Source organism: Streptomyces sp. NBC_00377 (assembly GCF_036075115.1).
Classification (GTDB): Bacteria; Actinomycetota; Actinomycetes; order Streptomycetales; family Streptomycetaceae; genus Streptomyces.
In genome coordinates, this window is the sequence record NZ_CP107958.1 from 4,291,547 (window position 1) to 4,349,217 (window position 57,671).

The 57,671-nt window shown below is 73.3% G+C and carries 37 protein-coding genes (2 of these 37 running past the window's edge); 4 read left to right on the plus strand and 33 right to left on the minus strand.

Annotated elements, in window-relative coordinates; genetic code table 11:
• The 29 genes from OHS71_RS19285 to OHS71_RS19425 form a co-directional block, all read right to left on the minus strand.
• Window positions 1-11,636 carry the 5' portion of a non-ribosomal peptide synthase/polyketide synthase gene (locus OHS71_RS19285; RefSeq protein ID WP_328480613.1) on the minus strand. 8,512 nt of this gene lie to the left of the window's left edge, so 11,636 of the gene's 20,148 nt are visible here — the first part of the coding sequence; the start codon lies at window positions 11,634-11,636; its stop codon lies off the left edge, out of view.
• Window positions 11,633-16,678 carry a non-ribosomal peptide synthetase gene (locus OHS71_RS19290; protein WP_328480614.1) on the minus strand — a complete coding sequence of 1,682 codons (5,046 nt, stop codon included), beginning with the start codon at window positions 16,676-16,678 and terminating at the stop codon, window positions 11,633-11,635. Before OHS71_RS19290 ends, OHS71_RS19285 begins: the two co-directional genes overlap by 4 nt.
• A 79-nt stretch (window positions 16,679-16,757) precedes the next feature.
• Window positions 16,758-16,973, minus strand: a complete 216-nt coding sequence (locus OHS71_RS19295) for an MbtH family protein (protein ID WP_328480615.1) — start codon at window positions 16,971-16,973, stop codon at window positions 16,758-16,760.
• A gap of 336 nt (window positions 16,974-17,309) precedes the next feature.
• Complete coding sequence (gene sbnB / locus OHS71_RS19300; protein ID WP_328480616.1) at window positions 17,310-18,311, minus strand: 2,3-diaminopropionate biosynthesis protein SbnB; 1,002 nt, start codon at window positions 18,309-18,311, stop codon at window positions 17,310-17,312.
• A gap of 7 nt (window positions 18,312-18,318) precedes the next feature.
• Window positions 18,319-19,302: a 2,3-diaminopropionate biosynthesis protein SbnA gene (sbnA, locus tag OHS71_RS19305; RefSeq protein ID WP_328480617.1), complete on the minus strand. Its 984-nt coding sequence runs from the start codon at window positions 19,300-19,302 to the stop codon at window positions 18,319-18,321.
• Between the two features lie 168 nt (window positions 19,303-19,470).
• Window positions 19,471-21,780: an MMPL family transporter gene (locus tag OHS71_RS19310; protein ID WP_328480618.1), complete on the minus strand. Its 2,310-nt coding sequence runs from the start codon at window positions 21,778-21,780 to the stop codon at window positions 19,471-19,473.
• Window positions 21,781-21,878: 98 nt separating this feature from the next.
• Window positions 21,879-23,255, minus strand: a complete 1,377-nt coding sequence (locus OHS71_RS19315) for a condensation domain-containing protein (protein WP_328480619.1) — start codon at window positions 23,253-23,255, stop codon at window positions 21,879-21,881.
• A complete protein-coding gene (locus OHS71_RS19320) occupies window positions 23,252-23,536 on the minus strand; it encodes an acyl carrier protein (protein WP_328480620.1) in 285 nt (94 codons plus the stop codon). The genes OHS71_RS19315 and OHS71_RS19320 overlap by 4 nt, the downstream gene beginning before the upstream one ends.
• A gap of 30 nt (window positions 23,537-23,566) precedes the next feature.
• The gene (locus OHS71_RS19325; RefSeq protein WP_328480621.1) at window positions 23,567-25,297 is read right to left on the minus strand and encodes an acyl-CoA dehydrogenase; all 1,731 of its coding nucleotides are present in this window, start codon (window positions 25,295-25,297) and stop codon (window positions 23,567-23,569) included.
• Window positions 25,294-27,063, minus strand: a complete 1,770-nt coding sequence (locus OHS71_RS19330) for an acyl-CoA dehydrogenase family protein (protein ID WP_328480622.1) — start codon at window positions 27,061-27,063, stop codon at window positions 25,294-25,296. Before OHS71_RS19330 ends, OHS71_RS19325 begins: the two co-directional genes overlap by 4 nt.
• Window positions 27,060-28,727 carry a fatty acyl-AMP ligase gene (locus OHS71_RS19335; RefSeq protein WP_328480623.1) on the minus strand — a complete coding sequence of 556 codons (1,668 nt, stop codon included), beginning with the start codon at window positions 28,725-28,727 and terminating at the stop codon, window positions 27,060-27,062. Before OHS71_RS19335 ends, OHS71_RS19330 begins: the two co-directional genes overlap by 4 nt.
• Window positions 28,728-28,782: 55 nt before the next feature.
• Window positions 28,783-29,199 (minus strand): hypothetical protein, encoded by a 417-nt coding sequence (locus tag OHS71_RS19340; protein WP_328480624.1) that lies wholly within the window; start codon window positions 29,197-29,199, stop codon window positions 28,783-28,785.
• Between the two features lie 792 nt (window positions 29,200-29,991).
• A complete protein-coding gene (locus OHS71_RS19345; protein ID WP_328480625.1) occupies window positions 29,992-30,708 on the minus strand; it encodes a 2-hydroxychromene-2-carboxylate isomerase in 717 nt (238 codons plus the stop codon).
• Complete coding sequence (gene fabG, locus OHS71_RS19350) at window positions 30,705-31,493, minus strand: 3-oxoacyl-[acyl-carrier-protein] reductase (protein WP_328480626.1); 789 nt, start codon at window positions 31,491-31,493, stop codon at window positions 30,705-30,707. The genes OHS71_RS19345 and fabG overlap by 4 nt, the downstream gene beginning before the upstream one ends.
• A gap of 15 nt (window positions 31,494-31,508) precedes the next feature.
• Window positions 31,509-32,054 (minus strand): 3-hydroxyacyl-ACP dehydratase FabZ family protein, encoded by a 546-nt coding sequence (locus tag OHS71_RS19355; protein WP_328480627.1) that lies wholly within the window; start codon window positions 32,052-32,054, stop codon window positions 31,509-31,511.
• Complete coding sequence (locus OHS71_RS19360) at window positions 32,051-32,479, minus strand: 3-hydroxyacyl-ACP dehydratase FabZ family protein (protein ID WP_328480628.1); 429 nt, start codon at window positions 32,477-32,479, stop codon at window positions 32,051-32,053. Before OHS71_RS19360 ends, OHS71_RS19355 begins: the two co-directional genes overlap by 4 nt.
• Window positions 32,476-32,769: an acyl carrier protein gene (locus tag OHS71_RS19365; protein WP_328480629.1), complete on the minus strand. Its 294-nt coding sequence runs from the start codon at window positions 32,767-32,769 to the stop codon at window positions 32,476-32,478. Before OHS71_RS19365 ends, OHS71_RS19360 begins: the two co-directional genes overlap by 4 nt.
• A gap of 115 nt (window positions 32,770-32,884) precedes the next feature.
• Window positions 32,885-33,934, minus strand: coding sequence for a beta-ketoacyl synthase N-terminal-like domain-containing protein (locus OHS71_RS19370; RefSeq protein WP_328480630.1), 1,050 nt, complete (start codon window positions 33,932-33,934; stop codon window positions 32,885-32,887).
• 17 nt (window positions 33,935-33,951) lie between these two features.
• Window positions 33,952-34,815 (minus strand): SDR family oxidoreductase, encoded by an 864-nt coding sequence (locus tag OHS71_RS19375; protein ID WP_328480631.1) that lies wholly within the window; start codon window positions 34,813-34,815, stop codon window positions 33,952-33,954.
• On the minus strand, window positions 34,815-35,786 hold the full coding sequence (locus tag OHS71_RS19380) for a beta-ketoacyl synthase N-terminal-like domain-containing protein (protein ID WP_328480632.1): 972 nt from the start codon (window positions 35,784-35,786) through the stop codon (window positions 34,815-34,817). The genes OHS71_RS19375 and OHS71_RS19380 overlap by 1 nt, the downstream gene beginning before the upstream one ends.
• Window positions 35,783-36,925, minus strand: coding sequence for a beta-ketoacyl-[acyl-carrier-protein] synthase family protein (locus OHS71_RS19385; protein WP_328480633.1), 1,143 nt, complete (start codon window positions 36,923-36,925; stop codon window positions 35,783-35,785). Before OHS71_RS19385 ends, OHS71_RS19380 begins: the two co-directional genes overlap by 4 nt.
• A complete protein-coding gene (locus OHS71_RS19390; RefSeq protein ID WP_328480634.1) occupies window positions 36,922-37,881 on the minus strand; it encodes an acyl-CoA thioesterase in 960 nt (319 codons plus the stop codon). Before OHS71_RS19390 ends, OHS71_RS19385 begins: the two co-directional genes overlap by 4 nt.
• A gap of 26 nt (window positions 37,882-37,907) precedes the next feature.
• On the minus strand, window positions 37,908-38,717 hold the full coding sequence (locus OHS71_RS19395; RefSeq protein ID WP_328480635.1) for an alpha/beta fold hydrolase: 810 nt from the start codon (window positions 38,715-38,717) through the stop codon (window positions 37,908-37,910).
• Window positions 38,717-39,712, minus strand: a complete 996-nt coding sequence (locus tag OHS71_RS19400) for a beta-ketoacyl synthase N-terminal-like domain-containing protein (protein WP_328480636.1) — start codon at window positions 39,710-39,712, stop codon at window positions 38,717-38,719. The genes OHS71_RS19395 and OHS71_RS19400 overlap by 1 nt, the downstream gene beginning before the upstream one ends.
• The gene (locus OHS71_RS19405; protein ID WP_328480637.1) at window positions 39,709-40,914 is read right to left on the minus strand and encodes a beta-ketoacyl synthase N-terminal-like domain-containing protein; all 1,206 of its coding nucleotides are present in this window, start codon (window positions 40,912-40,914) and stop codon (window positions 39,709-39,711) included. The genes OHS71_RS19400 and OHS71_RS19405 overlap by 4 nt, the downstream gene beginning before the upstream one ends.
• The gene (locus OHS71_RS19410; RefSeq protein ID WP_328480638.1) at window positions 40,911-42,161 is read right to left on the minus strand and encodes a beta-ketoacyl-[acyl-carrier-protein] synthase family protein; all 1,251 of its coding nucleotides are present in this window, start codon (window positions 42,159-42,161) and stop codon (window positions 40,911-40,913) included. The genes OHS71_RS19405 and OHS71_RS19410 overlap by 4 nt, the downstream gene beginning before the upstream one ends.
• Before the next feature lie 60 nt (window positions 42,162-42,221).
• On the minus strand, window positions 42,222-42,488 hold the full coding sequence (locus OHS71_RS19415; RefSeq protein WP_328480639.1) for an acyl carrier protein: 267 nt from the start codon (window positions 42,486-42,488) through the stop codon (window positions 42,222-42,224).
• A 94-nt stretch (window positions 42,489-42,582) separates the two neighbouring features.
• A complete protein-coding gene (locus tag OHS71_RS19420) occupies window positions 42,583-43,686 on the minus strand; it encodes a LuxR C-terminal-related transcriptional regulator (RefSeq protein ID WP_328480640.1) in 1,104 nt (367 codons plus the stop codon).
• 206 nt (window positions 43,687-43,892) lie between these two features.
• Window positions 43,893-45,311 carry a DUF2252 domain-containing protein gene (locus tag OHS71_RS19425; protein WP_328484568.1) on the minus strand — a complete coding sequence of 473 codons (1,419 nt, stop codon included), beginning with the start codon at window positions 45,309-45,311 and terminating at the stop codon, window positions 43,893-43,895.
• Between the two features lie 198 nt (window positions 45,312-45,509).
• Between OHS71_RS19425 and OHS71_RS19430 the strand changes: the two genes are divergently transcribed.
• From OHS71_RS19430 to OHS71_RS19440, 3 genes are all read left to right on the plus strand, one after another.
• Window positions 45,510-45,920: a DUF7144 family membrane protein gene (locus tag OHS71_RS19430; protein WP_328480641.1), complete on the plus strand. Its 411-nt coding sequence runs from the start codon at window positions 45,510-45,512 to the stop codon at window positions 45,918-45,920.
• A 173-nt stretch (window positions 45,921-46,093) separates the two neighbouring features.
• Entirely contained in the window at window positions 46,094-47,710 is a 1,617-nt protein-coding gene (locus OHS71_RS19435; protein WP_328480642.1) for an MFS transporter, read from the plus strand.
• Window positions 47,711-48,090: 380 nt separating this feature from the next.
• Window positions 48,091-52,524, plus strand: a complete 4,434-nt coding sequence (locus tag OHS71_RS19440) for an nSTAND1 domain-containing NTPase (RefSeq protein WP_328480643.1) — start codon at window positions 48,091-48,093, stop codon at window positions 52,522-52,524.
• 314 nt (window positions 52,525-52,838) lie between these two features.
• Here the strand turns inward: OHS71_RS19440 and OHS71_RS19445 are convergent, their stop codons facing one another.
• From OHS71_RS19445 to OHS71_RS19460, 4 genes are all read right to left on the minus strand, one after another.
• On the minus strand, window positions 52,839-53,390 hold the full coding sequence (locus OHS71_RS19445) for a hypothetical protein (RefSeq protein WP_328480644.1): 552 nt from the start codon (window positions 53,388-53,390) through the stop codon (window positions 52,839-52,841).
• 124 nt (window positions 53,391-53,514) lie between these two features.
• Entirely contained in the window at window positions 53,515-53,910 is a 396-nt protein-coding gene (locus OHS71_RS19450) for a luciferase domain-containing protein (protein ID WP_328480645.1), read from the minus strand.
• A gap of 125 nt (window positions 53,911-54,035) precedes the next feature.
• Window positions 54,036-54,800, minus strand: coding sequence for a TIGR03943 family putative permease subunit (locus OHS71_RS19455; protein WP_328480646.1), 765 nt, complete (start codon window positions 54,798-54,800; stop codon window positions 54,036-54,038).
• Complete coding sequence (locus OHS71_RS19460; RefSeq protein ID WP_328480647.1) at window positions 54,797-55,837, minus strand: permease; 1,041 nt, start codon at window positions 55,835-55,837, stop codon at window positions 54,797-54,799. The genes OHS71_RS19455 and OHS71_RS19460 overlap by 4 nt, the downstream gene beginning before the upstream one ends.
• Before the next feature lie 198 nt (window positions 55,838-56,035).
• Between OHS71_RS19460 and OHS71_RS19465 the strand changes: the two genes are divergently transcribed.
• Window positions 56,036-57,671: the 5' portion of an NAD-binding protein gene (locus OHS71_RS19465; RefSeq protein ID WP_328484569.1), read on the plus strand. 275 nt of this gene lie beyond the right edge of the window; the window shows 1,636 of its 1,911 coding nt (coding positions 1-1,636); its start codon is at window positions 56,036-56,038; its stop codon lies beyond the right edge, outside the window.

The window sequence follows — 57,671 nt, forward strand, 5'->3', positions numbered from 1 at the left end:
GACACGCTCTGCGGGACGACGACGAGCCGGCCGCCGTACAGCAGCGCTCCCCACAGTTCCCAGACGGAGAAGTCGAAGGCGTAGGAGTGGAACAGCGTCCACACGTCCGCCGGGCCGAAGCGGAACTGTTCCTCGGTGACGGTGAACAGCCGCAGCACGTTGGCGTGGCTGAGGCAGACGCCCTTGGGCTTTCCGGTGGAGCCCGAGGTGTAGATGACGTAGATCAGGTCGTCCGCGGTGCCGAGCGGGGCCGGGTCGTCCGCGGGCTGCGCGGCGAGCGCCGCCGGGTCCTCGTCGAGGACGATCAACTCTCCGTCGTAGCGGCCCTCCAGGGCGGCGGCAGCGGCCCGCTCGGTGAGGACGACGGGGGTCTGCGCGTCGGCCGCGATGTACGCCAGCCGGTCGGCGGGGTAGGCCGGGTCGAGCGGCAGGTAGGCGCCGCCCGCCTTGAGGACGCCGAGGAGGGCGGGCACCAGGGCGGCGGAGCGCTCCAGGCAGACGCCGACCAGGGTCTGCGGTCCGACCCCGCGGGCGCGCAGCAGGTGGGCGATCCGGTTGGCCTGCGCGTTGAGTTCGGCGTAGGTGAGCCGCGTGTCCTCGAAGGTGACGGCGACCGCGTCCGGGGTGCGGGCGGCCTGCTCCTCGAAGACGCCGTGGACGGTACGGGGATCCGCGGGCGCCGTGGGCCGGGTGGTCCAGTCGGCGAGCAGCACCTCCCGTTCGCCTGGGGGCAGGCAGGCGGCCCGGGCGTCGCCGTGCGGGTCGGCGGCCATGGACTCCAGGACCGCCCGGTACATGCCCGCGAGACGGTCGGTGTCCGTGCGGGAGAGGCTGGCGGTGCTGGTCTTGAGGTTCAGGTGGCCGGCCAGGGTGGTGACGGCGAGCCCGAATTCGATGCCGCCGGAGCCCACCCCCGACTCGACGTCCACGAGGTCGGTGTCGACCATCCGGAAGTCCTGGTAGTTGAAGACCACGTCGACGAGCCGGCGGTCGGTCCCGGACCCCCAGTTCCGCTGCATCTCGGGCATCGGGTACTGGCGGTGCGGCCAGAGCGCTACCTCCTGGTCGAAGACCTGGCGCACCAGTTCCCGCCAGGTGCGGGCGGTGCGGTCGACGGCGAAGGGCACGGTGTTGACGTACATGCCGTAGACGCGGTCGGCGCCCGCCGCCTCGGGGCGGGTGTCGGTGACGAGCCCGGTGAAGAAGGACTCCTCGGCGGTGAGCTGGCTCATCACCTTCAGGTGGGCGGCGTGCAGGACCGCTTTCAGGGAGACCTGGGCCGTCGACGCGAAGGTGCGCAGCCGCGGCTCCAGGTCGTGCAGCGGGACCCGGACCCGGTAGCTCTCCCCCGGGCCGGATCCGGCGGTCGGCGCGGGGAGTTCGAACTTCTCGTACGTGTCGGTGATCCGCTGCCAGTGCGCGCGGTCCCCGTCGGACTCCAGCGAGGCCAGCTCGGCCGCGATGAAGTCGGCGAAGCGCACACCCGGCGCGGCGGGCGCGGTGACCTCGTCCGGCGTGGTCCCGGACCTCAACTGTTCGTAGGTGTCGAGGAGTTCCATCATCAGGGCGTGGTAGCTCCAGCCCTCGGTGATGGCGTGCGACTCGGTGAGGGCGAGGTGCCAGGCCCGGTCGCTCTCGACGAGCGCCGCCACCCGCAGCAGCGGGGCGGCCGACAGGTCGAAGACGTCGGCCTTCTCCGCGGTGACGAACGCGCCGAGCACCGCGTTCTGCGCGGCGGGGTCCTGCCCGCGCAGGTCGTGGACGGCGACGGGGGTGGCGGCCTCGGTGTGCACCAGCTGCATCGGCACGGAGAAGCCGTCGAGCCGGAACGACGTGCGGAGCACGTCGTGGCGTGCCGTCACCAGCCGGACCGCGCCGAGGAGGGCCTCGGCGTCGAAGGGCACCCCGTCACGGATCCGGTTGACGCTGACGTTGTGGTACTTGGCGGCCGCCGGGTCGGTGAGCATTTCGACGGCCATGCCGATCTGCACCTGGGACAGCGGGTAGGCGTCGTCGAGACCGGCCGGCAGCAGGCCGCGGTCGGCGTCGGTGACCAGGGCGAAGGGGGCGATCCCCGGCTCGGGCTCGGCCGGGGCGGGCCGTCCGGTGGCGAGTTCGGCGGCGGCCGCGACGGTGCGGCCCTCGAAGATCTCGCGCACCCCGAGGTCGAAGCCCGCCTCGCGCAGGGCGCCGATCAGCGAGACCGCGCGGATGGAGTCGCCGCCGAGGTCGAAGAAGCTGTCGTGGACGCCGATCCGGTCGACGCCGAGAACGTCCTGCCAGACCTCGGTGATGCGCTCCTCGGCGCGGGTGCGGGGTGCGACATAGGCCGCGTCGGCGGCGAGCGCAGAGCGGTCGGGGGCGGGCAGCGCCCGCTTGTCGACCTTGCCGTTGGCGGTGAGCGGGAGGGTGTCGAGGACGACGTAGGCGGCGGGCAGCATGTAGTCGGGCAGGGCGCCGGCGAGTGCGTCGCGCAGGGCGGCGGGGGCGAGGGTGCGGCCGTCCGCCGCGCTGACGTAGGCGGCGAGCTGCTTGTCGCCGGGGGTGTCCTCGCGCACGACGACCACGGCGTCCCTGACCTCGTCGAGGCGGGCCAGGGCCGTCTCGATCTCGCCGAGCTCGATACGGAAGCCGCGCAGCTTGACCTGGTTGTCGATGCGGCCGATGAAGTCGAGCTGGCCGTCGTCGAGCAGCCGCACCGAGTCGCCGGTGCGGTACAGGCGGGCGCCGGGCTCGTCCCCGTACGGGTCGGGCACGAAGCGCTCGGCGGTCAGGTCGGGGCGGCCGCGGTAGCCGCGGGCGAGGCCCGTTCCGGCGATGTACAGCTCGCCGGGTACGCCCGCGGGCACCGGGCGCATCACGGCGTCGAGCACCCGCAGCGTGAAGCCGGGCATGGGGCGGCCGATGGGCGGGGTCGCTGCCCCGGCCAGCGGTGCGCTGACGGAGGCGCAGACGGTCGTCTCGGTGGGCCCGTACGCGTTGAGCATGCGCCGCCCGGGCGACCAGGCGGCCACCAGGTCGGGGGTGCAGGCCTCGCCCGCGACCACCAGGGTCGCGGCGGCCGGCAGCCCGCCGTCCGGGGAGAGCACGGTGAGCGCGGTGGGCGGCAGGGTGAGATGGGTGACCGCGTGCTCGGTGGTGAGCGCGGTCAGCGCGGGGCCGGGCATCAGCCGGTCGGCGGGGGCGAGGACCAGCGTCGCGCCGGACAGGATCGTCTGGGCGAGGTCGGCGAACGCCGCGTCGAAGCTGATCGAGGCGAACTGAAGGACGCGGTCGCCGGGCGCGATCCCGAAGGCGCCGGCCTGCGCGTCGGCGAGGTTGCGGGTGCCGCGGTGGGTGACGACGACGCCCTTGGGGCGCCCCGTGGAGCCCGAGGTGTAGATGACGTAGGCGGCTTGGTCGACGTCCGGTGCGGCGTCGGGGGCGGTGGCGGGCCGGGCGGCGATCTCCTCGGCGTGTGCGTCGAGGAGGACGACGGCCGCGTCGTGCGCGGGCAGTTTCGCGAGAAGGTGTTCCTGGGTGACCAGGACGGGCAGCGCGGAGTCCGCCAGCATGTACGCGAGCCGGTCGGCGGGGTAGGCAGGGTCGAGCGGCACGTAGGCGCCGCCGGCCTTCAGGATGCCGAGCAGTCCGACGACCAGGTCGGGACCGCGTTCGGCGCTGATGCCGACGAGGGTCTCGGGGCCGACGCCGAGGCCGGTCAGGTGGTGGGCGAGCCGGTTGGCGCGGGCGTCGAGTTCGGCGTACGTGAGGGTGGTGCCCTCGTACACGAGCGCGGCGGCGTCCGGGGTGCGGGCGACGTGCGCGGCGAACTGCGCGGGGACGGTCAGGGGCCCGCCTGCGGAGGCGGGGCCGGTCAGCGCGGTGAGCAGCTCGCGCTCGCCCTGCGGCAGCCGGTCGGCGCGGGCGTCACCGTCCGGGTCGGCGGCCATCGCCTCCAGGACCTCCCGGTACAGGGCGGCCAGGCGCACGACACCGCGGGTGCTGAGGGCGTGGGTGTGACTGCTGAGCCCGAGGTGTCCGCCGAGCACGGAGACGTGCAGGGCGAACTCGGTGGCGGCGTCGTGCACCGCGCCCGCCATGTCCACCTGGCCGGTGTCGACCTGGTGGAAGTCGAGGTAGTTGAAGACCACGTCGATCAGCCGGTGGCCGCCGGCCAGCCGCTGGATCGCGGGCAGCGGGTAGCGGCGGTGCGGCCAGGTGCCGGCCTCGCGGGCGAAGACCTGCTGGGCCAGCTCGCGCCAGGTGGCGGCGGAGTCCCGCTCGAAGGGGTGCGGCAGCGTGTTGAGGTGCATGCCGTAGACCCGTTCGGCGCCGAGGGCCTCGGGACGGCCGTGCGAGACGATGCCGGTGAAGAACGCCGGCTCGTCCGTCAGCATGCTCATCACCTTGAGGTGGGCGGCATGCAGGACGCTCTTGTACGAGACGCGGGCCGCGGCCGCGAACGCCCGCAGCGGCCGCTCCAGCGTGCGCAGGTCGACGCGGGCCCGGGACGGGCGGCGCGGGCCGTCCGCCGCGGCCCAGGAGGCGGGAAGCTCGAACGGCGCGTACGTGTCGAGGGTGTGCTGCCAGTAGGCGCGGTCGTCGGCGGAGTCCAGGGACTCCAGCTCGCCGGCGATGAAGTCGGCGTACCGGACGGCGATCGGCTCGTGCGCGTCCGCGACGCCGTTGTCCCTCAGCTGCCGGTAGCAGTCGAGGATCTCCATCAGCAGGGAGTGGTGGCTCCAGCCCTCGGTGACGACGTGCGGCTGGGTCAGGCCCAGGTACCAGGAGTCGTCGGCGTCGACGAGCGCGGCGATCCGCAGCAGCGGGGCGGCCGTCAGGTCGAACAGCCGGGCGCCCTCGTCCCGCCGGAAGCGGTTGAGTGCCTCGGCGCGCTCCTCGTCGGTCGCCCGTCCCCGCAGGTCGTGGACGGAGACCGGCACTTCGGCGTGGTCGTGCACGAGCTGCACGGGAACCGAGTAGGCGGCCAGCTCGATCGAGGTGCGCAGGATGTCGTGGCGGCCGGTGACCGTGCGGGCGGCCGCGCGCAGCGCCACCACGTCGAAGGGGGCGCCGGCGGGGTCCTGGATCCGGAAGAGGCTGACGTTGTGGTACTTGTTGCCGCCCTCCTCGGCCAGCATCTCGACGACCATGCCGGTCTGCACCAGGGAGAGCGGGTACGCGTCCTGGACCCCGGCGGGCAGCGCGTCCCGGTCCGCCTCGGGGAGGAGCGCGAAGGGCTCCACACCGGTCAGCGCGGCCTTCTCGGGCGCGGGCCGGCCGGTGAGGAGTTCACCGAGCCGGGCGACGGTGCGGTACTCGAAGACGTCACGCACCCCGATGTCGAAGCCCGCGGCGCGCAGCGCGCCGACCAGGGCGACGGCGCGGATGGAGTGGCCGCCGACGTCGAAGAAGTCGTCGTGCACCGAGACCCGTTCACGCTCCAGGACCCGGCGCCAGACGGCGGCGATCTGCTCCTCGACGGGGGTGCGCGGGGCGACGTGGTCGTCCTGCCCGGTCTGCTCGCCGTCCGCGTCGGGGGCGGGCAGGGCGCGGCGGTCGACCTTGCCGTTGGCGTTGAGCGGCAGGGCGGTCAGGACGGTGAAGGTGGCCGGGATCATGTAGTCGGGCAGGTGGAGGGCGCAGAACGCGGCCACGTCGTCGACGGGCTGCCCGTCGCCGGTCACGTAGTAGGCGGCGAGCTGCCTGTCGCCGGTGTCACTCTCGTGGACGGTGACGAAGGCCTCGCGGACGGCGGGGTGTTCGGCCAGGACGGCCTGGACCTCGCCGAGTTCGATGCGGTAACCGCGGATCTTGACCTGGTCGTCGAGCCGTCCCAGGAACTCCACGTTCCCGTCGGCACGCCGGCGCACCAGGTCACCGGTGCGGTAGAACCGCCCGCCCGCGGGCCCGAACGGGTCCGGCAGGAACCGCTCGGCCGTCAGATCCGCACGACCCGCGTAACCCCGCGCCACACCGGTGCCGCCGACGTACAACTCCCCTGCCACACCCACCGGGACCGGCTGGAGCAGCGCGTCCAGCACGTACATCGTCATGTTGGGGGTGGGCCGGCCGATCGGCACGACCTCCGAGGGCTGTTGCTCCGTCACCGGGTAGACGCAGGTGCCGACGGACGCCTCGGTCGGACCGTACTCGTTGATCATCCCGCCGGGGCCGAGCAGGTCGAGCCACCGGTTGGCGACTTCGCCGGGGAAGGCCTCCCCGCCGGCCACGACCGTCCCGGTCAGCGTCGCGAGGGTCTCCTTGTCCAGCTGGTGGGCGAGCACCTCCAGGTGCCCCGGGGTCAGCTTGAGGAAGCTGTACGGAGCGCCCGCGGCCAGGTGTTCGCCCAGCCGGTCCAGGCCGATCCGCTGGGAGAGGGTGTGCACGGCCTGGCCGGCGACGAGCGGCGCCCAGATGTTCGGCACGACGAGGTCGAAGGCGACGGACGAGAAGAGGGCGGTGCCCGCGGTCCCCCGGGACAGCCACTCCCGTGCGACCCACGCGACGTGGTTGACGAGGCCCCGGTGCGGGAGCTCGACGCCCTTCGGCGTGCCCGTCGAACCCGACGTGAAGATGACGTACGCCAGCCGGTCGAGATCGTCGACCCGCTCCGGGGCCGTCACCGGCAGCTCCGCCACCGACGGCCGCAAGGCGTCCAGGACCACCTCGGCGCCCGAGGTCCGCACGATCGCCGCGATCCGCTCGGCGGGGGAGGCCGGGTCGACCGGCACATAGGCCGCGCCCGCCTTCCACACGCCCAGCAGCGACGCGATCAGCTCCGGACCACGGTCCAGGACCACCGCCACCCGCGACTCATGGCCGACCCCCCGCTCCCGCAGGAAGTGCGCGATCTGATTCGCCCGCGCGTCCAACTCCTCGTAGGACAGAAGGAGTTCGTCCGAGCGGACGGCGGTCGCCTCCGGAGTCCGCAGCGCCTGCGCCTCGAACAGCTCCAGCACCGAAGCCGTCTCCGCCTCGTGACCCGTCTCGTTCCACTCCACCACCTGCCGCCGGTACTCCCGCGCCGGCAGATGCGCCTCCCGCGCCGAACCCTCCGGGTCCGCCGCCATCGCCTCCAGAACCGAGCGGAGCATCCCGGCGAGGCGGTCGGTTCCCTCCCTGCTCAGGGCACGGGGCGAGGCCGTGAGGACCAGGTGGCCGACGCGGGCGGAGACACCGAGCGGGAACTCGGTCGGGCTGTCGTCGATGCTCGCCAGGTAGTCGACGCGGTCGCGGTCGACCTGGTCGAAGTCGTGGTAGCTGAAGCGCATGTCGATCAGGCGCTCGCCGTCCGCGAGTTCACGCTGGATGACGGGCATGGGGAAGGCCCGGTGGGGCCAGAGTTCGATCTCGCGGGCGAAGACCTGGCCGACGAGCTCGCGCCAGGTGCGGGCCGAGCGGTCGTAGGCGAAGGGCAGGGTGTTGAGGTGCATGCCGTACACCCGGTCCGCGCCGAGGACCTCGGGCCTCGCGTTGCAGACCAGGCCGGTGAAGAAGCGCTCCTCCTCGGTGATCAGGCTCATCGTCTTCAGGTGCGCCGCGTGCAGCACGCTCTTGAGTGACGCGCCCGCCTTCGTCGCCAGTGCCCGCAGCCGGTCCTCCAGGTCATGGAAGGGGACGGGGACGCGGTAGGGCCGGCCATCGTCCTGCTCGTCGCCGGTCCAGGGGGCCGGGACGGACAGGCGGGCATGACCGGTGACGATGTCCTGCCAGTAGCGACGCGCGTCCTGGGAGGCGAGCGCCGACAGTTCGGCGGCGACGAAGTCCGCGAAGCGGGCCGTGGGCCCTTCCGGCGCGGCGGGAGTGTCGTCGGAGGCGCCGTCGCGGAACCGCCGGTACTCCTCCAGGACCTCCATCAGGAAGGAGTGGTGGCTCCAGCCGTCGAGGATCGCGTGGCACTCGGTGTTGGTGAGCCACCAGCTGCCGTCTCCCGCGAGGTGCGCGTGCAGCCGCAGCAGGGGCGCGGTGGCCAGATCGAACAGGTCGGCGCGCTCGGCGGCCGTGAACTCCCGCAGCGACTGCTGGAGTTCCTCCTCGCCCAGGGCGCTCAGGTCGCGCACCCCGAGGGTCATCTCGGCGTGTGTGTGCACGAGTTGCAGCGGCACGGAGTGGGCGGCGAGATCCACGGAGGTGCGCAGCACGTCGTGCCGGGCGACGACGACGGCCGCCGCCTCACGCAACGCCGTCTCGGAAAAGGGCTGTTCATCGCGTATCCGGAACGAGGTGACGTTGTGGTACGGGTGCTTGCCGTCGTCGGTCAGCATCTCGACGACCATGCCGAGCTGGACCTGCGACAGCGGGTAGGCGTCCGCGAGTCCTTCCGGGAGCCGGTCCCGGTCCTCGTCCGCCACCAGGGAGAACGGGGCGACGGTGGCGGGCCGCGCGGCCGGCGCCGGGCGGCCTGTGACGAGTTCGGCGACGCGGGCGACGGTGCGGTACTCGAAGACGTCGCGTACGGCCAGGTCGTACCCGGCGGCGCGCAGCCGTCCGACGAGGGTGACCGCCCGGATGGAGTGGCCGCCGAGCTCGAAGAAGCCGTCCTCGACGCTCACGCGGTCGAGGCCGAGCACGTCCTGCCAGACCTCGGCGATCCGCTCCTCCACGACGGTGCGCGGGGCGACGTACGCCGTCGCGCCGACGGCGTCCTGGCCGGGGGCGGGCAGGGCACGCTTGTCGAGCTTGCCGTTGGTGGTCAGCGGCAGCCGGTCGAGGACGACGAAGGCCGCCGGGACCATGTACTCGGGCAGTGCGGCGGCGAGCAGCGTGCGCAGCTGGGCCGGGGCGGGGGCGGCGGCGTCGTCCGCGGTGACGTAGGCGACGAGCCGGACGTCACCGGGGGTGTCCTCGCGGACCAGGACGACCGCGTCACGGACCGCGTCGTGGGCGGCGAGGGCGTTCTCGATCTCGCCGAGTTCGATGCGGAAGCCGCGGATCTTCACCTGGTCGTCGGCGCGGCCGAGGAACTCCAGCTGGCCGTCGGGGAGCCGGCGGGCCAGGTCGCCGCTGCGGTAGAGGCGGGCGCCGGCCGGTCCGTACGGGTCGGGGACGAAGCGCTCGGCGGTCAGCTCGGGACGGCCCAGGTAACCGCGGGCGACGCCCGGGCCGCCGACGTGGATCTCGCCGGGGACGCCGATCGGCGCCAGCTCGCCGTTGCCGTCGAGGAGGTGGACGGTCAGGTCGGCCAGGGGCCGGCCGATGGGGTTGCCCGCCTGCGGGTCGAGGTCCGCGTCGGTCAGCCGCCGGTAGGTGGTGTGCACGGTGGTCTCGGTGATCCCGTACATGTTCACCAGGGCGGTGCGGTCCAGGCCGATGCGCTCCGCCCACGGGCCGAGCTCGGAGACCTCCAGTTTCTCGCCGGCGAAGACCACGGCGCGCAGGGCGAGCCGGTCGATGCGCGGGTCGCCGTCGCGGGCGGCGCCGGTGAGGGCGCGGAACGCGGAGGGCGTCTGGTTGAGGACCGTGACGCCCTGGTCGACGAGGAGGTCGAGGAACTCCTCGGGCGAACGGGTGACGGCGAAGGGGACGACGACGAGGCGTCCGCCGTGCAGCAGCGCGCCCCACATCTCCCAGACGGAGACGTCGAAGGCGTAGCTGTGGAACAGGGGCCACACGTCGGTCGCCGCGAAGGCGTAGTGCTCCTGGCCGCGCGCGAGGAGGCGCACCACGTTCTCGTGGGTGAGGGCGACGCCCTTGGGGCGGCCCGTGGAGCCGGAGGTGTAGATGGTGTAGATCAGGTTCTGGGGGCTGCCGGCCACAGCGGGGGCGGTACCGGGCTGGGCGGCGAGGACGGCGGCCTCGGTGTCGAGTTCGACGACGTCGCCCTCGTACCGCCCGTCGAGGACGCCGGCCCGGTCGGCGGTGGTCAGCACCACCGGGGCGTTCGCGTCCTTGACGATGTACGCGAGACGGTCGGCGGGGTTGGCCGGGTCGAGGGGCAGGTAGGCGGCGCCCGACTTGAGCACGCCGAGGAGTGCGGGCATCAGTTCGATGCCGCGTTCCAGGCAGATGCCGACGAGGTCCTCGGGGCCGACGCCCTTGGCGCGCAGCAGGTGCGCGATCCGGTTGGCGCGGGTGTCGAGCTCCGCGTACGACAGTTCCTGGTCCTCGAAGACGACGGCCACGGCGTCCGGGGTGCGGGCCGCCTGCGCCTCGAAGACCTCGTGGACGCGGCGGGTGACCGGCTCCACGCGCTCGGGGGCGCCGGCGAGCAGGGCCCGCTCGCCGGCGCCGAGGATGTCGGCGGCGGACAGACGGGCGGCCGGGTCGGCGGTGCCGGCCTCCAGGAGCCGCAGCAGGTGGTCCGCCATGCGCTCGACCGTCGTGCGGTCGAACAGGGCGGTGGCGTACTCGAAGCGGCCGGTGAGCGAGCCGTCGGCGCCCTCGGTCAGCTGGAGGTCGAGGTCCGTCTTCGCGACGCTGCCGGTGCCGAGGTAGGGCTCCGCCGCGAGGCCGGCCAGCTCGAAGGCGGCCGTCCGCTCGCCGTGCATGGTGAACGCCACCTGGTACAGCGGCGTACGGGACATGTCGCGCTCCGGCTGGAGCCGGTCCACGAGCTGCGCGAAGGGCACGGCCTGGTGGTCGAAGGCGTCGAGCACGGTGGAGCGGGTGGCGTCGAGCAGGTCGCCGAAGGACGCGTCGGCGCTCCACCGGCCCCGCAGGACGAGGCTGTTGATGCCGTATCCGATCAGGCCCTGGAGTTCGGGCAGCGTGCGTCCCGAGCCGACGGTGCCGACGGCGACGTCCGTGCGGCCGGTGTAGCGGCCGAGCAGGCCCTGGAAGGCGGCGAGCACCACCATGAAGGGGGTGGCCTCGTGGCGCCGGCCCGTCTCGCGGATACGGGCGGCGAGCGGGGCGGGCAGGGTGAAGGCGACGCTGTCGCCCGCCGCGTCGCGCACGGCCGGACGCGGCCGGTCGGTCGGCAGTTCCAGCGCCTCGAGGCCCGCCAGCCGCTCGGTCCAGTAGTCGAGCTGACGGGTCAGGGCTCCGCCGTTCAGCTCGGCGCGCTGCCAGGCCGCGTAGTCCGCGTACTGCACCGGCAGGGGCGCCAGGGGGTTGTCGGCGCCGCTGGTGAAGGCGCCGTACAGGGCGGAGAGTTCCTGGCCGAGGACGCCGGTGGACCAGGCGTCGCAGGCGATGTGGTGGAACACGACCGACAGCACGTGGTCGTCGGCGGCGCGCCGCAGCAGCCGGGCGCGCACCGGCCATTCGCCGCCCAGGTCGAAGGGCCGGCCCATGTCGTCCTCGACGGCCCGCAGCAGGCTCTGCTCGTCCGCCACCGCGGTGACGTCCAGCGGGGCGGGGCGCGGCGGGTCGACGACCTGGACCGGTTCGTCGCCGGCGAGGGCGTAGCGGGTGCGCAGGATCTCGTGGCGCTCCAGGAGCGTCTGCCAGGCGCGGCCGAGGGCCCCGGTGTCCAGCGTGCCGCGCAGCCGCAGCACGAGCGGCACCAGGTACTCGGTGCTGTTCGGCTCCAGCCGGTTGAGGAACCACATCTGCTGCTGGCCGTACGACAGCGGCAGCGGGGCCGTGCGGTCGGCGCGCGGCACCGTCGTGCGCCGGCCGGCGCCGCGCCGGCCCGCCATCCGGCGGCGCAGCAGCTCGTCGCGCAGTGCCGCGGCGTCCCGGACCGTCTGAGCCTTGTCCCCGGTCATGCGTCGTACCCCTTCACCAGCAGTTCGTCATTCACGAGTTCCGAGTCGGTGAGCGCGGCGATCTCCGCCCTGATGCGCTCCTCGACGGTGGCCGCGAGGCGCGCGACCGTGGGTCCCTCGAACACCGTTCGCACCGCGAGATCGATCTCGAACTCCTCCTGGATGCGGGAGATCAGCCGGATCGCGAGGATCGAATTGCCGCCCACGTGGAAGAAGTTGTCGTGCGCTCCGGCCCGGGTGCCGAGCAGCTCGGTCCAGATCTCGGCGATGCGTTCCTCGACGGGACCGCTCGGCGGCACATGTCCCCCGGTCGCGGTGTCCGCGCCGGGGACGGGCAGGGCGCGCCGGTCGACCTTGCCGTTGGCGTTGAGGGGCAGCGCGTCGAGCCGGGTCCAGACGGTGGGGACCATGTAGTCCGGCAGCCGCTGGGCGCAGTGCGCGACGAGGGTGTCGGCCAAGTCGCCGCCGCTCTCGGCGACGTAGTGGGCGACCAGCTGCTTCTCACCGTTGTCGTGTGCGTGGACGGTGAGGAACGCCTCGCGTACGGCCGGGTGTGCGGCCAGGACGGCCTGGACCTCGCCGAGTTCCACGCGGTAGCCGCGGATCTTGACCTGGTCGTCGAACCGGCCGAGGAACTCGACGTTGCCGTCGGCCCGCCGGCGGACCCGGTCGCCGGTCCGGTAGACGCGGGCGCCGGGCGTGCCGAACGGGTCGGGCAGGAAGCGCTCGGCGGTCAGGTCGGGGCGGTTCGCGTAGCCGCGGGCCACTCCGGTGCCGCCGACGTACAGCTCTCCCGCGACCCCGGCGGGCACCGGCTGGAACCGGTCGTCCAGGACGTACATCGTCATGTTCGGCAGCGGCCGGCCGATCGGCAGGATCTCCGTGCCGGCCCCTGCGGTCCCGTCGGGCACCTCGAAGACGCAGGTGCCCACGGAGGCCTCGGTGGGCCCGTACTCGTTGACCAGGCGAGTGTCGGGGGCCAGGGCCCGCCACCGCTCCAGGGTGGCCCTGGAGAAGGCCTCCCCCGCCACGACCAGGACCGGGGCCAGGGCGCCGGCCTGGGCCGGGGTCAGCTGGAGGGCGAGCACGTCGAGGTGGCCGGGGGTGAGCTTCACGAAGCTGAACGGCTCGGCCTCGGCGAGGTGCTTGCCGAGCTCCGAGAGGTCGGTGTCCTGCGGCAGCAGGAACAGCCGCTGCCCGGTGACCAGCGGCGCCCACAGGTTGGGGACGACGAGGTCGAAGGCGACGGAGGAGAACAGCGGGGCCCCGCCGTAGTCGCGCGGCGCCAGCTCGCGTGCCGCCCAGGCGACGTGGTTGACGAGCCCGCGATGGGTGACCTCGACCCCCTTGGGCGTCCCGGTGGAGCCCGACGTGAAGATCACGTAGGCGAGCCGGTCGAGGTCGTCGGTGCGGGCGGGCCGGGTGGCCGGCGCGGCCGCGATCCGGGCCGCGTCGGTGTCGACGAGGACCGCGCCGTCCCCGGCGGTCTCCCTGTACGCGCTCGAGGTGATCACCGTGAGTGCGCGCGCGCTGCGGCGCATCGCGGTGAGCCGCTCGGCGGGGCAGGAGGGGTCGACGGGCAGATAGGCGCCGCCCGCCTTCCACACCGCGAGCAGGGCCGTGATCAGCTCGGGGCCCCGGTCCAGGAGCACCGCGACCCGCGACTCGGCGCCGACCCCGTGCTCCCGCAGCACATGCGCGAGACGGTTGGCGCGGGCGTCCAGCTCGCCGTAGGTGACGCTCCGCGAGCCGTACGAGAGGGCGGTGACGTCCGGGTCGGCGGTGGCCCAGGCCTCGACGAGTGCGAGAACCGTCTCGGACTCGGCGCTGACCTCGGTGTCGTTGAATCCGACGAGGAGCCGGCCGCGCTCCTCGGCCGACAGGAAGTCGACCTTGCCGAGCGGCAGGTCGGGCTGCTCGGCGACGCACCGGAGCAGGCTGGTGAAGTGTCCGGCGAGGCGCTCGGCGGTGGCGCGCTCGAAGAGGGTGGCGGCGTACTCGAGCACGCCGTCCAGGGCGCCGTCCGCCGTCCTGCGCATGAACAGGGAGAGGTCGGTCTTGGCGACCTGCCAGGCGGCGGTGAAGGCCGCCATGTCCTCGTCCTCGGTGGCGACGCTGGTGACGCCCTCGCTGTGCAGGTCGAAAGCGACCTGGTAGAGCGGGGTGCGGGAGAGGTCGCGCTCGGGCTGGAGCTCGTCGACGAGCCGTTCGAAGGGAAGTTCCTGGTGGGCGAAGGCGGCGCGCGCGGCCTGGCTGACCCGGTCGAGGGCGTCGGCGAAGGTGACGTCGGCGTCCAGCGCGCACCGGACGACGAGCGAGTTGAGGAAGAAGCCGACCATGCCCTCGGTCTCGGGGCGGCCGCGGCCGGCGACGGGGGTGCCCACCGGGATGTCCCAGCTGCCGCTGTAGCGGGCGATCAGGGTGGCGTAGGCGGTGAGCAGCGTCATGAACGGCGTCGCGCGGTGCGCCTTGCCCAACTCGTCGAGACGGTCGGCCAGTTCGGGCTCGACACGGAAGGGGACGACAGCGCCGCGGGGGTCGCGTTCCGCCGGGCGGGGATGGTCCAGGGGCAGGTCGAGGGGCTCGATACCGGCCAGCGCGGTGCGCCAGTGGGCGAGCTCACCCGCGATGAACTCCTCGGTGTGCCGGGCATGCTGCCAGGCCCCGTAGTCGGCGTACTGCACGGCGAGCGCGGGCAGCCGCGGTGTGCGGGCCGCCTCGAACGCGGCGCACAGCTCCCGCAGTTCACGCTCGAGGACGACCGTGGACCAGCCGTCCACGGTGATGTGGTGCAGCGTGAGGAGCAGCACGTGGTCGCCGCCGGTGCGGGCGAGCAGCGCCCGCCACAGCGGTCCCGCGGCCAGGTCGAAGCCGCGGGCGAACTGCTCGCGGAACAGCTGCTCCAGTGCGTCGCGGGTGGTGTCCTCGACGCGGAGTTCGACTAGTTGCGCACCGGCCTCGCCGATCACCTGGTACGGCTCGCCGCCCCGGTCCGGGTAGCGGGTGCGCAGCGCCTCGTGGCGGGCGGCCAGCGCGTCCAGGGCGCGCCGCACGGTGTCGGCGCCGGTGTCCGCGGGCAGCCGCAGGAAGAGGGGGGCCACCCACTCGGGGCTGCCCGGGTGCATCCGGTCCAGGAACCACAGGCGGCGCTGTCCGGACGACAGCGGCAGATCGCCGTCGCGCGGGACCGGCACGATCGGGGCCTCGTCGGCGGCGGGGGCCTCGATGAGCCCGGCCTGCCTCTCGACGGTGGTGGCGCGCAGCAGTCCGCGCAACGAGATCTGCGCACCGGACGCGGCGCGCAGCCTGGCGGCGAGACGGGTCAGCTGGAGGGAGGAGCCGCCCAGGGCGAAGAAGTCGTCGTGTGCCCCGACCCGGTCCAGTTCCAGCAGGTCGGCCCAGGCGTCCGCGACGAGCTGTTCGGCGGCGGTGCGCGGGGCGACGAACGACGGCTGGTCGGCGGCGGCGATCTCGCCCGGGGTGGGCAGCATGGCCCGGTTGACCTTGCCGTTGGCGGTGAGCGGGAAGGCCTCGACGGTGTGGAAGAACGACGGGATGTGGCTCTCGGGGAGCCGCTCGCGCAGGAAGGCGCGCAGCGCGTCGGCCGACGGGCCGGCGGCCTGGGGACCGCCCGCGGTGAGGTGCGCGGCGAGCCGCTTGCTGCCGCCCTCCGCCTCGTAGGGCAGGACGACCGCGCCGGTGACGCCGGGGTGGGCGGCGAGCGCCGCCTCGATCTCGCCCGGCTCGATACGGACGCCGTTGACCTTCACCTGGTGGTCGAGGCGGCCCAGGTAGTCGAGGGTGCGGTCGGTGCGCCAGCGCACCAGGTCCCCGGTGCGGTAGAGGCGGGAGCCGGGCTCACTCGCGTAGGGGTCGGGCACGAAGCGTTCGGCGGTCAGGTCGGGGCGGCCAAGGTAGCCGCGGGCCACACCGGTACCGCCCGCGTACAGCTCGCCCGGCGTGCCGACGGGGACCGGGTCGCCGTTCGGGTCGAGGACCAGGACGCGCATCCCGGGGAGGGGGCGGCCGATGGGGATCGCGCCGCTGGTCTGCGCCGGGTCGACGGCCTGGGCGGTGATGTCGATGGAGCACTCGGTGGGCCCGTAGGTGTTCCACACCTCGAGTGCCGGGCCGGCCTTCTCACGCAGCCGGGCGACGAGCTCGCCGTGCAGCGCCTCACCGGCGGAGAACAGCAGCCGCAGCGACTCACAGCCGGTCCAGTCGCCCTCCTCGACGAGGATGCGCAGGACGGAGGGGACCACCTGGAGGACGGTGACGCGGTAGTCGGCCACCGCGCGCAACAGCGCCGCCGGGTCCCGCTCGGCGCCGTGCGGGGCGAGGACCACACTGCCGCCGATGACCAGCGGGGCGAAGATCTCCCAGCCTGCCGCGTCGAAGCCGATGGACGTCTTCTGAAGGATGCGATCGGCGGGCCCGAGCGCGTGCTTGCGCACGGTCCAGCCGACCCGGTTCGCGATGCCCGCGTGGGTGATGACGACGCACTTGGGCGCGCCGGTGGAGCCGGAGGTGAAGACGGTGTACGCCGCGCCGTCCGGGTCCGCGCCGCTCGCGGGAGCGGTGTCCGGCAGGCCGGCGGGCACCTCTTCGGGGCCCACCCGGCGAGCGCCGGCGTCACGGACGGCGCCTTCGAGCGCCGGGCCGGCCAGGACGACCTGGGCGCCCGACGCGCGGACCAGGCCGGTCAGCCGGGCCGGCGGCTGACCCGGGTCCAGCGGCAGGTAGGCGGCGCCCGCCTTCCAGACGCCGAGCAGCGCGACGACCAGGTCGGCGCCGCGTTCCAGGCTGACCCCGACGACGGAGTCCGGCCCGGCCCCCAGCCCCCGCAGGAAGTGCCCCATGCGGTTGGCCGCGCGGTCGAGCTCCTCGTACGTCACGGTGTGCGCGCCGTCGACGACGGCGACCACGTGCGGCGTGCGCAGGGCCTGCGCGGCGAACCTCTCGTGCAGAAGGGGGGTGCCTCCGGCCGCCGACGGCCGGGGACGGATGTCGGGGACGTCACCCGACCGCTGTTCGGCGTTCACGAGATCTCCTGTTCCGGATTGCGAAAGAGAGAAGGTGCGAAGGGGCGTGGGGGGCGTGGGGGGGGAGAGGGGCCGCTGGTCAGGCCGCGTCGGCCTCCATGCGCTCGCGCAGGCTGCGCGGGCGCATGTCCGTCCAGACCTCGGCGATCCGGGAGAGGCACTGCTCGCGGGTGCCCTCGGTGCCCTCGGCGGTCCAGCCGGCGGGCAGATCGCGCTCGGCCCACCAGATCGAGTACTGGTCCTCGTCGTTGCGGACGACGCGGTAGGTGCGGTCGTCGTTCAGCTCGGTCGCCATGTCTGCTCCTTGGAAGGGTGATCGGGCGGACGCCCGGTGGCGGGGTGGTGCTGGTGGTGCGAGTGGTGCGGTGAGGCGAGTGGTGCAGTGGTGCGGGTGGCACGGTGGGGCGAGTGGGGCGGTGGGGCGCCTGTGCGGTGGTCCGGCTGGGGCGGTGGTCCGGCGTGGTGCGGCCGGGGGCCGTGGGGCAGTGGGGCGAGTGGCGCGGTGGGGCGAGTGGTGCGCCTGTGCGGTGGTCCGGCTGGGGCGGTGGTGCGGCCGGGGGCTGTGGGGCAGCTGGGGGCTGTGGGGCAGCTGGGGCCGTGGGGCGAGCGCGCGCGTGGTGGGGGTGCGGGCTCAGGCGGTCGGCGGGGGCAGGAAGCCGTCGACCCGTACTCCCAGGCCCTTGGCTGCCGCCACGTCGTGCACGAAGGCGGCGAGGGCCATGTCGAGCACCCCGAGCCCGAAGGGCGAGAAGACCGTCGTGCGGCCCGGGACGCGGACGAACTCCCTCTCACCGGTGAGCAGTTCACCGATCGAGGCGTCGATGAAGTCGCGGTTGCCGGTGAGCTGCTCCGCCAGGTGCGGCGAGGTGCGCTCGCGGCACACGTGGTCGGCGTCGTCGACGATGTTGTGGGCGCCGAGCAGCGCCTCGGGGCGCAGGTCGCGCAGCGAGACGTGCAGCACCAGCGAGCCGGGCCGCACCGCGTCGAGGCCGGTGTGCGGCACGCCCGCCGTGGTCGCGAAGGAGATCAGCGGGTGCGCGCCGAGGGCCTCGTCGAGCGAGTCGGCGTACGCGATCCGCAGCCCGGGCGCCTCGGCTGCGACCCGCCCGGCGAACTCCTCGGCGCGGGGCCGTGCCCGGTCGTACAGCGTGACCTCGGTCAGCTCCGGCAGCACCGCCCGCAGATGGCGCAGGATCTCGTGGTTGATGACACCGCAGCCGATCAGCGCGACCCCGGTCGGACGCGCCTCGCGGGTCAGCAGCTCGGCGGCGAGCGCGGCACCGGCCGCGGTGCGCCTGGCGGAGATCACCGAACCCTCGACCAACGCCTCGGGATGGCCCGTGGCCAGTGAGTTGAGCAGGATCGCGGCGCTGGCGCGCTGGAGTCCCGACTCGATGTTCGCCGGGAAGGACGAGATCCACTTCATGCCCGCCACGGGGCGATCGCCGCCGCGGTAGGCCGGCAGGCCGATGATGCGGTCCCGGTCGTGTCCCGGGAAGCGCAGGAAGACGGAGTGCGGGACCGCGGTCTGCCCGGCGGCGTGCAGCCGGTAGGCCTCGGCGACGGTGCGGACATTGTCCGCCTCGCGGCCGTCGAGGATGCTCTCCACATCGGCGTGCCGGATGACGATCATGGGGAATTCAGTCCTTCCAGAGATGGGAGACCTCGCCGAAATTCCGGCGCACCCAGTCGTCGGAATAGATGGTGTCGAGATAGCGGTCGCCGCCGTCGGGGAAAATGAGCACGCAGTTCGAACCGTCCGGAATGCGCTCCGCGTATTTCCGCAGGGCCGCGACCGTCGCCCCGGACGAACCGCCGGCCAGGATCGCCTCGCGGGCGACGAGCCTGCGGCAGGCCGCGACGCATTCGAGGTCGGAGATGTGGACCACGTCGTCGGCGGCCTGGGGGTCCATCAGCGGCGGCACCACGGAGGCGCCGTGCCCGGGGATGAGCCGTGCCGTCGATTCGAGCCCGAAGATCGCGCTGCCCAGGGCGTCGACGGCGACGACCGTGGTGCCGAGACCCTCGTCCTGGATGTGGTCGGCGCAGCCCTTGAGAGTGCCGAAGGTCGAGACCGAGGCGAAGAGATAGTCGACCCGGCCGTCCAGGGACCGGGCTATCTCCCGCATGGTGACCTCGTGGGCGCGCGGGTTGAGGGGGTTGGCGTACTGGTTGGGCCAGAACGCGTTGGCGGTGCCCGCGACCAGCTCGCGCACCCTGCGCAGACGGGCCGGCAGATACTCGCCGGTGGCCGTGTCCCGCTCGGTGATGACCTCGACCTCGGCGCCGAAGGCGTTGAGGATGGCGAGGTTCTGACCGGTGGTCTTGCCGTCGACCACGCAGATGAAGCGCAGTCCGAAGTAGCGGCAGACCTGCGCGAGTCCGACGGCGAGATTGCCGGAACTGGACTCGACTACGACGGACTCGCCCGGCCGCAGTTCACCGCTGCTTACCGCGTCGACGAGCATTCTCAGCGCCGACCGGTCCTTGATGCTGCCGCCCGGGTTGAATCGCTCGACCTTGGCGTAGACCTTGGACCCGAAGCCGGGCAGCAGGTTTTCCATGTGGACCAGGGGGGTGTTCCCGATGGTCGACAGAATTCCTGAGTACGGTTTCTCGGGCACGGTTGTCCCTTCGTGGCAGGCACTGTCGGAAACCTTCGACCTGACACTCGAATTCTGTGCGGGACCGCTATACCCCCCCTATAAGGGGCGGACCGGCCCGCGGGCCGGTCCACAGGAAGGAGCCGGGGTACGCCCGTCGCGGCGTACCCCGGCTCCTTGTTCTCGCCGTCAGCGGGTGCGGGACCCGGGTCCGGCGGGCACCTGCTCGGCGACCGTCGGCTGCGGCGCGCGGACCGCGTCCGGGGCCGCCGGCGCGGGAGCGGGCTCGTCGCTGCCCTCCAGGCTGACGCCCGGCAGGAGGCGCAGGGCCCGCGGCATCTTCCAGGTGGCGTCGCCGAACATGGTCAGCGCGGCCGGCAGCAGCACTCCGCGCACGATCGTGGCGTCGATGAGCACGGCCGTCGCGAGCCCGACGCCCACCATCTTGAAGTCGATGGCGGAGAGTGTGGCGAAGACCGAGAACACCGCGATCATCACGGCGGCGGCGCTGGTGACGACGCCCGCGCTCTTGGTGATGCCCTCCACCACGGCCTGCTTGGTGGACAGGCCCCGGCCTCGGTACTCACGCACCCGGCTGAGGATGAACACGTGGTAGTCCATGCTCAGCCCGAACAGGGTGACGAACATGAACAGCGGCAGCCAGCTGACCACCGCGCCGTAGGAGCGGAAGTCCAGGAGCGAGGACAGGTGCCCGTCCTGGAAGACCAGGGTCAGGACGCCGTAGGCCGCGCCGATCGACAGCAGGTTGAGGACGATCGACACGATGGGGATCACCAGCGACCGGAAGGCGGCCGCGAGCAGCACGAACGCGAGGACGATCACGAAGCCGAAGACCCAGGGGGCGCTGCCGTCGAGCGCCGAGTTGAAGTCCTCCTGCTTGGCGGTGTCGCCGGCGACCGCGAACTCCAGGCCGTCGACCTTGCCGAAGGAGGCGGGCAGTGCCGTGTCGCGCAGTTCCTTCAGGGCGGCCACCGACTCGGCGTTCTTGCCGTCACCGGCGAGCGGCACCCGGACCACCATGAGCTTGCCGCCGGGGATGAGGCTGGCCTCTACGGGCTCCATCAGCTTGCCGCCGCTGTCGGCGACCTGCTCCTTGAGGGCGCCGATCGCGGACTTGACCGCGGCCCCGTCCAGATCCGTGCCGCGCACGACGACCTCGGCCGGCTGGGTGTCGACCGGGAACGCCTTCTCGACCCGCTCGAGGGCCTGCAACGCCGGTACGTCGGTGGGCAGCCGGTGCTTGAGGTCGGGGTCGGAGAGCTTCATACCGAGCGCGGGCACGGCGAGCAGGGCCAGGGCCAGGGCGCCGACCGCGGCCCAGACGACGGGGGCCTTGACGACCTGGCGCACGACCGCGCCCCACACCCGGGAGTCCTTGACCACGGTGCGGCGGGCGCCGAGCCACGGCACCTTCCAGCGGTCGACGCGCTCGCCGAGCGAGGACAGCATGGCGGGCAGCGCGGTGATGGCGCCGAGCATGGCGATGCCGACGACGGCGATGGTGCCGACGGTCATACCGGTGAAGGTCTCGATGCCGGTGAAGAAGAGTCCGGCGAGCGCGACCATGACGGTGAGCCCGGAGACCACGACCGCCTTGCCGGAGGTACGGCCCGCGATGATCAGCGCGGTGTCGTTGTCGTGTCCGGCGGCCCGCTCCTCGCGGGCCCGGCGCAGGTAGAACAGCGAGTAGTCGACGCCCACGGCCATGCCGATCAGGAGCACCACCGAGGGGGTGGAGTCCCCGATCGCGATCCACTTGCCGAAGAACGTCAGGAAGCCCATGGCCGCCACGACGGAGACCAGCGAGATCAGGACCGGCAGGCCGGCCGAGACGAGCGAGCCGAAGACGACGGCGAGGATCACCACGGTGAGCGGGATGGACAGCAGCTCGGCGCGGAGGAAGTCGTCGTCCTGGATCTTGTCGATCGCCTGGCTGACGCTGACCTTGCCGGTCTGGGTGATGGCGACACCCGGGTGCGTCCTGGCCTGTTCGGCGACGGCCTTCTCCATCGGCTCCATCGAGTAGCCGGTCACGGAGAACCGGACGAGCAGCGAACGCCCGTCCTCGGACACGAGCTTTCGGGCCGCTTCGGCGCCGTCGGTCGGCGTGACGACGTCGGAGGCCCAGTCGGCGCCGGTCTCGTCCTTGCCGAGTCCGCGCAGCGCCTGCGCGACGTCCTTGGCGGCCTGCTGCATCCCGGGGTTGGAGGCGTAGGCGGGGTCGCCCGCCTTGGCCTCGATCAGCACGTTCTCCTGCGGCGGCGAGAACACGGCCGCGTCGTCCAGCATCTTCTGTGCGCGGCCCGTCTCACCGGGCGCGTGCTCGTCGAGGCTGGTGGAGCCCAGGCCCGCGCCGATCGCGATGATGAGGACAACCAGACCCAGCCAGCCGAAGGCTGCCCGTTTCCGATTTCGGACACTCCAGTGGGTGATCCGTTCGACCAATGGCCGTCGACCGGCCCCGGCTGCCTGATTCATGATGGTGACCTCGTCGCTAGGGGTGGTGGCTTCACGCTGGCAGCGCCTTCTCATAAACGGCCTATATTCCGAGGCCGCAGGGGTGGAGGGGGCCGCGCTCACCAGTCGTCGTACTGGCCGTCGCCCAGGCTCAGCAGTTCCGCGAGCTCGTCGCCCGTGGTCAGCGGGAGGCACGAGACGACGGCCGAGGGCTGGTCCACCGCCGCCTCGATCATGCGGGTGCACACCGCGGCGAACCGCTCGACGGTCTCCCGGTCGAACAGCTCGTCGGCGTAGCGCAGGACGATCGTCAACTCGTCGGCAGAGCTGCGCAGTTCGACGTTGAAGTCGAACTGGCCCTCCATGTGCGGAAGGTCGAGGAGCGACAGCCGAAGTCCCCCGTACGTGGCTGGTCGTGCCGCGCCGACCAGGCCGGGGACCGGCAGCCGGTCGATGGCGAGCAGCGTCACGGCCATGGCGAACCTGGGTACGGGCACGGGGTGGCGCAGCCGTCCGAGGCCGGCGAGCAGTCCCAGGTGCGCCTCGCTCACCGTGTCGCCGATGGTGCTGCCGGGGGCGAAACGGGCGCGCAGGGCGAGGGAGTTGACGAGATAGCCGACCATGTCGGCGGTGCCCTTGCCGATCCGGCTGGACGCGGGGCAGCCGATGAGGAAGTCGTCGAGTCCGGTGGAGCGGTGCACGGCGGCCTGGAACGCGCCGAGCAGCAGCGCGAAGGGCGTCACCCCGGCCTCCGCGGCCGCACCGGGCAGCCGGGCGGCGAGGGCAGGGGCGAGCGGGTGGACGCAGGTCGCGCCGCGCAGCGCCGCGGGACCTGTGGCGGGCCGGTCGGGGGGCAGGGTCGCGGCGGTGGTGCCCTGGCCGAGCCCGGCCCAGTACTGCTCGGCGCGGGCGCGGGCGGGGCTGCCGGCGAGCGCCCGTTCCTGTTCGACGTGCAGGCTGTACGGGACGCCGACGGCGGGCAGCGGCACCCCGCCGAGGGCGTACGCGTCGAGGAGGTCGCGCAGCATCAGCCACTGGCTGGTGGCGTCGCTGGCGATGTGGTGGGCGGCGACCACCAGCGCCGCGTCGGCGGGCCCGCGGCGCAGCAGCACGACCCGGAAGGGCCAGGCGTCGGTGAGCGCGAACGGCCGGGCGCCGGCCTCGCGGGCGAGCGCGGTCAGCTCCTCGTCCGTGCTGCCGTGCGCCTCGCGCACCTCGAACGGCACGGTCAGGTCCGGCGCGGGCCGGCGCACCGGCTGCCCGTCCTCCTCCTCGTACACGGAGCTGAGCAGTTCGTGGCGGCCGGCGAGGGCGGCCACCGAGCGGCGCAGGTTCTCCTCGTCGAGCGGGCTGTGCACCCGCACCCCGAGCACCACGTTGTACGCGGCGCTGCCGGGGGCGAGCCGGTGCAGGAACCACATGGCTTCCTGGCCCTCGGAGAGCGGGAGCGCGGCGGTACTCGCCCGGCCGGCGGGGCGCGGGGGCGCGGCGGTCACTGCCTGGCCAGCTCTTGCGTGAGGTGTGCGGTGATCGCGTCGACCGTCGGGTGGTCCCAGGCCATGGTCGGTTCGACGGCGAGCCCGAAGCGGTCCTCGACGTCGCCGCACAGGGTGAGCGCGTAGACCGAGTCGAGGCCGATGTCGACCAGCGGCGCGCCCTCGTCGATCTCCTCGCGGGAGCACTCCAGGTAGAAGGCGATCCGTTCGACGAGCCAGCCGCGGATGTCGGCGGCGGAGACGGTGCCGGACGCGGTGGGGCCGGTGGACGCAAGGGACATGGCAGAACTCCCGTGGGAACGGCGGACCGCTCAGGCGAGCGGCGCGCGGATGAGGTCGAAGGTGCGGTGTTCTTCGTGACGGTGGAGCAGCTCCGCGTGGAGCTCCTCGGCCGCGTCCCGGGGCGGCGGCCCCGGCTTCAGGCCGAGACGGTCGGCGAGCCGGTGCAGGGCGCAGATCACCCAGGCCGGATCGCGGTGCGGGCCGGCGCCGTGCTGCCACACGCCGAGACAGGCCGCGGCGGCGAGCACGTGCGCGTACCGGTCGGCGAGCAGGAACCCCCGGCGCGAGGCGAGCACCGTGCGGTCCCGGGGCGGCAGTTCGGCGGCGCGGCGCGCGATGCCCCGCAGTTCGCCGGCGAACAGCCGGGCCAGGGCGTCCACCCGGGGGTCGTCGTACTCGGTGTCGGTGACGGCCCGGCTGAGGGTGTCCTGGCCGCGCGCGTTGAGTTCCAGCCTGCCGAGGTCCAGGGGCGGCAGCGGGTCGCCGGGGCGGAACAGGGCGGCGGGGGGCGCGGCGCCGGGCCGGAACCAGCCACGAGCCGCGAGCCGCGGCAGCTGCGGCACGATCGTGGCCTGGCAGACGGCGCTGCCGGCATGCGCGAGCGCCACCACGGGCAGGTCGCGGGCGGCCTTCTGGAAGACGGTGTACGGGCCGGTGCGGACATAGCTGCGGGCGCCGAGCAGCACCGAGAGCCGGTAGGAGGACTCCTGGAGCAGCTTGGGCACCAGGTACTTCACGGCGGCGGACTGCACGCTGGTCTCGCCCGGCAGCAGATGCAGCGAGCGGGCGCCGACCGTGGCCAGCGCGTCGCTCACCAGGAGGTCGGCGAAGGCGCCCACCAACGTGGCGCGCGCGTAGGGGAGTTCGGCGACGGGACGGCCGTAGAGCCGGCGTCCGAGCCCGAAGCCGAGCACGGCCCGCAACTGGGTGTCGCCGACGCCGACGACCATGCCGGGCAGCACACTGCGGGTCACCTGGAAGGCGCGCAGCACGGTCTCCATGGCGTCGCCGGGCGCGCCGAGAACGGAGTCGGCGGGCACCGGGCAGTCGTCGAACTCGATACCGCCGAGGAGGCAGCCGCGGACGCCCGACGTCGGGTAGCGGACGTCGCGGCGCACCGCGCCGGCGGGCAGCCGGTCGAGGTCGACGAGGAGGTGGGAGTGGCTGCGGCTGCCCGGCTCGGCGCCGGTGCGGGCGAACACCACGGCGGCCTCGGCCCGCGCGACGTTGTTCACGAGCTGCTTGCCGCCCCGCAGCCGCAGGCCCTCGGGCGCGGGGGTGGCGGTGAGGCCGACGCGGGAGAAGTCGCTGCCGTGGGCGAGTTCGGTGTACGCGGCGACGATGCGGCCGCCAGAGAGCAGGATGTCGGCGGCCCGTCGCTGCTGGGCGGCGGAGCCCGACGCCCAGACGGGCAGTCCGGCGATGAAGCTGGTGACGCCGTAGCCGATGCCGAGGGAGCAGTCGCGCCGGAAGACGGTGCGCATCAGGTGGGCGAGCCCGTCGGCCTGCGTGAAGCGGCCGCCCAGGGCGCGCGGCACGAACTCGGCGTTCAGGCCGTATCCGGCGAGCAGCCGCTCGCCCTCTGCGGAGAGTTCGCCGCGTTCGTCCGCGGCGAGCACGGCGGCGGCGCCCAGCGGGTTCCCGGGGTCACCGGCGGGCCCGACGAGGCGTTCAAGGGCGGCGGCGCGCACCCGGTGGTCCGGGTCGGCCGCGGTCGCCCCGGGCGCCTGCCCGGGCGCGTACGTGATCGTCTCGCTCATGACCCCTCCTGGGCCGTACGGCCTGCGGCCTCGGCCAGTTCGCAGTGCAACAGCGAGAACAGCAGCCCTTCACGGTGCTGCCGGCGCAGCGTCGGCAGCAGCCGGTCCAGGGCCGGCCCGTCCACGTCGTCGAGATCGGGTTCGCCGCTCAGCTGCCGCAGCAGCCGGGTGAGCACGGCTTCCAGCCAGCCGCTGTCGCACCAGCGCCCGACCGGGTTCTCCAGCCACAGGTGCAGGGCGGCCGAGGCCGCGTAGAGCTGCGTGTAGGCGCGGGCTAGCGCGAAGGCGCGTTCGGGCACGTCGCGGGCGGAGGGCCGGTGGGCGGCGAGTTCGTCGTGCAGTTCCCCGGCCAGGACGAGCAGCCGTCCGGCCTGTGCGGCGACGGCGCTGTCCGGTTCCTGGGCGCGGATCCGGTCCACGGCGGCCGGCAGCGCCTGTACGACGCTGCAACCGGACCGCGCGTACAGGGTCAGGGCGTCCGGGTCGAGCGCGGGGGGCGGTGCGTCGAGCCGGGCCGAGGCGGCGACGCCCACCGGGTCGGTGTGCCCGCCGCGCCAGCCGCGGACGAGGACCGGGAACTGGTTGATGAGGTAGTTGAGGTTGACGACGGTGCTGCCGTCGAAGATGCCGACGATGCGGTGGTCGCGCTCGATCTTCTGGAACGTGCCCTCGGCGTGGTCGGCGACGAGCATGGCGCGCGCCCCCAGGACCTGCCGCAGGCCGCCGATCAGCTCGTCGCCGACGGTCGGGACCAGGTACTTCACGACGGCCGACACGGCGCTCTGTTCACCGGTGAGGGTGTGGATGCCGCGAGTGGCGACCAGGCTGACGGCCTCGACGGCCAGCAGGTCGGCGTAGGCCTCGGCCAGGGTGCGGCCGGCCTGCGGGAGGTCGGCGAGCCGTCGCCCGTACAGCTCGTGCTGCTCGGCGAAGGCGACCGCCACGCCCAGGGCCTGTCCTGCCATGCCGAGCGTCATCGCGGAGCAGAGCGTGCGGGTGATCTGGAAGCCCTTGAGGATGATCTCGAGCCCCGCGCCCTCGGCGCCGATCAGTGCCGACGCGGGGATCTCGGCGGCCGTGAAGGCGATGCCGCTGATGTCCGCACCGCGCACCCCGTGGGTGGGCAGTGCCGGGACCGGATGCCAACTGCCCGGTGCGAGCTGTGACTTGTCGACGAGGAAGAGGCTGAATCCACGGGCGCCGCCGGCCGGGTCGGTACGGGCGAGGATGGTCACCAGGTCGGCCCGGGTGGCGTTGTTGATCAGCCACTTCTCGCCGTCGAGCCGGTAACCGCCCGGGGTGCGTCCGGCGGTCAGTTCACCGGCCAGCAGGTCGCTGCCGTGCGACTGCTCCGTCAGGGCGAGCGAGACCACCGCGCCGTCCATGACCCGCGCCGCCAGCCGTGCCGCCTGCTCGGGGGTGCCGCCCACCCAGACCGAGACCGCGCCGAGATACGTCTTGGTGTGCGCGAGCGCGACGGTGAAGTCGCGGCGGCCCAGCGTGCGGATGATCTGTAGCAGTTCCTCGCTGGAGCGCAGTTCACCGCCGAGGCGGGCGGGCACGAACCACTTCGGCAGGCCGAGCGCGTCGAGCTGACGGCACACCTCGGCGGGGAAGGCCTCCGCCCGGTCCAGCGCGCCGAGCCGGGCGAAGGAGAACGCCAGCGCCGGATCGTGCGGATCACCGAATTTGCCCTCCAGGTCCTCGGTGAGCCCGTAGGGGGACCACTCCCGGGCCGTCGTCGCTGTCGTGGCCGCCGTGGTCACCGGCTGTCCGCCTTCCGCGTCCGGGGCGCACCGGCGTGCGCCAGCGCGTCCTTGAGGTACAGCTCCCGCATGAGGGTGCGGCGGATCTTGCCGCTGGTGGTGCGCCGCACCTCGCCGACCCGCACCAGGGCGACGGCGCCGACCCTGACCCCGAGGCGCCGGCCCAGCCGGGCCCGCGCGCTGGTCGCCAGGTGCCGCAGCTCGTCCTCGCCGCGGCGGCCCGCCCGTACCTCCTGGGTGACGACGATCTCCTCGTGCGACCCCTGCGGGACCGCGAAGGCGGCGGCCGGAAGGTTCCCGAACTCCTCCTCCAGGGCGCCGATCTCCCGCTCGATGTCGTGCGGGTAGAGGTTCCGCCCGTGCACGATGATCATTTCCTTGATGCGTCCGGTGACGTACAGCTCGCCGCCGAAGAGGGCGCCGAGGTCGCCGGTGCGCAGGAAACCGCCGCCGAGACCGGCGGCGGTGGCGCCGAAGGTGCGCCGGGTCTCCTCCTCGCGCGCCCAGTAGCCCAGCGCGAGGCTCTCGCCGCGGATCCAGATCTCGCCGATCTCCCCGTCGGGGAGCACCCGGGCCGTCGCCGGATCGACGATCCGCACCTCAAGTCCGCGCACGATGCCGCTGCTCACCAGCTCCTGTCCGGCCGCGCCCGGGCCGGCCTCGGTGAGGCGTCCGGCGGCGAGTTCGGCCGCGTCCACGGCGGTGACCACCGGGGGCGTCTCCACCCGGGTGCCGGTCACGAACAGCGTCGACTCGGCCAGCCCGTAGCCGGGCAGCAGCGCCTCGGGCCGCAGCCCGGCCGGCGCGAACCGGTCCGCGAAGCGGGTCAGGGTCGCGGCGTCGACCGGTTCGGCGCCGTTGCAGGCGTGCGTCCAGCGCGACAGGTCGAGTCCGGCGACCTGTTCGTCGGTGAGCCGCCGCGCGCACAGGTCGTAGGCGAAGTTGGGGGCGCAGCTGATGGCGGCGCCGGTCCGGTCGATCAGCCGCAGCCAGGAGACGGGCCGCTTCAGGAAGTCGGTGGGCGGCATCAGGACGGCGGTGCCGCCGAGGTAGAGCGGCGTGAGCATCATCGCGATGAGGCCCATGTCGTGGTACGCGGGAAGCCAGCTGCACCAGGTCTGCCCGCCGTGCCAGCCGTGACTGCTGCGCATCAGCTCGATGTTGTGGACCAGGGCGGCGTGGGAGACCACCACCCCCTTGGGCTCACTGGTCGAGCCGGAGGTGTACTGGAGGAACGCCGGCAGCTGCGGCAGCACGGCAGGCAGCGTCCAGCCGAGCACATCGGTGGCCACGGCCTGTTCGAGCGTCGCGTCGTCGAGGACCAGGCTCGCGCCGCTGTCGGCCGCGATGCCGTGGATGCGCGCCTGCTGCGTGCTGTGTCCGCCCTGCGCCGGTACCGGTACCGGGATCACTCCCGCGTACAGACACCCGAGGAAGGCCCGGATGAATCCGGTACCGGGATGGAAGGCGAGCAGCACCCGTTGGCCGGGGGCGGTGCGGGTGGCGAGCCACTGGGCCACCGACCGGGCGGCGCCGTCCAGCCGGGCGTAACTGAGCAGCTCGTCCGTGGTCGTGTCCGCGGAGGCGAAACGGACGGCGATCCGGTCCGGATGCTCCGCGACCCGGCGCCGGAATCCGCTCACGTACCCGTCGAAGCAGATCACGTGCCACTCCCCCTGCGTTCGAAGCCGACTGGTGGGCCCACCCTCGTCGGCACGGCTATCCCGGGCCTATAAATGCGGGTCCGGCCGCGGTCCGGTACCGCAGCCGCAGATCGGCCACCCGTCCCCGGTTGGTGGCCACCCTGCCCTTGACCCGCAGGCCTTCCGGTGTCTCGGTGATCTCGACGTCGACGAACACCCGGTCGCCCGGGTGGACGGGGTGGCGGAAGCGGCACCGGTCCATGGCGGCCAGCGCCACCTCGCGGGCGGGTCCCGCCCACTCCTGGACGGCGCGGTCGACGGCCTCCACGAGATAGAGGCCGGGCAGCACCGGAAAACCCGGGTAGTGCCCTGCGACGGTGGGATCCGCGGCGGCCTCGGCGACGGTGAAGGCGACGGCGGCGGAGTGCGCGCCTCGGCGCATGACGTCGAGGTCGGCGGTGTTGGCGACGGCCTGTGTACCGGTAGCGGTCATGACGTTCCGTCCTGTGGGAGTCCACGTGAATGCCCACGTGGGAGTACGGCGGGCGGGCCCTTTGACAGCCCGCCGGCGCGCGGCGGCGAGATCTCCGGGAGACCGCCTGCGAGGGGCGTCGAGGTCTCCCGGGGACCGCCGGCGCGCGGCGGCGAGATCTCCGGGAGACCACCGGCGAGGGGCGCGAGGTCTCCGGGGGACCGCCGGCGAGCGGCGGCGAGGTTTCGGGAGACCGCCTGCGAGGGGCGCGAGGTCTCCCGGGGACCGCCGGCGAGCGGCGGCCATGATGTGGGGAGCCGCCGTACCGGGGGGACCGGACGGCAGCCTGACGCTGCGGAATGCCGCCGCCCCCCGGGCCGGCAAGGGGGGCCGGCCGTGCGAGGGGCCCACGAGCCGTGCGAGGGGCCGTGCCGCCCGGTGGCCCCGCCGCCCGGCGGCAGCCGCAACCACCCGCGTGGCCGCCCGAGAACGACGAACCGTACGGGAACCCCACGGATACGCGGCAGCGGTCCACGTCCCCGCCCGTCAGCCGCAGCCGCCCGCGTGGCCCTCGTCGAACGACGAACCGTACGGGAACCCCACGGATACGCGGCAGCGGTCCACGTCCCCGCCCGTCAGGCGCAGCCGCCCGCGTGGCCCTCGTCGAACGACGAACCGTACGGGAACCCCACGGATACGCGGCAGCGGTCCACGTCCCCGCCCGTCAGCCGCAGCCGCCCGCGTGGCCCTCGTCGAACGACGAACCGTACGGGAACCCCACGGATGCACGGCAGTGGTCCACGTCCCCGCCCGTCAGCCGCAGCCGCCCGCGTGGCCGTCGTCGAACGACGGGCCGTGCGGGAGCTCCTCGGATGCGCGGGAGCGGTCGGCTTCCAGAACCTCGCGGGCGGCGGCCGCCGTCACGAAGTCCCGGAGCCGGTCGACGCCCCAGAACTTGTCGTAGTGGACGGTGAAGAAGGGCACCCCGAACACCCCGTCGCGGTGCACCGCGAGCAGCGCCGCGAGGCCCTCCTCACGCAGCTGCGGATCGTCGGACGCGCCCGCCAACTCGGCACTGTCGATGCCGAGTTCCGGACCGAAGGAGCCGATGGTCGCCGGGTCGCAGATGTCCCGGCCCTCCTCCCAGCGGGCCCGCGCGGCGAGCGCGACGAACTCCGCGCCCCTGCCGTGCCGCCGGGCGGCGAGGTACCCGAGGTGCGGCACCTCCCACACGGGGTCCCGGTCGACGGGCCACCGGAAGCTCAGCCCGCGCGCCGCGGCGAGCCGCCGTACGTCCTGGAGGATGTAGCGGTGCTTCGCCGCCGACATCGCCGCGTAGGGGAACTCCCCGCCCGCCGCGTCCAGCATCTTGCGGCTCAGCTCGTCCGGCTCGCAGAACGGGATCCACTCGATCCGTGCGGCCAGTTCGGGGTGCTCGTCGACGAGTTCGCGGTAGGCGAGCCAGGAGTACGGGCTGCGCAGCGAGAAGTAGAACCGCGGCGTCACCCGCTTGCGCTTCCCGCTGCTCACAGCGCGATGCCGCCGTCCACCTGGAACACCTGTCCGGTGACGTAGGCGGCCTGGTCGGAGACGAGGAAGGAGACGAGCGCGGCGACGTCGGCGGCCGTTCCGAAGCGGCCCAGCGGGATCCGCCCGAGCATCTCCTTGGTGACCTTCTCCGCCAGGACCGACGTCATGTCGGTGTCGATGAAGCCCGGGGCGACCGTGTTGGCGCGGATGTTGTACCGGCCGCCCTCCTTGGCGAGGGAGCGGGTGAATCCGATGATGCCGGCCTTGGACGCCGCGTAGTTGGTCTGTGCGGCGTTGCCCGCGACACCGGCGACGGACGACAGGGTCACGACCGCGCCGCCGCGCCGTTTGATCATCGGGAAGATCACCGAACGGCAGACGTGGTACGTGCCGTCCAGGTTGGTTCCTATCACCGCGTCCCAGTCGTCGTCGGGCATCAGGACGAGCGGGTTGTCCCGGGTGATCCCGGCCGAGGTGACCGCGGCGGCGACGGGCCCGAACTCGTCCTCGACGCTCGTGACGAACGCCTTGACCTGCTCGCGCTCCGCGACGTCCACCTTGCGGGCGAACGCCCTGCGGCCCAGGGCGGTGACCTCCTTCGCCACCAGGTCGGCGGCGGCCTCGTCGGAGCGGTAGCAGAACGCGATGTCGTAGCCGTCGCTCGCGAGCCGGTTCACGACGGCGCGGCCGATACCGCGCGAGCCGCCGGTGACCAGAGCGACCTTCGCCCCGGTGGTCCCGTCCGGCCGAGCGGCACGAGCGGCCGGGGAAGTCTCAGCAGTCATGGTGATGTCCTCCTTTCACACAGGCAGGCCCGCGGGCGCGGGCAGCAGTTCGGTGACGTCCTTGAGGGCGACGACGAAGGCGCCGACGCTCAGGAGCCGGCGGCCGCCGACATGGGTCTCCCCGGCGAGGATGGCGGTGTCCCCGGCCTGCTTGAGCAGACGTACGGAGTGTTCGAGGACCTCCCCCGGGTACGCCTGGCCGTCGAAGACCACGTCGTTGATGGCGCCGGCCAGTTCGACCTTGCCGGCGAGCACGTCCGGGTTCGGCTGCTCCCAGGTGGACAGGAGCACGGCGGACTGCGCCCACGACTCGACGACGAAGGCGATCGGATACGCGTAGTCGGCGGGCGCCGCGTGCTGCCCGAGCTGCGCGTAGCAGGGCTCGTTGCCGGAGATCGCCTTGTACGCCGTCATGCGCGCGCCGGGGACGACCTCGCCGATCCGGTCGACGAGCAGGATGGGGAAGCGGTGCGGGATGGTGTTCTTGATCCGGTGGATCCCGTGGAATCCGCCGGTCCCGGCGGTCGCGTGAGGTGCCTCCTCGGGTGCGGACACGTTCACTTGGCCTCTCCTTCGGACGTCGGTGTCGTCGCCGCGCCGGTGCGGCGGTAGCGCAGTCTGATGTCGGCGACGGCTCCGGCCACGGTGAGCGCGGACGCCCTGGCGGTCAGCAGCCCGCCGTCCTCACCGACGTCGACCGTCACCTCGGTGGAGACCCGGTCGCCGGGGAAGACCGGACGGCGGAAGCGGCAGCGGTCCATGGCGACCAGTTCGAGGCCCGCGCCGAGACCGGCGCCGTCCGCCCAGAGCCGGGCGGTGCGGTCGGCGGCCTCGAGCAGGAACACGCCCGGCTGTACCGGGAAGCCCGGGTAGTGGCCGATGAGCACCGGGTCGCCGGGCTCGGCGACGAAGGCGGTGGTGGCGCCGGACGGCTCGTTGCGCAGCAGCTCCAGGCCGTGCGCGCCGAGCGCGCTCGCGGGGCTCACGCGGCCCCCTCCTTCTCCTTCAGCTTGCTCTGGAGCAGCTCGTAGGTGCCCCGCAGGGAGGTGATGGCGACGAGTTCGGCCTCGGCCATCTTCACCGCGTACTCCCGCTCCAGGCGCACGGTTATCTCCAGGGCCATCAGCGAGTCCACGTCGAGGTCGTCGACGAAGTGGGCCTCGTCGGTCACCTCCGTGGCGTCGAGGTCGAGGATCTCCGCGACGAGGACGCGCAGTTCCTCCTTGTCGAGGGCGCGGGTGCCGGTGGCGTCGCTGCTGACTGTGGTCTCGGTCATGGTCGTCTTCCGTTCGAGGATGCGTCGGACTGGGGCGGCGGGCGCGGCGTACAGGGCCCGGACGAGCAGGCGGCGGGTGCGGTAGGCGCGGCGGCGGGCGGTCGGCAGCACGGGTTCAGACCCGCAGCAGCGTGCAGCCCGCCTGGCCGTCGGGGTCGACGGAGGTGACCAGGGCCACCCCGCCGGGTTCGGTGACGCAGAGCGCGGCGGCCAGCTGGAAGGCGGCGGACGCGGCGGAGGCGTCGCCGATGAGCCGGCGCAGGCGCAGGCGGCGGGGCCGGTGCGGGCCGAACACCTCGTTGAGGGCGGCCTCCTCGCGTCCGCCGAGGGCGCCGCCGGTGTCGCTCGGCACGATCAGCGACACGTCCTCGGGCTCCGCGCCTGCCTCCTTGAGCGCCTCGGTGACGGCCCGTACGACGGCCTGCTGGGCGCCCTCCGGCTCCGGGAACCCGAGGAAGCGGCTGCCGAGCAGCGTGGCCAGCGGGCTGCGCCCGTACGCCTCTGCACGGCTGCGCGGTTCGAGGAGGAACAGCGCACAGCCCTCGCCGAGCGGTCCCGCGGAGCGTCGGGGGGTGTCCTGTCTGCCCCGGTACTCCAGCCAGGCGCGGTCGGCCGAGTACTCCTCGACGGCCCCGCACAGCACGGCCTCGCAGTGGCCCTGCCGCAGCAGCCGCGACGCGTAGTTCAGGGCCAGCAGTCCGGTCAGTGCGCCGCCGGCCACGGTGGCGTTGGGGCCGCGCAGGGTGTGCCAGATGGCGCTCTGTCCGGCCGCCCGGTTCATCACCGTGTTGGGGAAGCGGGCCGGGTCGACGTGGAAGGGCTTCTCCCCGGTGAGGGAGTCACGGGTGAAGTCCATGATGCTCTGCACGCTGCCGTGGCCGGTACCGAGCACCATGCCGATGCCGTCGGGCCGGTCTCCGGCGAGGCCGCCGCCGGCGGTCTCCAGGAGCATGCCGGTGGTGGTGACGGCGATGGCGGTGGCCCGGTCCATGGACCGGGTGCCCTTGCGGCCGAGGATCGCGCGCGCGTCGAACTCCGGTATCTCACCGGCCCGCCGGTACGGTCCCTGACCGGACGCGGTCGTGGCGTCCCGGCCCGCGCGCACCCCGTCGGCGAACGCCTCGGCGCCGAGCCCGTACGGCGATCCCGTGGACCATCCGGACACGACAAGACTGTCTGCGGTCATCGTCCCTCGCCCTTCGGCGCGTTGTCGGTGGTGCCGGTTCCGGCGGGGCCCCAGGCCCCGGCGGCGGCATGCAGTTCGGCGCCGTCCACGCCGATGGTGTTGCCGCTGATCCAGGACGAGTCGGTGCGCGAGAGCACCGCGATCGCCTCGGCGACGTCGTCGGGCCTGGTCAGCCGGGAGTGCGGGTTGTTCACCGCGGCGCGCGCGACATAGCCGGCGTGCTCGGGGATGGCCTGGAGCGCGGGCGTCAGCGTGACACCGGCCCGCAGTGCGTTGACGGCGATGCCCTGCGGCGCCAACTCGCAGGCGAGCTGCCGGACATGGGCTTCCAGGGCGCTCTTGGCGGCGGAGACCGCGCCGTAGCTGGGCAGCGCCTGCACGACGCCCGCGCTGGTCATCGCGTAGATCTTGGAACCGCTGCGCAGCAGTCCGGCCCGGTGCAGGTCCTGCGTCCAGTAGACGAGGCTGTGCGCCATGACGTCGAGGGTCATCTCCAGCTGACGGGGGGCGATGGGCCGCTCCCAGCCCTCGCGGGGCAGGAACGGCACGAGCGTGCCGAAGGCGAGGGAGTGCACCAGGATGCGGATGCCGCCGGTGGAGCCGGTCAGTTCGGCGATCTCGGGCACCAGCCGGTCGCGGGTGGCGCGGCTCGCGGCGTTCGCGTTGTGGAAGGACACCTCGACGCCGTGCCCGCGGATCTCCTCGACGAGTGCCGCGACCTCCTCGTCACGGGCCGCGGTGTCGAAGTGCACCCCGACGACGTTGACCCCCTCGCGGGCCAGGCCGAGGCTGATGGCCCGGCCGATTCCGCTGGAGGCGCCGAGTACCAGGCACCAGCTGCCTTCAAGGGATTTCAGCATCAGTGGGTCCCCCGCTTCTGGGAAGTGTGCGACGTCTCGGGATTCCGGTACGGGTCCGGTCCGGTACGGACCAGTGCCAGCGCGGCGTGCCCCTCGCGCGTGGCGGTGGTCAGCAGCCGGGTGCCGGGCGGACCGGTGAACAGCCCGGCCAGCGCCTGGGCGGCGGCCAGACAGCCCGCCCCCGCCGGGGTCACCCGCCCGGTGGCGCCGGCGGCCCGGTCCACGGCGGCGGCCACCGCCGAGCCGAACGGCGAGCCGTCCGAGACGTGGTGGACCTCCACCTCGGTGTCCAGGTCCGACAGCAGCCTGCGCACCGCCCCGGGGATCAGCCCGGCGGGCAGTTCACGGCCGGGCGGGACGAACAGCGACCGGGCGGCGACGGTGCCCCGGACGCGGGCGCCGCGCGCCTCGGCGGCGGCCCGCGGCTCCAGGGTCAGGGCGACGGCGCCCTGTTCTCCGTCCCCGGCCGGACTCTTGGGGAGCCGGTGCTCGGCCGCGCCTGCCAGGAGCGTGTCGCAGCGGCCGGCCGCGAGGGCGCGGCCCCCTGCCTCGACCGCCTCCAGGGCCGCGACCCTCGGGCTCGCCGACGTCAACGCAAAGGCTTTCAGGCCGAGTTCGGAGGTGAGGCGGGAGCCGAGCAGGCTCACCGCGAAGTAGGGCGCCGTCGCGGGTGACAGTCCGGCCGCGCCGCCCTCCAGCGCGATCCGGCGGTCCATGGTGTCGAAGAGTTCGGCGAAACCGCCGTTGAGCGCGAACGCGGCGCCTCTGCGGTCCGCGGGCACCGCGTCGGTGCGGCCGCCGTCGGCGAGCGCCTCGCGGGCCGCGGCGAGGAGGTACTGGGCGGCGGCGGGCAGGTACTTGTAGCCGCGCGGCCCGAGCCGGACCCGGTGGTCGAACCAGTCGCCGTCCTCGGCGCCGGTCTCGGGGGCGACCGAGCCGACCCCCGTCACGGCCCACATGGTCCCGCTCATGCCGCCGCTCCTTCCAGGACCAGTGAGGAATTGCTGCCGCCGAACCCGTACGCGTTCACCAGGACCCGCCGCCGGCCGCGCGGCAGCGGCACCGGAGCGCGCTGCGGCAGCCACACCGCGCACGCGGGGTCCTGCTCGCGCAGCGGCACGTTGCGCGGGACGTGCCCGTCGCGCAGGATCAGCGCGCCCGCGACCGCGCCGAGCGCGGCCGACGCTCCGCCCGCATGGCCGAGCAGCGCCTTGAGGCTGTAGAGGGGCACCTCGGGCGTCCGCTCGCCGAAGACCCGGTGCAGCGCCTGGCTCTCCACCTCGTCGCCGAGCCGCGTCCCGGTGCCGTGCGGGATCACACACCCGATGGACGCGGCACCGCCCGCCGGGCCGACGGCCTCGCGCATGGCCCGGACGATCTGCTCGCCGTCCGCGTGCGGCGCCGTCACATGGCCCGCGTCGCAGCTCCAGCCGGAGCCGGCCAGGGTCAGCGGGGCGGTGGCGCCGCGGGCCTCGGCGTGGGCCGCGGACTCGACGACGAGGATGCCCGCGCCCTCGGCGAAGACCGTGCCGGCCCGGTCGGTCTCGAAGGGCCGGCACCGGTCCGGGTCGACCGCGCCGAGCCGGTTGAAGCAGCCGAGCGCGACCCGCGAGTAGGCGTCGGACCCGCCGGCGAGCACCACGTCGGTCTCGCCCGCGCGCACCATGTCGTACGCCATGCCCAGTGCGTAGCCGCCGGCCGAGCAGGCGTTGCCGATGTCGTGGGCGACGCCCGCCAGGCCGAGTCGCGTGGCGGTCGCGGAGGCCAGCCGGAACGGCGCGGTCCATTCCTCGCCGCCCCGCTCGCGCTCGTTGGGACCGGGCTCGCCCATGCAGCTGCCGAGGACGACCGCCGCCTCGGACAGCCCGGTCAGACCCGCGTCGGCGAGCGCCTCACGGGCCGCCGCGACGGCGAACCGGGTGGCGCGCGCCGCCCGCAGGTCGGGGTCGGGCACCAGGTTGATCCGCGGCAGGTCCATCACCGCGAGCGGGTCCGCCGGCTCGTCCGGCCGGCGGATCCCGGCCGCCGTCATGGCACGCCACAGTGTGTCCGTGCCCCCGCCGTGGCAGGTGACGGCACCGATCCCGGTGACCACGACCTCGCCGGTCATGCCGACTTGCCCTCCAGCGCCGCGTTCATGCGGTCGTCGAAGGAGACCAGGCTCCAGTCGCGGCGGTTCTCGATCACCGCGTAGCCGTGGGTGATCCTGCCGGTCGCGGTGTGCACCAGCGCACCGTCACGGACGACGTAGGTGTCCATCCGGGAGGTGTAGGTGAAGCCCTTGAAGACCTCCTCGACGGTGAGGACGACGTACAGGTCCTCCTCCATGCGCGCCTCGTCGAGGACGGTGATGCGCGAGTGCGGGACGACGGGGATCCAGTTCTGCTCGTCGAGGAGGGTCTTGATGGACACGCCCCGGGCGGCGACGAGCTGGTCCTTGGCCTCCTCCATCAGCCGCAGGTAGCCCGACATCTGGATGCGCTCGGTGAAGTGGCAGTACCAGTAGGGGATCCGGAACTTCCAGGCGAAGGAGTTGGTGCCCGCCGTCAGCTCCTTGACCAGGTCCGCGGAGTCCGGGTTCACCTCGGGGGCGGTGACGTCCCAGGCGGGGGCGGCGGCCAGCCGCTCGACGGCGTACGGGGCGAGGGACTCGGGCACCGGCTCGTTGCCCCCGCCGCGCGGGTCGAGGCGCAGCTGGACGCGGACGGTGGAGGTCACGGCCTTCAGGAGGGTGTCGCGCTGGACGTGCAGCACCACGGAGAGGAGCAGTTCGCCGTCCTTGGCCCTGCGGTGCGGTTTGACCTCGGCGTGCGCCACGTCGTCGATGTGGAAGGCGTGCAGGATGCGGGTGTCGATGTCGACGATGTCGGTGCACAGGCCGTACGTCTCGTACACCGTGCCCGGCAGGAGGCCGCCCTGTCGCAGATGGTTCAGCACGGCTTCCTCGACGAGGTAGTTGACGTGCTTGAAGCCGATCCAGGTGCAGATGTTGGAGCCCTCGTAGCGGGGCCGTATGTCCAGGGAGCTCGGCTCCTGGAGGGTGAGGGCGGTGCTGTTCGCGGTCACGTCAACTCCGGTGCGTAGGCGGGCGGTCAGGAGGAAAGGGAGGAGGCGGGCGTCAGGGACGACAGGAAGCCGTGCACGGCCCCCGCGAACAGTTCGGGCTGCTCGGCCATCGGGAAGTGCCCGGACCGTTCGAAGATCCGCAGTCGGGCGTCCGGCAGCGCCGCGGCGAGGGCACGGGCGTCCGCGGGCCTGGCGGCGAAGTCGTGCTCGCCGGCCACGACGAGGGTGGGCAGCCCGACGGCCGAGGTGTCGAGGAAGGGACTGCGCAGGTACGCGTCGAAGAACCGCATCCAGCCGTAGGGGCCGATCCGGTCACGCACCCGCAGGGCCATGGCCTCGCGCAGCTCGGCGGGGATCCGGCCGTCGGAGCCGACCCGCAGCCCTTCGTCGAGGATGCGCTGGAAGCCGTGCAGGTAGTAGACGGCGGTGTCCCACTCGAACTCCTCGGGCGTACCGCGGTGGAACGGTGACACGAGGACGGCGGCGCCCGGCCGGCCGGCGGGACGCGACACCAGGAGTTCGAGTACGGCGTTGGCGGCGAAGGAGTGCGCGATCAGCAGATCGACCCGCCCGGGTACGGCGTCCAGCGCCCTGGCCACCCAGGGCACCGGGTCCGGGTCGTGGCTCCAGCGGGTGTCGCCGTGGGCGGCCCAGGGAAGTTCGGCCTCCCACAGCTCCAGTTCGCCTCCGGACAGCTCCGTGAACCGCCGCCACACGGCGGTCGATCCGGCGAGGCCGTGCAGGAGCAGCACCCGCACGGGCCGCCGGGCGCCGTCGTGCGCCGCCCTGCGCAGCCGTACCCGCATACTGCCTTCGCCGGCTCCGTGGGACGTCATCACGCGCTCCCCGCCGGGGTGAGGATGAGGGCCGCCGCCGCATCGTCGCGGCCGGTGTCGCCGATGCCCGCGCTGGCGAGCACCACCGCGTCGGCCTCGTCCGGCGCGGCGCCCGCCAGCCAGGCCGTGCCGGTCACGCACTGGAGCACACCGAGCGCTCCCGAGCTGGGTCCGAGCAGCGCGGACAGGTCGTGCACGGCACTGCCCGGCACCGCCCCGAGGGAGGCGCCGGGGGCCCGGATGCCCTCGGGGTGCTCGGGAACGCACCACAGGCCGACGGCGCGAGGTTCACCCGCGCGTACGTCCGCGACGGCCCTGGTGTGCTCCGCCCGGCGCGCGTAGGGACCGAGCCCGGCCAGCGGCCGCACCCCGCGCGCGGCCGCCGAAGCGGCGGACTCGAGCACCAGGGCGGCCGCGCCGTCGAAGAACTCGTCCTGTTCCGGGGCGAGATGGCGGACGGCCGGGTTGTCCGGCTCCACCCCCACCACGAGCGCCCGCTCGACCCGTCCCGAACCGATCAGCAGCCGGCCCCAGTTGACCGCGTCGAGGCCCGAGGTACGGCCGTTGCACAGGGTCAGGTTGGCGCCGCGCAGACCGTGCGTGATGGCCAGCCAGGAGGCGACCACGTTGCTGGAGGTCGCCGGCAGCAGCATGGGACTGGTGGCGAGGTAGGTGTCGCGGGCGATGGTGGCGACCGTCTCGCACATGGTGTCGACGTTGCCGAAGTTGGTGCTGACGACGGTGCCGACGGACTCGCCGGGCACGGTCGGCGCGCCGTCCGCCCCGATCAGTGCGGCGGCGGCGAGCGCCTCGCGGCCCGCGACCATGGCGAGCTTGGTGGCCCGGTCCTTGTAGCGCAGGCCACGGCCGGTCAGCCGGTCCACCGGGTCGGCGGACGCCCCGTCGGACCGCCGGCCGCCGAGCAGTTCTTCGGGGCTGTCGAGACCGCGGACCGCCGTACCGAGTCCGGTGACCACGACGCGTATCGGGCTCACTGCCTCTCCTCCCGCACCGCGGTGGCGCCGTTCGCGCCGGCCGCCTCGTGTTCCGCGTACCGCTCGACGATCGCGACCGCGTTGAGCCCGCCGAAGCCGAAGGAGTCGATCTGGGCGAGCCGCAGCTCCTCGTCGGGGCGCACCGCCCGCCCGCGCACCAGCTGGAATCCAGCCACCGACTCCACGGGGTCGTCGAGCCCGACGATCGGGGGCACGCTCCCGCGCCGCATCACGTCGATCGCCGCGACCAGGCTGTGCAGCCCGGACGCCCCGGCGGTGTGCCCGGTCATCGACTTGATCGCGGTCATGTACGGGGACGGCTCGACACCGGCGAAGACCGAGCCGAGGGCCGCCGACTCCGCCTCGTCGTTGAGGGGGGTGCCCGTGCCGTGCAGCATCACCAGGTCGATGTCGGCGGAGCCGACCCCCGCCCGGCGGTGGGCCTCCCGCACGGCAGCGGCGATGCTCTTGGCCTCGGGTGCCGACGGGTGGTGGGCGTCGCAGTTGACCGCGACACCGCGCACCCGTGCGTGCACGGTGGCCCCGGGGCCGGGCCCGTCGGCCTCCCTGCGCAGCACCACGGCGACCGCGCCCTCGCCCTGGAGCATGCCGCGCCGGTCCCGGTCGAACGGCCGCACCCGGTCCGGGGCCTCGGGGTAGCAGCGGTCGAGCAGCCCGTACGTGCTCTCCGCGATGGTGTCCACGCCGGCCACCACCACCGTGTCGGCCTGTCCGAGGTCGAGCAGGTCGGTGGCGAGGGCCAGGGTGTAGAGCGACGCGGAGCAGGCGTTCGCGACGGTGTGGGTGTCGGCGGCACCGAAGCGCCTGCGCAGCATGGTGCCGAAGTGCAGGTCCTCCACCTCCACCTGCGTCCCGTCCCGCCAGGACAGTTCGACGGAGCGCAGCTCGCGCAGGGTGGTCCCGACCAGGACCGGCACCGACGACAGGTCGTCACCGAGTCCGGCCTCGCGCGCGGCCGCAGCGACGGCCTGCTCCAGCCAGCGGGTGGCCCGCAGAGGTTCGTCGACGCCGGGGGCCGGCCGGTCGTCGATCTCGTAGGCGACCTGGGCGCGGAACCTGCTGCGGTCGTAGCCGCGCAGTCCGGCGAGGCCGCTGCGGCCCGCCACCAGCGACCCGTAGATCTCGTCGGTGGTGGAACCGATGCTGGCGACGGCTCCCGTCCCGGTCACGATCCAGCTCATGCCGCGCTCCGGTACTTGCCGAGGATGACCACCGCGTTGTTGCCGCCGAAGGCGAGCGCGTTGTTCTGGACGATGTTCAGCTCGGCCTCGCGGGCCTCGTTGGGCACGCAGTCGACACCGCACTCGGGGTCGGTCTCGTGGTGGTTGACGGTCGGCGGGATGAAGCCCTGGGTGAGGGCGACGGCGCAGGCCGCGGCGGCGACCGCGCTGGCCGCCCCCATGCTGTGGCCGATCATCGACTTGATGGAGACGGTCCGCGGCATGGCGTCGGCGCCGAAGATCTGCCGGATCGCGCCGGCCTCGGTGATGTCGTTGGCCTTGGTGCCGGTGCCGTGCGCGGAGACGAAGTCGATCTGGTCGGGCGTCACCCCCGCGTTGCGGTGGGCGATCTCGATCGTGCGGGCGATGCTGTCCCGGTCGGGCGCGACCGGGTGCAGGGCGTCACAGGCGAGCCCGTAGCCGAGCACCTCCGCATAGATCCGGGCGCCCCGGGCGAGCGCGGAGTCCAGGCTCTCCAGCAGGAGGATCCCGGCCCCCTCACCCGTGAGGATGCCCTTGCGGTCCTTGTCGAAGGGCTGGCAGACCTCGGGGGCGATGGTGCCGAGCCGGTAGAAGCCGGTGAAGGTCTTGCGGCACAGCGCGTCCGCCCCGCCCACCAGGGCGATGTCCACGTCGCCGCTGCGCAGCGCGTCGTAGCCGTAGCCGACGGCGTAGTTCCCCGCCGCGCAGGCGGTCGGGATCGTGACGGCCTCGACGTCCTCCAGGGCGAATTCGCGGACGATGCCCGAGGAGAGCCGGCCGGCCGGCACCCGGCGGGCGACCACCGGGTCGTACGACTCGGGGCCGGTGGCGAGGCCGGTCTCGACGAGCTGGTCGAGGTCGCGGGACTCGCCGTCCGTGGTGCCCACGGACACCAGGGAGCGGCGGCCCCTCACCTCGTCCACGGTCAGCCCCGCGTCCTCGATGGCCATCCGGGTGGCGGCGACGGAGAACTGGCTGGCCCGCCCGAGCTCGTCGGGATCGACCCGGTGGATCCACTGCGCCGGGTCGAAGTCCGCGATCTCGCACCCGTTGGCGTAGTCGAACCCGGTGGTGTCGAATGTCGTGATCGGCTTGACTCCGCCACGTCCTTCGCGGAGTCCGGTGGTGAACGCGTCGATACCGATGCCGATACTGGTGACAACGCCGAGCCCGGTGACGACCACCCTGCGCGGGGTGGGGTCCGTGCCTCGCATACCTGTGTTCATCGAAGCTCACCCTCTGGCTGACTCAGCCGACTCGTCGGGGCAGGGCCGGAGCACTGCCGGTCAGCTGCGGGCGGAGGCCTCTTCGATGACGGTGTACACGCCGACGAGATTGACCATGCGGCTGAGCTCGGCCTGGTCGATCGTCACGTGCTGGGTGCGCTCGAGGGCGGCGAGGATCTCGATGGCGCGCAGCGAGTCCGCGTCGTGGTCCTCCTTGAAGAGGCTGACCTCGGTGACCTCGTCCTCGTCGATCTCAAGGATGTCGCAGACGACCTCCTTGATGTCCTGCTTGCGCGCGGCGTCCAGGCCGGTGGTCACGTTGGTCATGTCGACTCCCTGGGAGATCGGTGAGGATCCGGAGTCGTGCGACTCCGCCCATCCGTTCGGTGAGTCGATCGTGGGGCGGGGCGCTATGCCGCCTCTATACGGATGATCCCCGCAGCTCTGAGGCGTCGCGCGGGATCTCCTCCAGGGACTCGGCGGGCTCGTCCGCGGTCCCGTCCAGGGACTCGTCCCGGTCGTCGTCACCGCCGAGCCAGCCGGACTCCACGGCGCGCATCCCGGCCTGGAAGCGGCTCTTGGCGCCGAGCCGGCCCATCAGGTCCGCGGTGATCCGGCGGCCGGTACGCACCGAGACACCCAGCCGGCGGGCGACCACCTCGTCGGTGAGTCCTTCCCCGAGCAGGCGCAGAACGGTCCGTTCCTGACTGGTGAGTTCGTTCTCCTCGGCGGGCTGCCGCGGCCGTTTCCCGCCGCTGAGCGGTACGGCCCTGTCCCACACCTGGTCGAAGAGCTCGCAGAGGTTGGCGAGGATCCCGGCGCTGCGGAACACCAGGGCTCCGGCCCCGGAATCGTCCGGGTCGATGGGCACGACCGCCTGCGTCCGGTCGAAGATGAGCATGCGGGACGGCAGCGAGGCAGTGGTGCGCACGTGGTTCCCCGAACGGGTCAGCCAGCGCGCGTAGTCGACCGACTCGGGGTCGTTGTAGATGCTGTCGAGATAGATGGTGTGCATCACGACGCCACGGCCCTGGAGGATCTTGCTCAGCGGCCGGCCCGCGGCGCGGCTGGAAGCGGACTGTCCGCCGCCGGGGTGGAAAGCCAGCAGCGAGTCCTGGCAGGAATGGCTGATTTCCTCGATCCGTGACCGGATCTCGTCTATTCCCTCAATGCGTTCGGTCTCGATGTGATGCGACTCCCGCTGCGTCTCGGCATATTCATGGACGAGCCGTGACACCTCGACACGCACGTCCGTCAACTGCCGCTGCTGATCCAGGATCTCGGCTTCGTGCCTGGCGAGCAGAGCCTGTAGCCCGACGTCCGGCGGGACCGGCCGCAGGGTGCCCGGCGTCTCCCAGGAGGGCCTGATCAGCGACAACCGCACGCACTCGTTGAGCGCGGCACGCACCCGCTCGGCCGGCCACCTCAGGTTGTCCACCAGGTCTTCGAACGAAAGCCCCGGATGCGCCAGCACCGCCCGGTACAACTCTGCCGGGTTCTTTCCCAATCCCAGCAGTTCCAGCATGCGTCACCCCCGTGTCATGAAGGCCGCCGCCCCTGCGACCTCCCCCCGGCATCCAGAGTGTAAGCCTGGTGTTTAAGTTGTTTGTTTGTTTTTCCAACGATCTCCCACCCGCCCGTTATGCATATCTTTCCGGCCGGAGCCCGGTATCCACGAAGCCCCCGGCGGCATCGGCTTCCCGCGGGACGACCTGAGGACGGGAGAGCCCTTCAGGCCGCTTCCGCGGGCAGGCGGCCCGCTCGGACGGCGGTGACCAGGGCCTCGTGGTCGCGCTCGTTCTGGTCGGCGTAGTGCTCGGCGAAGGTCATCAGGGCACGGTCGAAGCTGTCGCCGCCGCCCAGGTAGGCGGCGATGGCGATGCGGTCGCCGGATCGCGCGTGGGCCCGGGCCAGCGTCGCGCCGCACAGCGCGCCGAAGGTGCGCATGCCGCGGGGCACCATGTCCTCGGCGACGGCGACCCACTTCCAGTCCCGCAGCTGGCGCACGTAGAAGTCCCGGCGCCGGCCGTCGATGCCGTCGACGCGCTCCCAGCCCAGGAAGATGTCGCTGGTGGCCTGCATCAGCCGCTGTCCGGCGACCACCCGCTCGCCCTGTGTCCGGTACGCGCTCGCCCCCGCGTGGGGGGCCAGCACCGACTCGTCGGCCTCCTTGGCCTGGAGGAACAGTGGATCCTCGTCGTCCTTGCCCAGCAGGAGCACGATCCAGCAGCGGGTGCCCACGCTGCCGACCCCGACGACCTTGCGGGCCATGTCGGCCACCCGGTACTGCTCGAGGAGGAACCGCCGGTCCGACGAGAGGCTCTGGCCGTAGCGCTCGATCAGCCGGCGGATCTCCTTTTCCAGATCGCCGCGCCGGTTTTCCGGCAGCAGGTCCTCGAGCGGCGTGACGAGCGGTGGATCGGGGGTGATGCGGCGCCTGCCGTTGTCGACGTGGGTGAGCTTGTCGAAGACCTGAAGGGTGTCGCGCGAACGCGCCTTGGTCACGGCCTGCGCCCACCGCTCGCGGCCCCGCGCGGACAGATCCGGCCCGAAGCGGTCCCGGACCGAGGCGACGTCGAACTGGGCGTACCAGACGGCCAGATTGCCGAGTCCGGCGAACGACCGCATGCTCTCGCGGTAGGACCGCACGGTGGCCCGCACGATCGACGCCCGCTGCTTGGTGCTGAAGCCGTTGGCCCGGCCCGCGATGACCAGGCTGGCGGCCAGCCGCTTGACGTCCCACTCCCAGGGACCCGGCAGCGTCTCGTCGAAGTCGTTGATGTCGAACATCAGGCGGCGTTCGGGCGAGGCCAGCAGCCGGAAATTAAGCATGTGCGCGTCCCCGCACAGCTGGGCGCGCAGTCCGGACGCCGGGGTGTCCGCGAGATCCGACGCCATGATGGCGGCGGCACCCCGGTAGAACCGGAACGGCGACTCGGACATCCTGCCGTAGCGGATCGGTACGAGGTCGCTCAGCCGTGCCGCCGACTGCCTCTCGATGATCTCCAACGGGTCCGGCCGCCCCGGTCCGGGCGAGAACTCGGCGTGGCTGGAGCGGGGCACGGCGGCCCGCGCGGCCTTGCCGAGCGCGGCCCGCTCCTGCGGGGCGCGGTGCCGCACGTCGTGCCCGTCCAATGAGTTGTGGGTCATGGCCATGGCTTCGGATCCCTTCGGTCGGTCATGCCGTCCGGCTCACCCGCGCCCCGCCGGTGCGTCCGCTTCCACAGCAGCAGCGTTCCGCCCCGCGAACTTCACCCTCCTCGGGTGATCTCCCCGGCCCCGCCGGCCCACAGGCTCGGAGAGGAGTGCTGCACGTCGCGTATTCACCGACGAAGTGAGGAATCCGCCATGACCACGAGTTCGATGCACCACCGGTCGGCCACGTCCGAGGCAACCGCCGGCGGACTGGTGACTTTCGCCGGCGTCATGCTGTTCATCGCCGGTGTCCTCGACCTGTTCCGGGGCATCATGGCCATCGCCGACGACGACATCTACGTGACCACCCCGAACTACGTCTTCAAGTTCGACCTGACCAGCTGGGGCTGGATCCAACTGGTCCTCGGAGTGATCGCCATCGGCGTCAGCGCCGGCCTCTTCACACGTGCCACCTGGGCGCGGGTCGTGGCGGTCGGCATCGCAGGCCTGCTGATCATCGCCAACTTCCTGTCGATCCCGTACTACCCCGTCTGGTCGCTCACCCTGATCGCGCTGTACGCCTTCGTGATCTGGGCCCTGTGCATCGTCCCGCGGGACCGCTGACGGCAGGCTGACGGCGGGACTCTCCACCCGGCCGGAACGGCGCGCGGGACGCCGAGCCGGCCACCCCGCCGTCCGCCCGCCCGCCACCCGGCCACCCGGCCACCCGGCTGATCTTCGTGGCGGGTCGCGGGTCCGTTCCGCGCGGCTGCCGGAGCCCTGGCGACAATGCGACGATGCCCCCCACAGCGAACACGCACGGGAATCCGGCGACGACGCGGATCGTCCTGCTGACGCTCGCCGCGGGCCAGTTCCTGATGGCGCTCGACAGCTCCGTCATGAACGTGTCCATCGCCACGGTGGCCGAGGACGTGGACTCGACGGTGACCGGGATCCAGGGCGCCATCACGGCGTACACCCTCGTGATGGCGATGCTCATGATCCCGGGCGGCAAGGTCGGCGCGCTGATCGGCCGCAAGCGGGCTTTCATGATCGGCAGCGTCGTCTACGGCTGCGGGTCGCTGACCACGGCGCTCGCCCCGAACCTGCCGGTGCTGCTGATCGGCTGGTCGCTCCTGGAAGGGATCGGGGCGGCGCTGATCCTCCCGGCGATCGTGGCGCTCGTCGCCGGCAACTTCGCCGTGGAGCGCCGCCCCGCCGCCTACGGACTCGTCGCCGCCGCCGGGGCCGTGGCCATCGCCCTGGGACCGCTCATCGGCGGCGTGGCCACGACGTACTTCTCCTGGCGCTGGGTGTTCGCCGGCGAGGTGGTCCTCGTGCTCGGCATCCTGGTGCTCGCCCGACGGGTCGCCGACGCGACGCCGGACACCCGTCCGCGCATCGATTTCCTCGGGGCCGTCCTCAGCGCCCTGGGGCTCGGGATCTTCGTGTTCGGCGTCCTGCGCTCCTCCCAGTGGGGCTGGTTCCGGCCCAAGCCCGACGCGCCCTCCTGGCTGGGAGTCTCGCCGGTCGTGTGGCTGGTGCTCGCCGGACTGTTCCTGATCTGGGTCTTCCTGCGCTGGGAGGCCCGGCTCGTCGGACGGGGCGGGGAACCGCTCGTGGATCCGGCCCTGCTGGAGAACAAGCAGCTCACCGGCGGCCTGACGATGTTCTTCTTCCAGTACCTCGTGCAGATGGGCGTGTTCTTCCTCGTACCGCTGTACCTGTCGATCGCGCTCGGTCTGTCGGCGCTCGGGACCGGTGCGCGCATCCTGCCGCTCTCGCTGACCCTGCTGGCCGCGGCGATCCTGATCCCGCGTCTCCTGCCCGACGTCTCACCGCGGCGGGTCGTGCGGCTCGGGATCCTCGCGATGTTCGCGGGGGCCGTGGTCCTGATGGCGGCACTCGACGCGGACTCGGGCCCGGAGGTCGTGACCGTCCCGCTGCTGCTGATCGGGCTGGGCATGGGCATGCTGGCCTCCCAGCTCGGATCGGTCACCGTGTCCGCGGTGCCGGACGAGCAGAGTGCGGAGGTCGGCGGCATCCAGAACTCCGTCACCAACCTCGGGGCCTCGATCGGAACGGCGCTCGCCGGATCGCTTCTGATCGGCGCGCTCACCACCTCGTTCCTGACCGGCATCGAACAGAACCCGGCGGTCCCCGAGGAGGTCAGGACCCAGGCGAACGCCCAGCTCCAGAGCGGTGTGCCCTTCCTGTCCGACGCCCAGCTGAGGAAGGCCCTCGACGACGCCGACGCGAGCGCGGAGGTGACCGACGCCGCTCTCGACGCGAACACCGAGGCGCGCATCGACGGACTGCGCGCCGCCCTCGCCGTCCTCGCGCTCAGCGCTCTGCTCGCCCTGTTCTTCACCCACCGCATCCCGACGGTGCAGCCCGGCTCGGCCGGACGGTAGCGGCCCCGCCGCCCACGGTTTTGCGCTGACCCGCCCACCGCGCCGGTTGCCGGGGAGCACTCGTCGTCCGCGTCATGCCCGTGCCCGCGTCGGTTCCGCGTCGGTCCCCCGTCCCGTCCGGCGGTGTTCGCGGAGCGTCGTACGCCGCGCCGTTCGGCACCGGTCCCTCCCCTCGTGCGGACCGCTGCCGAACGGTGCGGGTGAATTCGGCCACGCCGTCACGGCGCGGCTCGCGCGCCGGGCGCGCGGTCGTCCGCATCCCGCCCGGTTGATGCGCTTCTATCCGATCCTCCCAGCTGAGCCCCGAACCGAGGAGGATCCGATGTCCGGCCGACCCCTTATCCGCAGGTCAGGCATATAAAGTGGATTTTCCGGTCCGGATGGCAGGTGCGGGTGAAGTGAGGGGGGAAGCCTTGAGTTCCGACTCGGGCGCACGCACAGCCTTCGCGGAACGGCTCGCGCTGTTGTACAAGGAGGCCGGCAACCCTCCCCTCAAGCGCGTCTCCGAGACGGTCGCCCGGCTCCAGCGGGTCGACGAACGGGGACGACCCGTCCGGGTCTCCGCCCAGCGGATCAGCGACTGGCGACGGGCCAGGAACGTGCCCGCCCAGTTCGCCGCCCTCGCCGCGGTGCTGCACGTCCTGATACCCGAGGCGCGGCGCACCCGGCCGGCGCCGGTGTCCACCGGTCTGTACGACCTCGCCCGGTGGCAGCGGCTGTGGGAGCGGGCCGTGGCCGACCCGGTCGTCGGTGATGTCCCCGTCGCCTCCGTCGAGGAGCGGCAGGCCGAGCGGCCGGCGACCGAGACGCACGGCGTCCCCGGCGGTGTGTGCCCCTACCGTGGGCTCGCCTCGTACCGCGAGCAGGACGCGCGGTGGTTCTTCGGCCGGGAGCGCAGTACGGACGCCCTCGTCGCCCAGCTGCGCGCGGCGGAACGAACGGGTGGCCTGGTCATGCTGGTCGGCGCCTCGGGAGCGGGCAAGTCCTCCCTGCTCAGCGCGGGTCTCGTGCCCGCCCTCCAGAACGGTGGGCCGGCCGACCGGAACAGCGGCGGCCGGGCGGCGAGGACCGGCACCGACGGCGCCACGAGCCCCACGAAGGTCCTCCAGATCGTGCCGGGCGCCGATCCCCTGGCCGAGCTGACCAGCCGCATCCCCGAGCTCGCCCCCTTCACGGCGCGGGCGCCGGAGTCCGCCGCCGGGTCCCACGCCCACGCCTCCGCCACGGCCGGGGCGCCCGGCACCCCTCGTTTCGCGCGTGCCGTCCGGGAGGCCGTGACCGCCTGGGCCCGGCGGGAGGCGGACCCCTCGCCCACCGGGCCCTCACCCACGGGCCCCTCACCCACCGTCCCCTCACTCGCGGGGCCCTCACCTGCGGGGCCCTCACCTGCGGGGCCCTCACCTGCGGGGCCCTCACCTGCGGGGCCCTCACCTGCGGGGCCCTCACCTGCGGGGCCCTCACCCGCCAGCGTCCCCTCCGCCCCTCCCGTCCGACCCCATGCCGCTCGCCCGGTCATCATCGTCGACCAGTTCGAGGAGGCGTTCACCCTCTGCGCCGACGAGGCGAACCGGCGTCTCTTCATCCAGCTCCTGCACGCGGCCTGCACCCCGGCGGGCCCCGGCGGAGACCCTGCTCGTGTCCCCGGCGGCCCCACCACCCCCGGCCCCACCGGCACCGGAGCCACGGGACCCGGGACCGGCGCACCACCACCGGCCCCGCCCCCCGTCCTCGTCGTCCTGGGTGTCCGTGCCGACTTCTACGAGGAGTGCCTCGGTCACCCCGAGCTCTCCGACGCCCTCCAGCACCGGCACATGGTGCTGGGGCCGCTGACCACCCCTGAGCTGCGCGACGCGGTGACCGGGCCGGCCAGGGCGGTGGGGCTCGAGCTCGAACCGGGGCTGGCGGAGCTGATCATCCGCGAGGTGAGCGCCGACGGTCCGCAGGGAGCGCACGCGGGCGCGCTGCCCCTGCTCTCACACGCCCTGCTCGCCACCTGGCAGCGCCGGAAGGCGGGGCGGCTGACGCTGGCCGGCTACCACGCGGCGGGCGGTATCCAGGGCGCGGTGGCGGCGACCGCCGAGCAGGCCTGGTCCGGGCTGGACCCGGCGGCGCGCACGGCGGCCCGGCTGCTCCTGCTGCGGCTGGTCAGGCTCGGCGAGGACACCCAGGCCACCAGGCGGCGGGGCACCCGGCGCCAGCTCGCGCAGGAGTCGGCCGACCCCGGCAGGACCGAGGAGTCGCTCGAGGCGCTGGTACGCGCCCGGCTCGTGACCCTGGACGCGGATACCGTCGAGATCACCCACGAGGCGCTGCTGCACGCCTGGCCCCGGCTGCGCGGCTGGATCGACGAGGACCGCAGCGACCATCTGCTGCGTCAGCGGCTGGAGGAGGACGGCCGGGCCTGGGAGGGCTCGAAGCGCGACGCGGCACTGCTCTACCGGGGCTCCCGGCTGGAGCAGGCCCACAGTTGGGCGAAGTCGGCCGGTGACACCTTCCTGACCCGCAGCGCGGTGGAGTTCCTGGCCGCGTCGGTCAGGCTGCGCAGGCGCATCGTGTGGATCGGCCGGGGCGCGGTGTCGGCGCTGGTGGTGCTGGCGATCCTCGCCGTCGGGGCGGCCGTGGTCGCCTGGCAGCAGCGCAACGACGCCGTGTTCGAGCAGGTGGTCGCGGAGGCCGACCGCGTGCAGTACACGGATCCGTCGCTGTCCGCGCAGCTCGACCTGGTGGCGCACGACCTGCGGCCGGACGACGCGGGCACCGACAACCGCCTGATCTCGATCGTGAACGCACCGCTGGCCACGCCCCTGCTCGGCCACACCGGCGCCGTCTACCTCACCTCCTTCAGCCCGGACGGCAAGGTCCTGGCCACCGCCAGCTACGACCGGACCGTCCGGCTGTGGGACGTCAGCGACCGGTCCCGGCCCGAGCCCCTGGGCAAGCCGCTCACCGGCCACACGAGCTGGGTGAGCAGCGCGGTGTTCAGCCCGGACGGCCGCACCCTCGCCAGCGCGGGCGACGACGGCACCGTCCGGCTGTGGGACGTCCGGGATCCCGCCCGCCCGCGCCCGCTCGGAACGCCCCTCCCCGGCCGCGCCGGCACGATCTACCTGCTCGCCTTCAGCCCCGACGGGCGGACGCTGGCCTCCGCGGGCGAGGACGGCACCGTGCGCCTGTGGGACATGGGTGCCGCTTCCGCGGGAGCCGAGCCGGGCGCGGGGGAGGAGCCGGGCCGGCCGACGCCGCTCGCCGTGCTGTCCGGCCACACCGCCGCCGTGCGCTCGGTGGCGTTCAGCCCGGACGGCCGGACCCTCGCGGCGGGCGGCGACGACAACACGATCCGGCTGTGGGACACGGCCGACCCGCGCCGGCCGAAGCGGCTCGACACGGTCCTGACGGGCCACACCGACACCGTGCACACGCTGGCCTTCAGTCCCGACGGCGACACCCTCGCCAGCGGCAGCGCGGACGACACGATCCGGCTGTGGAACATGACCGGCCCCGGCCGGGCGGCCCAGCTCGGCGCCCCGCTCAACGGGCACACGGGGCCCGTGTGGTCGGTGGCCTTCAACCCCTCCGGAACCATGCTCGCCGCCGGCAGCGCGGACAGTACGGCCACCCTGTGGAACGTCAGCGACCCGGCGTACCCCTCGCAGGTCGGCGAGCCGCTCGCGGGGGGCAGCGGGGAGATGTACGCCCTCGGCTTCAGCCCCGACGGCCGTACCCTCGCCACCGGCAACGGCGACAGCAAGGTCCGTCTCTGGTCGGTCCCGACGTCGGACATGATCGGCCGCAGCGGCTCCTTCCGGCCGGACGGGCGGGTGCTCGCCACGGCCGCCCGCGACGGCAGGGTCCGGCTGTGGAACGTGGCGGATCCCGGCCGGCCGGTGACGCTGGGCGCGCCCTTCATGCCCGACGACGGCAGCGAGCGCACCCTCGCGTTCTCACCCGACGGCCGTACGCTCGCCGTGCTGACGGCCAACCGGGCGGTGTACCTGTGGGACGTCACCGACCCGGCGCGGCCCGTCTCCGCGGGACCGCCCGTCGCCCTGCACACCCGGTTCCTGGGTCCCGACGCGCTGGCCTTCGCCCCGGACGGACGCACGCTGGCGACCGCCTACGACGACCGCACGATCCAGCTGTGGGACGTGAGCGATCCCGCCCGCGTGACCGCGCTCGGCGCCCCGCTCACCGGCCACAGGGGCTTCGTCAACGCCCTGGTGTTCAGCCCCGACGGACGCACTCTCGCCAGCGGCGGCGCGGACCACACCGTGCGGCTCTGGGACGTGAGCGACCCCCTGCACTCCACCGCGCTCGGCACCCCGCTCACCGGGCACACCGGCCCCGTCAACGCGCTCGGCTACAGCCCGGACGGCCGCACACTGGCCAGCGGCAGCGACGACGACGCCGTACGGCTCTGGAACGTGACCGACCCGGCGAAGGCCTCCCCGCGGGGCGCGCCCCTCACCGGCCACACCGAGGCGGTCGTGTCGCTGACCTTCAGCCAGGACGGCGACACCCTCGCCAGCGGCGGCAACGACAACACGATCCGGCTGTGGAACGTGACCGACCCGGCCGGGGCCTCCCCCATCGGGCAGTCGATGAGCCCCAACGCCAAGACCGGAAACTTCCTCTCCTTCAGCCGCAACAGCCACATGCTCGGCGTCTCCAGCGGCGCCGACACCGTACGGCTGTGGAATCTGGACGTCGACGAGGCGATCACCCGGATCTGCGCGACCACCCGGGGCGTGCTGACGGCCGACAAGTGGCACGAGTACCTGCCCCGGCTCCCCTACGAACCTCCGTGCGAAGAATGAACGCGACCCGGGCGCGAGAGTGATCCCGATCACAACCGCAAGGCAGCTGAGAAGTCGACGCCCGCCGACCCGACAGCCTTGTTAGCCTTGGCCATAGCCCGGTCGCTGGTGCATCCCCCGTCGCCAGCGACCGGGCCTTTTCCTGCCCGGTCACGTCTCGGGTGAGTCCTGCGCGGCGGCGCGGCCGCTCCGCACCACCCGTCCGCCGGGCCTCGACCCGGCACCGGGTGATCCAGGAGGACGGCACGCAGGAGCCGTCCGCCCCGACACACACAAACCGACCGCCGCCCGGGCGCGACCGCCCTCGGGCGCGGTCACTCCACCGGCCCGCCGGCCAGGGTCATCCAGTGGGCGACCCTGCGCAGGGTGGCCTCGTCCACCTGGTCGACCAGGGTCCGCACGGCCGTCACGTCGTCCGGCGCGAGGTCGTACAGGCCGGCCTTGCCCAGGCCCGCCATCAGGACCTGGTGCCGGCGGTCCTGCATGCGCTCCGCGTGCCTGGCGTGGCCGGGCCGCGTGACGCTGTCGGCCGACGCCCCGGGCGCGGCCACCGACGTGGACCCGCCCGGAGATGCGCCCGGGGACCCGCCCACGGATGCGCCCCACGTGGTCGCCTGGGACGGGTCGAAGCGCTGCCATCCGCCGCCCCCCGGCCCCCACAGGGCGACCGTCGCCTCGTCCCCCCGGGCACGCCGGACCTGCGTCATCTCACCGATCGCGTACAACACGGGTGTGCGGTCGGGGGATTCGGCGGCCGCGCGCCAGGACGCCGAGGCGCGGTCGTAGAACATCGCCACCCAGCGCGGGTCCCCCGGCGGCTGCGGACTCTCCGCGGGACGGGTCGGACGGTCCGGATCGGTCTCCATGGCAGCTCGCCCCTTCCGTATCGGCACGGCAGGGGCGACCATAGCTGACGGACCGTCAGCTATCCAGACGGGCGGCGGGGACGGTAGGCCCCGGCGCGTCACCCTCCCCCGCGGCGGCCGGAGTTCAGATTCCGCCGGCGCTCTCGCGGGTGAGTGCCGCCTCCCGGTGCTCGTTGCAGCGCGGGAAGGCGGTGGCGTGCGCGCCCGGGTGTCGCTGGTGGGCCTGGAGGGCGGCGCTCACCAGGGTCATCAGCAGGTCGATGTCCGTCTCGCACTCCAGACGGACGGTCACCCAGGCCGAGCCGGGCAGCAGCCGGATGGCGGTGGAGTGTCTGAGGTCCCTCTCGAACCGGCGGATCGCCGCGGCGGTGAGGTGCAGATCGACACTGCGGTCGGAGTGGAAGTGCACGATCTCGACCCCGCCCGAGCGCACCGCCCGGCCGGTGCCGCAGCTGGGCCGGACCTCCGTGAGGTCCGGCCAGGTCGCCAGTCGTGTCAGGGCACGCGAGGCCGCCGTCATGGTCCCCATCATGAGGCGCTCACCGCCCGGCCACCAGGGGTTGAGGAAGCCGTAACCGGGCCTTGACAGGGAAAGTCCGGGCGCGGGAAGGGTTTCCGGGACCGAACGTCAGCGGAGGGGAACCCTCAGTTGTTCCACGACTCGTCGTAGGGGTCCCGGGGTACCGGGGTCGGCTCGGCGGCGGTGACCTCGATGAAGGGGATCGGGCCGCCGTTGACCGGGTCGTGGACGGTGCGGGGGATGTAGGTGCCGGTGACGGACAGCCAGGCGTCCGGCTGGAGAACCGGGGGGATGTGCCCGGTCAGACCGACCTTGACCGGCTGGGCGTCGGCGGCGCAGCAGTTGAGGGCCATCCGGACCAGGTAGGGCGTGCCGTCCTGGTCCAGGGCCACGAAGCCGGTCAGGCGGATCTCGCGGCCGGTGAGGGTGCGGCCGTGGTCGTAGACCGCGCGGCCCGCGTAGTCGACGACGCTCAGGGCGAGCGGGTCCGCGGCCGGGAGGGCAGGGTAGGCGAGGGGCTCCTGGAGGGCCGTTCCCGTGCGGGTCGCGCTGTACGAGCCGAGGGCCGGCGGGGCGACCAGGATCAGCGCCAGCAGCGGGAGGATCAGGAGCCAGGAGACCCGGGGTTCGGGGTGCACGTGGCCCTGCTCACGGCCCCGGCCGTCCTGCCGGTCCTGATCGTGCTCGTGCTCCTCTTCCCGCCGCCCCCGGGCCCTTCGGCGCTCGTACCACGCCGTCGCCAGGGCCGTGACGATCAGGATCGCGCCGGACGCCAGCAGCAGGGGGCGCAGGCCCGCCTTGACGTAGCGGAGGTAGAGGTCGGTGGTGCCGGCGTGCAGGAGGGCGGCGCCGAGGAGGAAGAGGACGGCCGCCTGGGACTGTCGGTTCACAGGAGCACCCACCCCGTCAGGACCGCCGACGCGATCGCCAGCACGAACGTCGCCGGGGCGAAGCGCAGGGCGAAGCCCCGGCCGAAGGTGCCCGCCTGCATCGCGAACAGCTTGAGGTCGATCATCGGGCCGACCACCAGGAAGGCGAGCCGGGCCGTGAGGGAGAACTGGGTCAGGGAAGCGGCGACGAACGCGTCCGCCTCCGAGCAGATGGAGAGGATCACCGCGAGGACGGCCAGCGTCAGGACGGCGACCGCCGGGTTCTCCGCCGCCGTGCGCAGCCAGCTCGCCGGGGCGACGGACTTCAGGGTCGCCGCCGCCATCGCGCCCAGGACCAGGAAGCCGCCCGCGTGCATCACGTCGTGCCGGACCGAGTCCCAGAAGGCCGCCCCCCTGGTCTCCCCCTCGTGCGGGGCGTGGGCCGGCAGGCGCAGCCAGTCCGTGCGGCCCAGCCGCTGCCACAGCCAGCCCATCACGCAGGCGACGAGCAGACTGGCGACGAAACGGGCCAGCACCATCTCGGGGTTGCGGGGGAAGGCAACGGCGGTCGCCGTCAGCACGATCGGGTTGATCGCCGGTGCGGAGAGCAGGAAGGCGAGGGCCGCGGCCGGGGTCACGCCCCGCCGGACCAGGGCGCCGGCCACGGGGACCGACGCGCACTCGCAGCCGGGCAGCAGCGCACCCGCGACCCCGGCGACCGGGACGGCGAGTCCGGGACGGGACGGCAGGGCGCGGGCGAAGAAGGAGGGCGGTACGTAGACCGCGATCGCCGCCGACAGCAGCACCCCCAGCACCAGGAACGGCAGGGCCTGCACCACCACCGCCACGAACACCGTCGTCCAGCTCTGCATCACCGGGGCGGACAGCGCGCGGCGGATCGGGCTCTGCAACAGCACCAGCAGGAGCAGCAGCATGGTCAGGACGAGCGGGGAGGTGAGCCGCCCGGACCCGTCGGACGGCTCGGGCGGCGCGGGCGGCGTCCGCGGACGGTCCGGGCGCGCGCCCTCCTCCCGCGGGGCCGCTCTGGTGATGGCCACGGGTCGCGCACCTCCGGCTTCCGTGTCGTCCCTGATGCCTGTTTCTCGCATTCCCTCCCCTTTCATACGGGGGTTCCCCACCGGGTGTTCACCCTTGTTCATCTCGTCCGTGGAACCTCCCGCCCCGGTGAGGCAGTCTTCTCCCTCGTGGGCAGCGTTCCGAATCAGGGTCAGCAGCCGGGCACCGCCGGCGCGCACATGGTGGTGTGCGGCGACGACGGACTGGCGCACCGGCTCGCCGCCGAGCTGCGGGGGGTGTACGAGGAGCAGGTGACGCTCGTCGTGCCGCCCGCCGAGCGCACGGTGCGGCCGCCGGTCGTGGGGCGGGCGCGCGCGGTGTCGGCGGCGCTGCTCGACCGGGTGGTGAGCGCGGCCGTCAACCGGGCGGCGGGCAACGGCGTGCCCACCGTCACGAGCGAACCCGTGAGCGGTCAGCGGACCCTGGAGGCGCTGGAGGCCACCGAGGCCGTACTCGCCGAGGCCGGTGTGGAGCGGGCCGCCGCGCTGGCGCTCGTGTACGACGACGACGAGACCAACATCCGTGCCGCCCTCACCGCCCGCCGGCTCAACCCCCGGCTGCGGCTCGTCCTGCGGCTCTACAACCGGCGGTTGGGCCAGCACATCGAGGAACTCCTCGACCAGGCGGCCGCGTTGGCCGCCGAGAGCGCGAGGGCGTCGGGGGACGCCTACGACACCAATGCCGGGGACGCCTCGACGACCGTCCTGTCCGACGCCGACACCGCCGCTCCCGCGCTCGCCGCGACGGCCGTCGTCGGCACCAGCAAGGTCGTCCAGACGGACGGACTGCTGCTGCGCGCGGTGGAGCGGCCTCCTACCGGCCCCGGCGAGTCCGACCCACCGGGCCTGCCCACGCTCGCGCTGCTGTCGGCGAACGGCAGTGACCCGGCCTTCGCGGACGGCTCCGAGACCAGCGGTGAGCAGGGGCCGCTGCTGCTGCCCGACGCGGCGGCCGTGCGGGAGGCGGCCGCGTCCGGCAGGCGCGGGTCCGTCGTCCTGGAGCAGGTCGCGTACTCCGCGGGGCCCGCGCTGCCGGCGGGGCGGGGAGTCGGGGTGATGGCGCCGTTCGCCTCGCTGTTCTCGCGCCGGCTGCGGTGGTCACTGGCCGGTCTCCTCGGGTGTGTCTTCGCGCTGGCGGTGGCGCTGTGGCTGGTGACCGGCATCCATCCGCTGGGGGCGCTGTACCTGACGCTGCTCGACCTGTTCGCCATCAACGACCCGGCCGTCGGTGCCACCACCGAGCGCCAGGTCCTTCAGCTCCTCTCCGGGCTCATGGGTCTGCTGCTGCTGCCGGTGCTGCTCGCGGCCGTGCTGGAGGCGCTCGGCACCTTCCGCGGGGCGGGGGCGCTGCGCCGGCCGCCCCGGGGCCTGGGCGGCCATGTCGTACTCCTGGGGCTGGGGAAGATCGGCACCCGGGTGCTGATCCGGCTGCGGGAGCTGAACATCCCCGTGGTGTGCGTCGAGGCCGGGCCCGAGGCGCGCGGGCTCGCGGTGGCGCGGCGCTTACGGGTACCGGTGGTGCTCGGGGACGTCACCCAGGAAGGGGTGCTGGAGGCCGCGAAGATCCATCGCGCGCATGCGCTGCTCGCGGTGACCAGCTCCGACACGACGAACCTGGAGGCCGCGTTGTACGCGCGGTCGCTGCGGCCCGACCTGCGGGTGGTGCTGCGGCTGTACGACGACGACTTCGCGACCGCCGTCTACCGCACCCTGCGGGCCGCGCATCCGCAGGCGCTGACCCGCAGCCGGAGCGTGACGCACCTCGCGGCGCCGTCGTTCGCCGGGGCGATGATGGGGCGGCAGATCCTGGGGGCGA

Excerpts from the sequence above, each read along its gene's own strand:
- OHS71_RS19295 (WP_328480615.1), bottom strand. The coding sequence starts at position 16,973 with ATGGCGACCGAGCTGAACGACGACCGCACCTACCGCGTCGTCCGCAAC.
- sbnB (WP_328480616.1), bottom strand. The coding sequence starts at position 18,311 with ATGATCGTCATCCGGCACGCCGATGTGGAGAGCATCCTCGACGGCCGC.
- OHS71_RS19310 (WP_328480618.1), bottom strand. The coding sequence starts at position 21,780 with ATGAATCAGGCAGCCGGGGCCGGTCGACGGCCATTGGTCGAACGGATC.
- OHS71_RS19320 (WP_328480620.1), bottom strand. The coding sequence starts at position 23,536 with ATGTCCCTTGCGTCCACCGGCCCCACCGCGTCCGGCACCGTCTCCGCC.
- OHS71_RS19325 (WP_328480621.1), bottom strand. The coding sequence starts at position 25,297 with ATGAGCGAGACGATCACGTACGCGCCCGGGCAGGCGCCCGGGGCGACC.
- OHS71_RS19340 (WP_328480624.1), bottom strand. The coding sequence starts at position 29,199 with ATGACCGCTACCGGTACACAGGCCGTCGCCAACACCGCCGACCTCGAC.
- fabG (WP_328480626.1), bottom strand. The coding sequence starts at position 31,493 with ATGACTGCTGAGACTTCCCCGGCCGCTCGTGCCGCTCGGCCGGACGGG.
- OHS71_RS19365 (WP_328480629.1), bottom strand. The coding sequence starts at position 32,769 with ATGACCGAGACCACAGTCAGCAGCGACGCCACCGGCACCCGCGCCCTC.
- OHS71_RS19375 (WP_328480631.1), bottom strand. The coding sequence starts at position 34,815 with ATGCTGAAATCCCTTGAAGGCAGCTGGTGCCTGGTACTCGGCGCCTCC.
- OHS71_RS19380 (WP_328480632.1), bottom strand. The coding sequence starts at position 35,786 with ATGAGCGGGACCATGTGGGCCGTGACGGGGGTCGGCTCGGTCGCCCCC.
- OHS71_RS19385 (WP_328480633.1), bottom strand. The coding sequence starts at position 36,925 with ATGACCGGCGAGGTCGTGGTCACCGGGATCGGTGCCGTCACCTGCCAC.
- OHS71_RS19395 (WP_328480635.1), bottom strand. The coding sequence starts at position 38,717 with ATGACGTCCCACGGAGCCGGCGAAGGCAGTATGCGGGTACGGCTGCGC.
- OHS71_RS19405 (WP_328480637.1), bottom strand. The coding sequence starts at position 40,914 with ATGAGCTGGATCGTGACCGGGACGGGAGCCGTCGCCAGCATCGGTTCC.
- OHS71_RS19410 (WP_328480638.1), bottom strand. The coding sequence starts at position 42,161 with ATGAACACAGGTATGCGAGGCACGGACCCCACCCCGCGCAGGGTGGTC.
- OHS71_RS19415 (WP_328480639.1), bottom strand. The coding sequence starts at position 42,488 with ATGACCAACGTGACCACCGGCCTGGACGCCGCGCGCAAGCAGGACATC.
- OHS71_RS19420 (WP_328480640.1), bottom strand. The coding sequence starts at position 43,686 with ATGCTGGAACTGCTGGGATTGGGAAAGAACCCGGCAGAGTTGTACCGG.
- OHS71_RS19425 (WP_328484568.1), bottom strand. The coding sequence starts at position 45,311 with ATGACCCACAACTCATTGGACGGGCACGACGTGCGGCACCGCGCCCCG.
- OHS71_RS19430 (WP_328480641.1), top strand. The coding sequence starts at position 45,510 with ATGACCACGAGTTCGATGCACCACCGGTCGGCCACGTCCGAGGCAACC.
- OHS71_RS19435 (WP_328480642.1), top strand. The coding sequence starts at position 46,094 with ATGCCCCCCACAGCGAACACGCACGGGAATCCGGCGACGACGCGGATC.
- OHS71_RS19440 (WP_328480643.1), top strand. The coding sequence starts at position 48,091 with ATGGCAGGTGCGGGTGAAGTGAGGGGGGAAGCCTTGAGTTCCGACTCG.
- OHS71_RS19445 (WP_328480644.1), bottom strand. The coding sequence starts at position 53,390 with ATGGAGACCGATCCGGACCGTCCGACCCGTCCCGCGGAGAGTCCGCAG.
- OHS71_RS19450 (WP_328480645.1), bottom strand. The coding sequence starts at position 53,910 with ATGACGGCGGCCTCGCGTGCCCTGACACGACTGGCGACCTGGCCGGAC.